Source organism: Thiothrix eikelboomii (assembly GCF_900167255.1).
Classification (GTDB): domain Bacteria; phylum Pseudomonadota; class Gammaproteobacteria; order Thiotrichales; family Thiotrichaceae; genus Thiolinea; species Thiolinea eikelboomii.
Genome location: NZ_FUYB01000019.1, coordinates 55,139 through 96,915, shown reverse-complemented (window position 1 = coordinate 96,915; position 41,777 = coordinate 55,139). Strand labels below are relative to the sequence as shown.

The 41,777-nt window shown below is 48.8% G+C and carries 46 protein-coding genes and 1 pseudogene (1 of these 47 cut by a window edge); 18 read left to right on the top strand and 29 right to left on the bottom strand.

The window, feature by feature from the left end; translation table 11 throughout:
* Both B5D50_RS15865 and B5D50_RS20210 read right to left on the bottom strand, forming a co-directional pair.
* The coding region (locus tag B5D50_RS15865) for a helix-turn-helix domain-containing protein (protein ID WP_143594387.1) at positions 1 to 240 on the bottom strand (240 nt) is incomplete at its 3' end.
* Positions 241 to 464: 224 nt separating this feature from the next.
* Complete coding sequence (locus B5D50_RS20210) at positions 465 to 650, bottom strand: hypothetical protein (protein ID WP_143594386.1); 186 nt, start codon at positions 648 to 650, stop codon at positions 465 to 467.
* A 376-nt stretch (positions 651 to 1,026) separates the two neighbouring features.
* On the opposite strand from B5D50_RS20210, the gene ampD reads away from it, so the two are divergent.
* The 6 genes from ampD to B5D50_RS15830 all read left to right on the top strand — a co-directional run bounded on the left by ampD (position 1,027) and on the right by B5D50_RS15830 (position 6,040).
* On the top strand, positions 1,027 to 1,656 hold the full coding sequence (gene ampD / locus B5D50_RS15855; protein WP_078923625.1) for a 1,6-anhydro-N-acetylmuramyl-L-alanine amidase AmpD: 630 nt from the start codon (positions 1,027 to 1,029) through the stop codon (positions 1,654 to 1,656).
* A gap of 134 nt (positions 1,657 to 1,790) precedes the next feature.
* Entirely contained in the window at positions 1,791 to 2,351 is a 561-nt protein-coding gene (locus B5D50_RS15850; RefSeq protein WP_078923624.1) for an META domain-containing protein, read from the top strand.
* A 149-nt stretch (positions 2,352 to 2,500) separates the two neighbouring features.
* Positions 2,501 to 3,754: a serine hydroxymethyltransferase gene (glyA, locus tag B5D50_RS15845; RefSeq protein ID WP_078923623.1), complete on the top strand. Its 1,254-nt coding sequence runs from the start codon at positions 2,501 to 2,503 to the stop codon at positions 3,752 to 3,754.
* Between the two features lie 9 nt (positions 3,755 to 3,763).
* The gene (nrdR, locus tag B5D50_RS15840; RefSeq protein ID WP_078923622.1) at positions 3,764 to 4,255 is read left to right on the top strand and encodes a transcriptional regulator NrdR; all 492 of its coding nucleotides are present in this window, start codon (positions 3,764 to 3,766) and stop codon (positions 4,253 to 4,255) included.
* 8 nt (positions 4,256 to 4,263) lie between these two features.
* Positions 4,264 to 5,376, top strand: coding sequence for a bifunctional diaminohydroxyphosphoribosylaminopyrimidine deaminase/5-amino-6-(5-phosphoribosylamino)uracil reductase RibD (ribD, locus tag B5D50_RS15835; protein WP_078923621.1), 1,113 nt, complete (start codon positions 4,264 to 4,266; stop codon positions 5,374 to 5,376).
* A gap of 4 nt (positions 5,377 to 5,380) precedes the next feature.
* The gene (locus B5D50_RS15830) at positions 5,381 to 6,040 is read left to right on the top strand and encodes a riboflavin synthase (RefSeq protein WP_078923620.1); all 660 of its coding nucleotides are present in this window, start codon (positions 5,381 to 5,383) and stop codon (positions 6,038 to 6,040) included.
* A 77-nt stretch (positions 6,041 to 6,117) separates the two neighbouring features.
* Here B5D50_RS15830 and B5D50_RS15825 read toward each other — a convergent pair whose 3' ends face one another.
* The 3 genes from B5D50_RS15825 to ilvC form a co-directional block, all read right to left on the bottom strand.
* Positions 6,118 to 7,179: a TIGR00341 family protein gene (locus tag B5D50_RS15825; RefSeq protein ID WP_078923619.1), complete on the bottom strand. Its 1,062-nt coding sequence runs from the start codon at positions 7,177 to 7,179 to the stop codon at positions 6,118 to 6,120.
* Positions 7,180 to 7,312: 133 nt separating this feature from the next.
* On the bottom strand, positions 7,313 to 7,897 hold the full coding sequence (locus B5D50_RS15820) for a DUF4143 domain-containing protein (protein WP_407701258.1): 585 nt from the start codon (positions 7,895 to 7,897) through the stop codon (positions 7,313 to 7,315).
* Positions 7,898 to 8,069: 172 nt separating this feature from the next.
* Positions 8,070 to 9,548 carry a ketol-acid reductoisomerase gene (gene ilvC / locus B5D50_RS15815; RefSeq protein WP_078923617.1) on the bottom strand — a complete coding sequence of 493 codons (1,479 nt, stop codon included), beginning with the start codon at positions 9,546 to 9,548 and terminating at the stop codon, positions 8,070 to 8,072.
* 128 nt (positions 9,549 to 9,676) lie between these two features.
* On the opposite strand from ilvC, the gene ilvY reads away from it, so the two are divergent.
* On the top strand, positions 9,677 to 10,582 hold the full coding sequence (gene ilvY, locus B5D50_RS15810) for an HTH-type transcriptional activator IlvY (RefSeq protein ID WP_078923616.1): 906 nt from the start codon (positions 9,677 to 9,679) through the stop codon (positions 10,580 to 10,582).
* Between the two features lie 431 nt (positions 10,583 to 11,013).
* Positions 11,014 to 11,601, top strand: coding sequence for a Uma2 family endonuclease (locus B5D50_RS15805; RefSeq protein WP_078923615.1), 588 nt, complete (start codon positions 11,014 to 11,016; stop codon positions 11,599 to 11,601).
* Between the two features lie 382 nt (positions 11,602 to 11,983).
* On the opposite strand, the gene B5D50_RS15800 is transcribed toward B5D50_RS15805, so the two are convergent.
* Both B5D50_RS15800 and B5D50_RS15795 read right to left on the bottom strand, forming a co-directional pair.
* On the bottom strand, positions 11,984 to 13,384 hold the full coding sequence (locus tag B5D50_RS15800) for an ATP-binding protein (RefSeq protein ID WP_234975903.1): 1,401 nt from the start codon (positions 13,382 to 13,384) through the stop codon (positions 11,984 to 11,986).
* 3 nt (positions 13,385 to 13,387) lie between these two features.
* The gene (locus tag B5D50_RS15795; RefSeq protein WP_078923614.1) at positions 13,388 to 14,074 is read right to left on the bottom strand and encodes a response regulator transcription factor; all 687 of its coding nucleotides are present in this window, start codon (positions 14,072 to 14,074) and stop codon (positions 13,388 to 13,390) included.
* A gap of 355 nt (positions 14,075 to 14,429) precedes the next feature.
* On the opposite strand from B5D50_RS15795, the gene mobA reads away from it, so the two are divergent.
* The 5 genes from mobA (at position 14,430) to B5D50_RS20205 (ending at position 18,159) form a co-directional block, all read left to right on the top strand.
* Positions 14,430 to 15,017, top strand: a complete 588-nt coding sequence (gene mobA, locus B5D50_RS15785; protein ID WP_078923612.1) for a molybdenum cofactor guanylyltransferase MobA — start codon at positions 14,430 to 14,432, stop codon at positions 15,015 to 15,017.
* A gap of 80 nt (positions 15,018 to 15,097) precedes the next feature.
* A complete protein-coding gene (locus B5D50_RS15780) occupies positions 15,098 to 16,030 on the top strand; it encodes a ribokinase (RefSeq protein ID WP_234975902.1) in 933 nt (310 codons plus the stop codon).
* Between the two features lie 9 nt (positions 16,031 to 16,039).
* Positions 16,040 to 17,005: a nucleoside hydrolase gene (locus B5D50_RS15775; RefSeq protein WP_078923610.1), complete on the top strand. Its 966-nt coding sequence runs from the start codon at positions 16,040 to 16,042 to the stop codon at positions 17,003 to 17,005.
* Between the two features lie 2 nt (positions 17,006 to 17,007).
* Positions 17,008 to 17,847 (top strand): 2OG-Fe(II) oxygenase family protein, encoded by an 840-nt coding sequence (locus B5D50_RS15770; RefSeq protein WP_078923609.1) that lies wholly within the window; start codon positions 17,008 to 17,010, stop codon positions 17,845 to 17,847.
* Positions 17,848 to 17,973: 126 nt separating this feature from the next.
* The gene (locus B5D50_RS20205) at positions 17,974 to 18,159 is read left to right on the top strand and encodes a hypothetical protein (protein WP_143594385.1); all 186 of its coding nucleotides are present in this window, start codon (positions 17,974 to 17,976) and stop codon (positions 18,157 to 18,159) included.
* A 67-nt stretch (positions 18,160 to 18,226) separates the two neighbouring features.
* Here B5D50_RS20205 and paaK read toward each other — a convergent pair whose 3' ends face one another.
* The 12 genes from paaK to paaZ are packed head-to-tail and all read right to left on the bottom strand — an operon-like array spanning position 18,227 to position 29,471.
* Positions 18,227 to 19,537 carry a phenylacetate--CoA ligase PaaK gene (gene paaK / locus B5D50_RS15765; protein ID WP_078923608.1) on the bottom strand — a complete coding sequence of 437 codons (1,311 nt, stop codon included), beginning with the start codon at positions 19,535 to 19,537 and terminating at the stop codon, positions 18,227 to 18,229.
* 31 nt (positions 19,538 to 19,568) lie between these two features.
* Positions 19,569 to 20,000, bottom strand: a complete 432-nt coding sequence (paaI, locus tag B5D50_RS15760) for a hydroxyphenylacetyl-CoA thioesterase PaaI (protein ID WP_078923607.1) — start codon at positions 19,998 to 20,000, stop codon at positions 19,569 to 19,571.
* 1 nt (position 20,001) lies between these two features.
* Positions 20,002 to 20,787: a 2-(1,2-epoxy-1,2-dihydrophenyl)acetyl-CoA isomerase PaaG gene (paaG, locus tag B5D50_RS15755; RefSeq protein ID WP_234975901.1), complete on the bottom strand. Its 786-nt coding sequence runs from the start codon at positions 20,785 to 20,787 to the stop codon at positions 20,002 to 20,004.
* Positions 20,788 to 20,822: 35 nt separating this feature from the next.
* Entirely contained in the window at positions 20,823 to 22,124 is a 1,302-nt protein-coding gene (locus B5D50_RS15750; RefSeq protein ID WP_078923606.1) for a TRAP transporter large permease, read from the bottom strand.
* 3 nt (positions 22,125 to 22,127) lie between these two features.
* On the bottom strand, positions 22,128 to 22,673 hold the full coding sequence (locus tag B5D50_RS15745) for a TRAP transporter small permease (RefSeq protein WP_078923605.1): 546 nt from the start codon (positions 22,671 to 22,673) through the stop codon (positions 22,128 to 22,130).
* A gap of 1 nt (position 22,674) precedes the next feature.
* Positions 22,675 to 23,700: a TRAP transporter substrate-binding protein gene (locus B5D50_RS15740; protein WP_078923604.1), complete on the bottom strand. Its 1,026-nt coding sequence runs from the start codon at positions 23,698 to 23,700 to the stop codon at positions 22,675 to 22,677.
* A gap of 49 nt (positions 23,701 to 23,749) precedes the next feature.
* Positions 23,750 to 24,847, bottom strand: a complete 1,098-nt coding sequence (gene paaE / locus B5D50_RS15735; protein ID WP_078923635.1) for a 1,2-phenylacetyl-CoA epoxidase subunit PaaE — start codon at positions 24,845 to 24,847, stop codon at positions 23,750 to 23,752.
* A gap of 11 nt (positions 24,848 to 24,858) precedes the next feature.
* Positions 24,859 to 25,407: a 1,2-phenylacetyl-CoA epoxidase subunit PaaD gene (gene paaD / locus B5D50_RS15730; RefSeq protein WP_078923603.1), complete on the bottom strand. Its 549-nt coding sequence runs from the start codon at positions 25,405 to 25,407 to the stop codon at positions 24,859 to 24,861.
* A gap of 2 nt (positions 25,408 to 25,409) precedes the next feature.
* Positions 25,410 to 26,180 (bottom strand): 1,2-phenylacetyl-CoA epoxidase subunit PaaC, encoded by a 771-nt coding sequence (gene paaC, locus B5D50_RS15725; protein WP_234975900.1) that lies wholly within the window; start codon positions 26,178 to 26,180, stop codon positions 25,410 to 25,412.
* Positions 26,181 to 26,184: 4 nt separating this feature from the next.
* Positions 26,185 to 26,472: a 1,2-phenylacetyl-CoA epoxidase subunit PaaB gene (gene paaB, locus B5D50_RS15720; RefSeq protein WP_078923601.1), complete on the bottom strand. Its 288-nt coding sequence runs from the start codon at positions 26,470 to 26,472 to the stop codon at positions 26,185 to 26,187.
* Positions 26,473 to 26,484: 12 nt separating this feature from the next.
* The gene (gene paaA, locus B5D50_RS15715) at positions 26,485 to 27,432 is read right to left on the bottom strand and encodes a 1,2-phenylacetyl-CoA epoxidase subunit PaaA (RefSeq protein WP_078923600.1); all 948 of its coding nucleotides are present in this window, start codon (positions 27,430 to 27,432) and stop codon (positions 26,485 to 26,487) included.
* Positions 27,429 to 29,471: a phenylacetic acid degradation bifunctional protein PaaZ gene (gene paaZ / locus B5D50_RS15710; protein ID WP_078923599.1), complete on the bottom strand. Its 2,043-nt coding sequence runs from the start codon at positions 29,469 to 29,471 to the stop codon at positions 27,429 to 27,431. The genes paaA and paaZ overlap by 4 nt, the downstream gene beginning before the upstream one ends.
* A 166-nt stretch (positions 29,472 to 29,637) precedes the next feature.
* On the opposite strand from paaZ, the gene B5D50_RS15705 reads away from it, so the two are divergent.
* The 4 genes and pseudogenes from B5D50_RS15705 to B5D50_RS20200 form a co-directional block, all read left to right on the top strand.
* Positions 29,638 to 30,249, top strand: a complete 612-nt coding sequence (locus tag B5D50_RS15705) for a phenylacetic acid degradation protein PaaY (protein WP_078923598.1) — start codon at positions 29,638 to 29,640, stop codon at positions 30,247 to 30,249.
* A 3-nt stretch (positions 30,250 to 30,252) separates the two neighbouring features.
* Positions 30,253 to 31,224, top strand: a complete 972-nt coding sequence (locus tag B5D50_RS15700) for a PaaX family transcriptional regulator (RefSeq protein ID WP_078923597.1) — start codon at positions 30,253 to 30,255, stop codon at positions 31,222 to 31,224.
* 132 nt (positions 31,225 to 31,356) lie between these two features.
* A complete protein-coding gene (locus tag B5D50_RS20875) occupies positions 31,357 to 31,584 on the top strand; it encodes an IS1/IS1595 family N-terminal zinc-binding domain-containing protein (RefSeq protein ID WP_407701256.1) in 228 nt (75 codons plus the stop codon).
* A pseudogene (locus tag B5D50_RS20200) lies at positions 31,533 to 32,045 on the top strand (IS1 family transposase); the annotation flags it as partial. The gene B5D50_RS20875 and the pseudogene B5D50_RS20200, both read left to right, overlap by 52 nt.
* Positions 32,046 to 32,177: 132 nt before the next feature.
* Here the strand turns inward: B5D50_RS20200 and B5D50_RS15690 are convergent.
* From B5D50_RS15690 to B5D50_RS15645, 10 genes are all read right to left on the bottom strand, one after another.
* A complete protein-coding gene (locus tag B5D50_RS15690) occupies positions 32,178 to 32,828 on the bottom strand; it encodes a TetR/AcrR family transcriptional regulator (RefSeq protein ID WP_078923595.1) in 651 nt (216 codons plus the stop codon).
* A 111-nt stretch (positions 32,829 to 32,939) separates the two neighbouring features.
* A complete protein-coding gene (locus B5D50_RS15685; RefSeq protein WP_078923594.1) occupies positions 32,940 to 33,257 on the bottom strand; it encodes a DUF4387 domain-containing protein in 318 nt (105 codons plus the stop codon).
* Positions 33,254 to 34,633, bottom strand: a complete 1,380-nt coding sequence (locus B5D50_RS15680; protein ID WP_078923593.1) for an acyclic terpene utilization AtuA family protein — start codon at positions 34,631 to 34,633, stop codon at positions 33,254 to 33,256. Before B5D50_RS15680 ends, B5D50_RS15685 begins: the two co-directional genes overlap by 4 nt.
* A 7-nt stretch (positions 34,634 to 34,640) precedes the next feature.
* A complete protein-coding gene (locus B5D50_RS15675; protein ID WP_078923592.1) occupies positions 34,641 to 35,447 on the bottom strand; it encodes a coniferyl-alcohol dehydrogenase in 807 nt (268 codons plus the stop codon).
* Positions 35,444 to 36,670: a cytochrome P450 gene (locus B5D50_RS15670; protein WP_078923591.1), complete on the bottom strand. Its 1,227-nt coding sequence runs from the start codon at positions 36,668 to 36,670 to the stop codon at positions 35,444 to 35,446. Before B5D50_RS15670 ends, B5D50_RS15675 begins: the two co-directional genes overlap by 4 nt.
* Before the next feature lie 14 nt (positions 36,671 to 36,684).
* Positions 36,685 to 37,632, bottom strand: coding sequence for an agmatinase (speB, locus tag B5D50_RS15665; RefSeq protein WP_078923634.1), 948 nt, complete (start codon positions 37,630 to 37,632; stop codon positions 36,685 to 36,687).
* Positions 37,633 to 37,637: 5 nt separating this feature from the next.
* A complete protein-coding gene (locus B5D50_RS15660; RefSeq protein ID WP_078923590.1) occupies positions 37,638 to 37,958 on the bottom strand; it encodes a 2Fe-2S iron-sulfur cluster-binding family protein in 321 nt (106 codons plus the stop codon).
* Positions 37,951 to 39,255 carry an aspartate aminotransferase family protein gene (locus B5D50_RS15655; protein WP_078923589.1) on the bottom strand — a complete coding sequence of 435 codons (1,305 nt, stop codon included), beginning with the start codon at positions 39,253 to 39,255 and terminating at the stop codon, positions 37,951 to 37,953. The genes B5D50_RS15660 and B5D50_RS15655 overlap by 8 nt, the downstream gene beginning before the upstream one ends.
* Positions 39,256 to 39,263: 8 nt before the next feature.
* Positions 39,264 to 40,655 (bottom strand): aldehyde dehydrogenase family protein, encoded by a 1,392-nt coding sequence (locus B5D50_RS15650; protein WP_078923588.1) that lies wholly within the window; start codon positions 40,653 to 40,655, stop codon positions 39,264 to 39,266.
* Positions 40,652 to 41,692 carry an NAD(P)/FAD-dependent oxidoreductase gene (locus tag B5D50_RS15645; RefSeq protein ID WP_078923587.1) on the bottom strand — a complete coding sequence of 347 codons (1,041 nt, stop codon included), beginning with the start codon at positions 41,690 to 41,692 and terminating at the stop codon, positions 40,652 to 40,654. The genes B5D50_RS15650 and B5D50_RS15645 overlap by 4 nt, the downstream gene beginning before the upstream one ends.
* 6 nt (positions 41,693 to 41,698) lie before the next feature.
* On the opposite strand from B5D50_RS15645, the gene B5D50_RS15640 reads away from it, so the two are divergent.
* Positions 41,699 to 41,777, top strand: partial view of an ABC transporter permease gene (locus B5D50_RS15640; RefSeq protein ID WP_078923586.1) — the 5' portion only. It continues 767 nt past the right edge of the window; 79 of the gene's 846 nt are visible here — the first part of the coding sequence; the start codon lies at positions 41,699 to 41,701; its stop codon lies off the right edge, out of view.

The following is a 41,777-nucleotide window of genomic DNA, read 5'->3' as shown; positions in this document are numbered from 1 at the left end:
AGTCGATTCATGGACCTGATAGCTCAAACCTAAGTGGAACAACGTGCGGTACTCTCGCCAGTAACCTAGGGTCAATAATAGTTGATCCTCTAGGCTTAACGGGCTGGGGCGACCCGACTTCTTCTTCGTCAACTCGCCTGCTTTGAGCACTTCAAGCAGTTCGTGAAAGAGTGGCAGGGGGATTCCTACTCCGCGTTTGAACGCCGAGGGGGGTAGAGTTTTCAGGGTTAGGTAGTTCATTCTTAACTTTATAGGCGAAAATGACTACTTTCGCAAGAGGTCTAGTGTGTTATGTTAATGGTTTGAGTGTAGTCTATCTAAACAAGCGGAGCCCTGTACCGCCATTTATTCGGTCATCATACACCGAAGCTTAAGAATAAAAAACTATCAACCCACGATTCAGATAAGAAAAAGCCTAGCTTAAAGGGCTAGGCTTTTAAATAGCTTACCAACAATAATTGGCTTTATTTAGTACATGAAACATGAATAATTCGGAATTCACCATCATCACCCATTAACTTAACAACATGACAATCTGGACCTCGATCTGTTTGTGGCTCTATGGACAGAATCCGTCCAGCAAACTCATCCTTGACCCGCCCCATGATGGTAGATTTGCGTAGCGGTTGATCGGGTTGGGTGCGACTCATCTGAATTTTGTATGGAACGTGAGGCTCAGCAAAACTAGCCGTTGTTGCTAGCGACGTTGTCAAAGCCAAAAGAGATGCACACCAACTCAGGCTGCTCTTTAAATGCATTAAATTTCCCCTGTTTAAAAAATTTTGTGTAGACGTTATTGCCCATAGCGTCTGCATTGCTATCAGGGAATTATAAGTGTTACTTTATTAACAATAAATTAATGAATAAGCTTGATCGCTATATCACCAGAGGGCAGGTTTTGTTCTTATCGTGAATAAGTTTTTATTATATTTCTATATTAAATTTTTATGAAAAGCTATTACTGGCTTCAGATCGACTGAATACTACTGATGGTGTCTAATTTTTGTCTAGGAAGACTTTGTAACAATGGTAATTGACAGTTTAACGGGTTTATTAACCGAAGCTTGCCAAGCTCCTTCGCCCAACCACGATGAGCGTCCGGCTGGTTGTGTGCCTGAGTTGATTGTGATTCATAACATCAGTTTACCCCCCGGAGAGTTCGGTGGAGACTATATTAATCAACTTTTCACCAATACCTTAAATAAAGACGAGCATCCTTTTTTTGCAGAGATCTGCCACCTAAAAGTGGCAAGTCATTTATTAATTCGTCGCGATGGAGAAATTGTTCAATATGTACCATTTCACTTACGTGCTTTTCACGCGGGTGTTTCTATATATCGTGGGCGTAGTCGCTGTAATGATTTCTCCATTGGCATTGAATTAGAGGGGAGTGATTTTACACCTTTCACCGAACCGCAATATCTGCAATTAACTAAAGTGATTGAAGCCCTCTGTGCGCATTACCCCAGTCTAAGCAAACAACAGATTACTGGACATCAGCAGATCGCGCCTGAACGCAAAACTGACCCAGGACCCTTTTTTGATTGGTTGGGTTTGGGACAGGCTTTGGGTGTGTCTTTGCCTGCAGTCGCACAGCTCGAGCCAGAACCAGATAACCTAGATCCTACTGACTCAGATCAACGCTCTTGCAGCTAAAATACCACTATTTAAGGCTGATTCAAGCAAATTTTCGGCTAAGTGTTGTTTCCTTGCCTATACTTAAACTATTACCAAAACTTTACAACTTTGATGGTAATTCCGTAAGTAACAGATCTTTAAGAGAGGGAATTATGACTAGCGAGGTCGATCAACTGAATTCTGCAAGTTTAACGCGCAGATCGTTTTTAATTTTACCCCTAGCTGTTTGGGCAGGGCAGCTATTAGCAGCGGATGTACCGACTGTACCGTCGACTCCATCTAGACTGCCACCCGGTGCTTGCCCTTTAAATAGTGGCGGGCCTTCTTTATTGGGTAGCCGCTGGTTTGTGATGTCAATTTACAATAATCCAGTTCCTAAACCCTTACGTATGACTATGTTAGTCGAGCAAACTGCGATGGTGGGGACGGGAGGGTGTAATAATTATACGGCTAATTTTGTGCAGGTCGGTAATCGTGGATTCAAGGTGAATGAACTCAGTCGAGGCGAAAAACCTTGTGAAGTCCTGCGTCCAGAGCCGGGCAAACCCACTGTGGATGTGGGCAGTTGGGAAGGAAAATATTTGCGCGTATTAAGGCGTGCGGGCAGTGTTCAACAGTTGGGCGCGACCTTACAGTTTTATGATTTTAATGGTAAGCCTTCACTCGTGTTTGGCAAAATTTATGGGTCTCCTGCCTCTCTCCCCACGACCTAAACCTTGCTAGTTAGCAGGCTTATGATCAATAGCCTGCTTTTCTGGTCTGAGGATTTCACTATTCTGTGCTTGCCAGCATAGGTCAGGCCGTCAATTGTTGCTATGATACCCGCCTATCACCTTTTTACTGTGTAGGAGAATTTAGCAGCATGTTTTCAAAAACAATGAATATCGCCAGCTACGACCCCGAATTGTGGCAAGCAATGACCGCAGAAGCCCAGCGCCAAGAAGAACATATTGAATTAATCGCCTCTGAAAACTATGCCAGCCCCCGTGTTCTAGAAGCACAAGGTTCGGTATTAACCAACAAATATGCTGAGGGTTATCCAGAAAAGCGCTACTACGGGGGTTGTGAATATGTGGATCAAGCTGAGCAGTTAGCTATTGACCGTGTGAAGCAATTATTCGGTGCTGACTATGCGAATGTCCAACCGCATTCTGGCTCGCAAGCAAATGCAGCGGTGTATATGGCGTTATTAAATCCGGGCGATACCGTCTTGGGGATGAGCTTGGCGCATGGTGGGCATTTAACCCACGGTGCAAAAGTGAATTTTTCTGGGCGCATCTATCATGCAGTCCAATATGGCATTACCGCAGAAGGGTATATTGACTATGCTGAAGTAGAGCGCTTAGCGCTTGAGCATCAGCCGAAAATGATTGTGGCTGGCTTTTCTGCCTATTCACGAGTGATTGATTGGCAAAAATTCCGCAAGATCGCTGACCAAGTTGGTGCTTATTTAATGGTCGATATGGCGCATGTCGCGGGCTTAGTGGCGGCAGGTATGTATCCTAATCCGGTACAAATTGCGGATGTCACGACCTCAACTACGCATAAAACCCTTCGTGGTCCACGGGGTGGGATTATTTTAGCGAAAGCCAATCCTGATCTGGAAAAGAAATTTAATTCTTTAGTTTTCCCCGGCATTCAAGGTGGGCCTTTAATGCATGTGATTGCAGCGAAAGCGGTTGCTTTTAAAGAAGCGCTAGAGCCAGAGTTTACGACTTATCAACAGCAAGTCGTGAACAACGCTAAGGTAATGGCCGCAACTTTAATCAATCGAGGCTATAACATTGTTTCAGGTGGCACAGACAATCATTTAATGTTGGTGGATTTGATCGCGAAAGGTTTAACGGGTAAGGCAGCTGATGCCGCTTTAGGTGCAGCGAATATTACCGTCAATAAAAATTCAGTACCGAATGATCCACAGTCTCCCTTTGTGACCAGCGGGATTCGCGTGGGTACGCCAGCGATTACCACTCGTGGTTTCAAAGAGGCTGAAGTTGAGCAATTGGCCCATTGGATAGCGGATGTTTTAGATAATATCGGCGATACAGCGACGAGTGAGCGTGTGAAAGGCGAAGTATTGGCGATTTGTAAACGCTTCCCGGTTTACGCGGCTTAAGGGTTTAAGATGCGCTGTCCATTTTGTGGCGCGGAAGACACGCGCGTGATTGATTCAAGGCTAGCCAGTGAAGGTGAGCAAGTGCGGCGACGGCGCAAGTGCTCGGCCTGTGAAGAGCGCTTTACCACCTATGAGCTAGCTGAATTGACCATGCCGCGAGTGATTAAATCGAATGCGGCACGTGAGCCTTTTCATGATGAAAAGCTCCGTGCTGGCATTATGCGTGCCTTGGAGAAGCGTCCGGTCACCATTGATCAAGCGGAAGCGGCGATTAGTCGGATTCGCAAAAAGGTCTTAATGAGTGGGGAACGGGAGGTTACTTCCGCTTTAATTGGTGAGTTAGTACTCACTGAGTTGCGCCATTTGGATGAGGTCGCTTATATTCGTTTTGCCTCAGTCTATCAGCGCTTTGGGAGTATGGCTGAGTTCCGCAAGATGATTGATCGCATGCAGAGCGAACATCCAAACGCACCAACTATCTCAACTGATTTTTTAGAATAGCCCGCTAAATGTCTGTTTTTTCTGCTGATGATCAAATATATATGGCACGTGCTCTGCAATTGGCACGTTATGGTTTATATACGACTCACCCTAACCCAAGAGTTGGTTGTGTATTAGTGCGGGCAGGGCAAATAGTCGGTGAAGGTTGGCATGAGCGCGCTGGCCAAAGGCATGCAGAGATTGTTGCCTTGCAAGCTGCCCAAGCACGTGCTCAAGGAGCAACCGCTTATGTGACTTTAGAACCCTGCTCCCATTATGGACGTACCCCGCCGTGTGCTGAGGCTTTAGTGCAAGCCGGGGTGACAAAAGTGATGGCTGCGATGGTTGACCCGAATCCACTCGTTGCAGGTCAAGGCTTAGCACGCTTAAAGGCGGCAGGTATCGAAACTCAATCCGGTCTGATGGCTTTAGAAGCCCGTGCTTTAAATCCCGGTTTTATCAGTAGCATGGAGCGTAACCGTCCTTTTGTGCGTCTAAAAATGGCGATGAGCTTAGACGGTCGTACTGCTATGGCCTCGGGGGACAGTGTTTGGATTACCCAAGAGGCAGCGCGCCGTGATGTGCAGTTTTGGCGAGCGCAAGCTGGGGCGATTTTAACCGGGATTGATACGGTGCTGATGGATAAACCGCAGCTCAATGTACGTTTAACGGCAGCTGAGTTAGGTATTCAAAGCGAGGTTCGTCAACCTATCCGGGTTATTTTAGATTCAAAATTACGCTTTCCGCTGGATGCACCGTTATTAAATACGACGGGCAAGGTGCTGATTTATACCTGTAGCAGGGATGCAGCAAAGATGGCTGCTTTGCAAAAGCTTGGTGTGAATCTTCGGCAATTCTCAGGCATTCGCTTAGATTTAAGCACAGTGCTAGGCGCTTTAGTGCTGGACGAGATTAATGAACTGCATGTAGAGGCGGGTGCGACTTTGAGTGGTCAGTTTATTGAGCAAGGTTTAGCCGATGAATTGGTGTTGTATCTAGCACCGCATTTAATGGGTTCAGCGGCACGACCATTATTTAATTTGCCGTTGGCGACGATGGCAGAGCGTTATGCCTTAAACATTCGTGATATTCGCGCCGTGGGACAAGATTGGCGGATTTTGGCAGATTTTCAGCAGGAGTAGAACAATGTTCACAGGAATTATTCAAGCCATTGGTCAGATTCGGGCGATGCAAGCCATCGGCGGTGATTTACGCTTAACCATCGCTACGGGCAAACTGGAACTGAGTGATGTGCAGTTAGGCGATAGTATTGCAGTGAATGGTGTCTGTCTAACCGCCGTGGTTTTAGAGGATTCAAGCTTTAGTGCCGATGTATCGCGGGAAACTTTATCCTTAACAAGCCTTGGCCAACTTAATTTAGGTGCATCCGTTAATTTAGAAAAAGCCTTAACACTCAGTACCCGATTAGGGGGACATTTAGTCAGTGGGCATGTTGATGGTTTAGGCGAGGTGATTAGCCGTTATGAAGATGCCCGTTCGGTGCGCTTTCGTTTAAAAGCCCCGGATCAACTTGCAAAATATATAGCAGCGAAAGGTTCAATTTGTGTCGATGGTACCAGCCTGACAGTGAATAAGGTCGATGGTGCATTTTTTGAATTGAATATTGTTCCACATACTTTGCAAGAGACGATTATGTCTGAGTATCGTGCGGGGTCTAAAGTGAATTTAGAAGTGGATGTAGTAGCACGGTATTTAGAACGTTTATTGTTAGGGGATCAAGCGGCTGAAATGCCTGCGGGTGGAATTACTGAGGCATTTTTGGCGGAGCATGGGTTTTTGAGTTAAGAGCGTGTCTGGCCTAAAGAGGGTAGTCGCTGTTAACCCAAGGCCAGACACCGATCTGAATTCAGATTGTACGGAGCTTATGGGTTGATTGCCCCCTTGATTCCCCCTGAACTGTCCAGTTTCATTTGTTCATACATGATGCCATCGCGATTAATAAGGGTTGTCTCCAGAAAGCGGGTTCGCAATTCCAGCTGACTCCCATCTTCTGGTTTAGGTAATTGAGCTTCTACGGCTGCTACCTGCCCACCGGTCGGTGGTTGTGCACCTTGTACAAAGGCATTGACGACGGTGGTCACTTCCATTGAGTTATTAGACTCTTTCTCGAAAACGACTTCTGATAAATAAGTACCGGTTATTTTATTGATGACCTTTGCCAGTGTGGTTTGGGTAGCGGACTCAAATAGATCTTGTCCAACGGCTCTGTGTAAACTCGCAGTGAGTATAGAGGCCATCGCTAACAGCAAGGCAAGGCTAATGGCATTTTGCTTAATAAATATAAAAATGGAGTCCTTGTAAGCGTGGGAGGCTTTGCGGAAACCATTAGCCCAAAGTACCACGGATGAAACCAGTTGAATGGCCACCATATTGGTAAAGGCTAGGAAAAAAGCCCCCATCGCAAGCCCAGGTTGCCCATGAGCAAACAGAATGCTAGCGGATGATAGTGGCGGTACGAGGGCAGTCGCTATCGCAACCCCTACGACAGCGGTGCTTAAGCGTGGGGACACCGAAGCATAAGCTCCTGCCGCTCCTCCGGCGAGCGCAACCATTAAGTCGATCAAATTCGGTGAGGTTCTTGACATGATTTCTGGGGTAATGGGGATTCTGATATGGACTAGCCCGATGATGAAAGCAGTCCCTAAGACGACTAAAGTTCCCATCACGAGGGTCAATAGGCTGCCTTTCAGTAGTTTATTATCGCCATCCACCAAGGCCAATGAAACGCCCGTAATGGGGCCTAATAGCATAGCGACAATCATGGCCCCGATGATCACGGCCGGGCTATTAGCTAATAAGCCATAGCTAGCAATGATCGCGGCTAGGATATTCATGAAGATAAACCCAGTATTGAGTTCTGCTCCTTGACGAATATTATCTCGAACCGAGTCTTTCCATTGCTCAGGAAGATGAGAGTCAGGCATAGTTTAGCTCCTTAAGGTCACTACACAGTTAAAAACATCACCACACAGTTAAAACAATGACTAGATTTTAGTACTAACTCTAAGGATTAGTGGGCTAAGGTGTAGAATTTTATGTAACAGAAAGGGGCTTAATTCAATCAGCGATAAGGAGTCTGGTTTTCAATGTCTCCATCAAACCATATAAACCGATTTGAGTCGTTTGCTCATTGAGGGGGAAAGTGATTTCTTCTGGTGTTACAACATAACTATGCCGTGCTTGTAAGTCAGCTTGGGAGCTGTAAAAACCTTTACTGAGTTTAGGGCGAGGATTGCGTTTGATTTCTATCGCTAATTTAGTTTGGTCAGGATAGAGCAGGACTAAATCCATTTCTGCCCCGCCACTGGTACGATAAAAATAGGGTATGACTTCATCGGGTAAAATAGCGAGTAAGTTTTCGATCACAAAACCCTCCCAGCTTGCTCCAGCAATAGGGTGTGTAATCAAGGCATCCCAAGTAGGCAGCGTCAGCAAGGCATGTAATAAACCACTATCTCGAATATATAATAAAGGCGTTTTAACTAAGCGTTTACCAATATTAAGATGAAAAGGCTGTAAACGCCGCACCAGCAGTAAATCCACTAGTAGATCTGTATAGGCAATCACTTTTCGATAATCTAAACCCAGATTATCGGCAATATGACTAGCATTAAAGGGCTGGCCTTGTAAATTATCACTAATTTTGATTATTTACAAGGATCTAAGTCCATCGACATGCATGACAAGGTAATCGGGGAGTTCATCACGACCCAATTAAAGAGTCGATTTATAGGTACGATTGCTTGAAAAGCTAATCAAGTCTTAAAAAACCTCTACTACTTTGTAGAGGCTTTTATAATCAAACTAACAACGCTTAAACAATCTTCTTCATCGCCGTCATATAAGAACGCAGTTCTTCGCCAACAATCTCAACCGAGTGATTGCGAATTTCAGCATTAATATATACTAATTGACGATTATCCACGCCATTATCTTTCAAGTTCAAACCACGACCAATCACATCCGATTTAATCTTGGGCATGAATTTCTCAAGCAATAACGGACGTGCCGCTTGGTCGAATAAATAACAGCCATATTCAGCCGTATCGGAAATAACGACATTCATTTCATACAGCTTTTTGCGAGCAATGGTGTTGGCAATCAACGGCGTTTCATGCAGAGATTCGTAATAAGCCGACTCTTCAATAATGCCTGCTTCCACCATCGTTTCATAAGCTAATTCAACGCCAGCTCTTACCATTGCCACCATCAAAATACCTTTGTCGAAGTATTCTTGTTCGCTGATGGCTTGCTCGGTGATCGCTTGCTTTTCGAAAGGCGTTTCAGCGGTTGCTGCTCGCCAACGATGTAGGTCTTTATCATCATTTGCCCAATCTGCCATCATGGTGCTAGAGAATTTGCCCGACATAATGTCGTCTTGGTGCTTTTGGAACAGCGGACGCATGATTTCTTTCAATTCTTCGGACAATTCAAAGGCGCGGATTTTCGCTGGATTACTCAAGCGATCCATCATATTAGTGATACCGCCGTGCTTGAGGGCTTCAGTAACGGTTTCCCAACCGTATTGCACAAACTTAGCCGCCCAAGCGGGATCAATGTCTTCAGCCACCATTTTGTCGAAGCACAGCAGAGAGCCCGTTTGCAGCATACCGCAGAGGATGGTTTGCTCGCCCATCAGGTCAGATTTAACTTCCGCAATCGGTGACGATTCTAAAACGCCCGCACGATCACCACCCGTAGCAGAAGCTAAGGCTTTGGCGATTTTTAAGCCATCCCCATTCGGATCATTTTCACGATGGACTGCGATCAAGGTCGGCACACCGAAACCACGTACATATTCAGCACGGACTTCAGAGCCGGGGCATTTCGGGCACATCAAGACAACGGTCAAGTCCTTGCGAATTTGCATGCCTTCTTCAACTAAGTTGAAGCCGTGGGCATAGTCTAAGCAAGCGCCTTGCTTCATCAGCGGCATAATCGCATTAATGACGGAGGTATGTTGCTTATCTGGAGTCAGATTCATCACGATGTCAGCATCTGGAATCAGCTCTTCATAAGTGCCGACTTTGAAGCCATTTTCACTGGCGTTTTTCCAGGATTTACGTTTTTCAGCAATCGCTTCAGCACGCAATGCATAGCTGACATTTAAGCCGCTATCGCGCATATTCAAGCCTTGGTTTAAGCCTTGTGCACCGCAGCCGATGATGACGATTTTTTTATTGCGAATATATTCAACACCTTCTGCAAATTCGGCTTGATCCATAAAGCGGCATTTGCCAAGTTCTTCGAGTTGAACACGCAATGGCAGCGTATTAAAGTAGTTTTGACCCATGATGAGACTCCAAAAAAGCTAAGAAGGGAATTTTAGGTTTGCTACTGTAAGGTATTTTTAGCATTGCGTAAAATGATCAATTAGCGATGTAATCTTGCGTTTTATGCAACAACTGATAAGTGAGTGGTATGGAAATTCGTGATTGTCAGATGTTCATCGAGCTAGCCACTAGCCAACACTTTGGCAAAGCAGCGAATGCCTGCCATTTAAGCCCCTCGGCGATTAGTAGGCAGTTACAGCGTTTAGAAACTGAAGTAGGCAAAAAGTTGGTGGAGCGCGATAACCGCCAAGTGCGTTTAACGCCAGCAGGGCGGCACTTTCTTGAATATGCCTATCAAACGGTACAGGCATGGCAACAACTGCGGCGGGATTTGAGTGACGATCCACAAACAATCAGTGGTGAGTTGAGTGTGTATGGCTCGGTAACAGCAAGCTTTAGCTTACTCAGCCAAATCTTGCCCGTATTGCGAACTAGGTATCCGGGCGTGGAGTTAAAACTACGCACAGGCGATCAAGCCGATGGGATTGAGCGGGTGCTGAATAATAGCGAGGATTGCGCGATTGCGGCTCAGTCGGATATTTTGCCGAGTCAATTGCAGTTTTTAGCTTTGCAACAATCGCCACTCTACCTGATTGGCCCGACGATGAATTGCAGTTTAAGCCAGCGCTTGGAAGAGGCTTCAGCAGTGAATATCCCTTTAGATTGGACGCAGATTCCAGTGATTCTGGCTGAGCATGGTTTAGCACGGGAGCGCTTCTTGCAGCGCTTAAGACAATTGAATCTGCATCCAACGATTTATGCGCAAGTGGCAGGACATGAGGCAGTAGTGGCGATGGTCAGTTTAGGTTTTGGTGTAGCGGTCGTGCCTGAGCTGGTGATCGAACACAGCCCCCGCCAAGATACTATTCGCATTTTGCCTTGGTTAGCGGATTTGCAGCCATTTATGATTGGTTTATGCGCCCGTCAAGAGCGGCTGGCTGATCCACTGTTGCAGGCATTTTGGCAAAGTGCACAACTGGCTGTTTTTGAGTAAATGAAAATTACAAATCTAAGCTTTACGGTTCAATAAACCCGATTCCTCCTATTGGCCAAGCGGACAGGGGAGTTCATTTGATTTAATGTGATTGAATAGAGGAGCTTCATTGATGAAATACAGTGCTTTACTGAAAAAACTAATGCCCTTGATCTTATCGTTGGGTTTGGCAGGTTGTTGGGTGATGCCATCATCGGCTGAGGTGGGTGCAAAGACAGCGAGTGAAGGTCAAGCGCTTAAATTCAAAAGAAAATTTTCTGATAACGTATATGTCAATTTCAACCCTAGAATCCCCCCCTACTTGTTGTCGTTTCCACTATACTGTCCTGATGATTCACAGTCATTGACAGGCCAGTTACTATGCCCGCCCTCTACCTGAACCCCCTGTATGTATATACTGTTACTAGTGTTATAACCTTGGAGCTAAGCAGATGACACACGCACAGCAATTAGCATTCATACCATTTGAGGATTACCTTGAAGGTGAGCGTGAGGCCGAGGGTGTCCGCTACGAATATGTGGATGGGCAAGTCTACGCTATGGCGGGTGGTAGTGAGTTGCATAACACGGTGGCTTCTACTTTCCACGGTATCATTGAGAATGCCTTGCCTGATGAATGCCGAGCTTGGCAATCCGATATGAAAGTGGTGGGTAAAAATCAGAGCAAGCACTTTGCCTATTATCCCGACATTATGGCATCTTGTGAAAGCAACAGGGGCGATGATCCGTATATACGCGATAACCCTAGTCTGATTGTCGAAGTGCTCTCTCCCTCCACCCAACGTACTGATTTGAAGGAAAAGTTCGACAACTACATTACTATCCCTACCTTGATGGAATATGTAGTGGTATCGCAGGATACGCCCTATGTACGGGTATTTCGACGCCGCAACAACTGGCAGAATGAGTCTTATTATGCAGATGACAGCTTCGTACTAGATTCAGTAGGGCTAGAAATCTGTGTCAAACATATTTATCGGCGAGTGAAAAAAGAAGTTGGCTTGGAAGCACGACGCTGAAGTCGCATTCTTTCAATTTTCACAGATACTCTCTCAATTTTGGCATTAGTTCATCTGCTACTGATCTGTAAGCTCGATTACTTGTACATGACCCCTATGACTATCAATTGCCTTTAATTCTCGTATCTATGGTGCTAGTCATCCTTTGTGACGAACTGATATGGGGCGGCTTCGTCAAAAATGTCCAGTAAAAATCTTGCAAGGGGCAATTCCGATTGGTGATGTTCCGTCAGTTGAGAGTTATGGGTTACGATTTAATCAAACGATGGTAAAAGCCTGCATTAAACGTTTCCGCTTAAATGAAAGTTTTAAATGACAATTAAGTGTTAGGAATGTCGCTCACGTAAGACGAGGGCATGGCCAAGATCATGCCCTCATTTCATTATTTAGGTTCAAGTGGCTCCGAAACTTGCCTAGCCTGCAACGGCAATTCAATACTAATCCGTAAACCCCCTTCAGGCCGATTACTCGCCCGAATACGACCACTATGGCTATCAATTGCACGCCGGGCTATCGCTAAACCTAAGCCATAGCCTTGGTACTGATTGCTAGTTTGGCTGCTACGTTGAAAGGGTTCAAAAATCAAATCAATTTCTTCCGGTGGGACACCACTACCTTGATCATCGACGGTAATGTGTAAAGTATTGGTCGCTTTATGCTGATAAGCCGTCACAGTAACGGTGGTTTCCGGTGGTGTATGATGCAGCGCATTACGTACCACATTTTCTAGAGCACGATAGAGTAATTCACCGTGGGCTGGAATAATCAAGCTAGCATCATCACTGCTATGCAATACCACGGAGCGATTCAAGGCACTGGCTTCAAAGCGGGCATCATCCACTACCGTATCGAGCAGCTCCAAAACATCGACATACTCATCCGTGGAAGGTGCTACTCCGGCTTCTAAGCGGGATAGGGTTAGTACTTCACCGACTAATTTATCTAAACGCTCAGCTTCATATTCAATTCGATCCAAGGTTGCTTGAGTGTGCTCAGGTTGTTGGCGAGCTAAACCAATGCTGACTTGTAAACGTGCTAGTGGTGAGCGTAACTCATGCGAAACATCGTGCAGCAAGCGCCGTTGCGAGGTCATTAAGTTTTGTAATTGGCCTGCCATGTGATCGAAATCATGACCTAAATCGGCAATCTCATCACGTCGCCAACCAATTTCTGAGGAGATGCGGGTATTTAAATCACCTTGGGCAAGGGATTTAAAGGCTTTGCTTAATAAGCGGACGGGCTTAGAAAAATGCCAAGCTAATAGAAAGCTCGAGATGAAACTGACAATTAAACCCGATAAATACCAAGGCCAAGTGAGATCACGATAACGCGCTGGTAAGCGATTGGGTTTTTGGAATTCAGGAAATTGCCCAGATAAAGGCGCAAAGAAAATTAATTCTTGATCTTGAGCTTGAACACTACGTGCAATCGGTGGGCTAACTTTCAAGTCAACACTTTTACGAATGCGTTCTAAGGTGGAGGCAGGCACTGAGCGCCCGAGTAGTTCTTGATGATTAGCATCGACCGCATAGACTTGCAGATGGGCGGGGGCTTCTTGGCTTTGTTCCAGCAGCATATTGTAAACCGCTTCCTTGCCACCAAAGCGGAAAGTATTGGCAGCCGCTTGGACTGACAAAATCGAGCTAGGGCGGATAACGACATCCTCAGAGACCGATTGCAGAGCGCGATGATGCCACCAAACCGCCAAAGCAGCCGAGCCACCCGCTACTAATAAAGTCAGCCAAAAAGTGAGTAAGATTTTCCAGAATAATCGACCTATCATGCTTTAGTCTCGGACCAGTTGATAGCCGATACCTCGCACCGTTTGAATACACGAGCGTCCATCCGGTAAATTGCCTAATTTGTGACGAATGCTACTCATGTGCACATCAATACTGCGATCATAACGAGTGAGGGGTCGACCCATGCCGATTTCGGATAAGTCATTTTTACTCACCACTTTGCCTGCTTGTTGAGCCAACACTAATAACAAACTAAATTCAGTGCTAGTTAGCTCTAAAGCTTGACCTTGCCATGTGGCTAAGCGTTTTTCTGGCCAGAGACTTAAAGCACCGACATGCAAGGGTTCATGACCGCTGGTATGACCTGCAGGTAAAGTACGGCGTAAAATAGCGCGAATGCGTGCCACCAATTCACGGGGCAAGCAGGGTTTGGGTACATAATCATCAGCCCCCATTTCCAAGCCCATAATACGGTCAATATCATCACCACGGGCGGTGAGCATCAAGACGGGAACGGCGCTATTCATCCGAATCCGACTGAGTGCCTCGATGCCATTCATACCCGGCATCATCACATCTAAAACAATTAAGGCATATTCATGCAAGCTAGCTTCTTTAACGGCTGAAGCACCATCCATGACTGCAGTGACTTCAAAGCCTTCTTGGCTTAAGTAAGTACTGAGGAGTTTGTTCAGTTCTAGATCGTCATCAACCAACAATAGTTTGCTCATATTACCTGTCTCGTGACTATCAGTCCTTGCCTAAACCTCGATAACCTCGGCGTCAGTGTACTCATTTCAGGCGTTGGTTGATTAAAAGTACGTATGCTTTAAATACACTTTTAAATAGTGGTATCAATCTTGGTATCAATACCTGTATCCCTAGCTTGGGTTTAGTTAAGCTTATGATTGAGGACAAACGAGTGAGTGAACAGCGGTTTTACATTTTTTTACATGGGCTTGACTTTACTTTACGAATAAGTCTATTAACGAGGGTACAAGCAAAGCAAATAAGCATACTGAAGCTCGCTATAACGATAGGCTTTTTCGGCTATGATTGTTCTTTACTTAGGAAAATAGGCCGACCATGAGGAAGGATTGTAGATATCCCCGTATTACGGGGGTCATTTTGGCGGGTGGGCAAGGTCGTCGCATGGGGGGCGTCGATAAAGGCTTATTAGAGCTACAAGGTCGCCCACTCGTCGAGTATGTGCTGCAAGCGTTGCAGCCACAGGTTGAGACGATTCTTATCAGTGCCAATCGTAATCAGGCGCGTTATCAACACTATCAGTATCCGGTCATTAGCGATCAGTTAACAGGCTATCAAGGGCCTTTGGCAGGGTTTGCAGCTGCGATGCAAGTCATTGAGACCGATTATATGCTGACTGTGCCGTGTGATGCCCCAGAGCTTGCACCGGATACCGTGATACGCTTGCTAACGGCTTTGCAGGATCAGCAGGCAGAGTTAGCCGTTGCCGATGATGGCGAACGCTTACAACCCGTTCACGCTTTAATTCCGGTCAGTTTGCTGCCTAGCCTGCAAGCGTTCCTAGCTCAGGGCAATCGCAAGATTGATTTATGGTATGCCCAGCATCAGATGGCTCGTGCTGATTTTAGGGATTGCGCGGGGGTGTTCCGTAATATCAATACGCCAGAACAACTAATAGGCAGTTGACATCGCTTATTGCGCCGCAATAAATATACCGATGAAACCCCTGATTAACTCTATCTTTTTAAGGGGGGTCTGAGGTTATAATGCAGCTATCACGATTTACCCAGACCGTTGTTATGCCCATCTACAACTATGGCTCTATCAATATTGATCATGTCTACCGCGTACCGCATTTGGTACGACCCGGTGAGACTTTAAGCAGCCAAGATTATCAGCAGGTTTTAGGGGGCAAGGGCGCGAATCAATCCATTGCTTTAGCGCGTGCAGGTAGTGAAGTCTTGCATATCGGGCGCTATAACTTAGCAGATCAAGCTTTAGTCCATACCCTGATCGACGCAGGAGTCTCACCGATCTATTTGGCAACAGTCACCGAGCCTAGTGGACATGCCATTATTCAAGTCGATGATCAGGGTGAAAACTCGATCATTTTATACGCGGGTGCGAATCATAGTTTTACCCCTGACCAGTTAGTGTGTTGTTTGCAAACTGCGCAAGCGGGTGATTGGTTGCTACTACAAAACGAATGTAGCTGTACTCAAGAGATGATTGAACTAGCAGCCGCACGGGGTTTACAGCTAGCTTTCAATCCCGCACCGATGCAGGCAGCCGTTAAAGAGTTGCCTTTAGAGAGGTTGGCGGTCTTATTTGTTAATCAAGTTGAAGTTTGCCAATTATTGGATTTGCCCCTTGAGCCGCCACCAGCTTTAGCAGATTTAGTGGCTTTATTGCAAACTCGTTGGCCGACTACGTTGGTGGTGATAACTTTAGGCGCTCAGGGTGCGGCGAGTATCTATCAGGGGCAGCTGGAGTTTGTGCCTGCTTTACCTGTGCAGGTGGTGGATACAACGGGTGCGGGTGATACTTTCACAGGCTATTTTTTGCATGCTTGGATGCAAGGTCAACCCTTGCGTACCGCTTTAGAGCGTGCGGTTAAAGCGTCGGCTCTGTGTGTGCAGCGAGTGGGTGCTTCGTCAAGCATTCCTTATGCCGCAGAGGTGGATGCATTTGAACAGTAAGGTTGAGGAATGGCGCATAAGATTATTCTAGACACTGATCCTGGTATTGATGATGCAATGGCCATTTTCGCCGCGATTGCCCACCCCGAGATTGAGTTACTGGGTTTAACGACGACCTTTGGTAATGTCAGTGTGGCGCAAGCTTGCATGAATGCGCTGACCTTGGTGGAAATGTCTGGAGCAACCGCACCCGTTTGTATCGGTGAGTCATGGCCGATGCATAGCGACCCCATGCCTTTCCCTGATTTTGTGCATGGTATGGATGGTTTAGGTGATCAGTTTTTACCGCCTCCGCATCGTCGCCAACATGATCAATTCGCTGCACCTTTCATTATTGAACAAGTTCGCCAATACCCCGGTGAAGTCACACTAGTGGCGATTGGCCCTTTGGGTAATTTGGCACATGTGTTAGAGCTAGATCCCGGTATTGCTAAGCTGGTTAAGCAAGTGGTGATTATGGGCGGTACGATTGAACATACGGGGAATGTGTCACCAGTGGCTGAGGCTAATATTTTTGCCGACCCCCATGCTGCAGATATTGTAATGGCGGCTGAATGGCCTTTGGTGATGGTCGGTTTAGATGTGACTTATACCGTATTATTTGATCGTAAGCTGTTTAGTTATATTGCTCTGCATAATCGGAAGGTCGGGCCGATGTTGCATCGAGCAGCTGATTTTTATATCGACTTTTATCAGCATGAGCATAAAGTCGCTGGCTGCTATGGTCATGATATTTGTGCACTGACCTATGTGCTGAAACCTGAGCTATTTCAAACGATTGAAGGGGCAATCTGTGTAGTACCTGAAGGTATTGCGGCGGGGCAGACGATTATGAAGCGTATCAAAGGTGATGCTTATTTCGTGCGTGCTTGGGACGAGCGTCCCTTACAAAAAGCGTGTATGCAGGTCGATGCACAAGGCGTGATTGATTTTTTTCGTGACACCTTGACCAATTCTTATTGGCAAGCGAGATAAACATGGGCCTATATGCGGTTGATTATCTTGCCCCGAATGCAGGGCTTGAGTTTGTTGCCTCCTTACATGAGTTTGGTTTTGGGATTTTAAAAAATCATCCGATTCCTCAGGCAAGCGTAGAGTCAATTTATGCGCACTGGCTAAACTTTTTTCAAAGTACTGAGAAATATAACTATCGTTTTCGCTCAAGTTTTGATGGCTATTTCCCACCTGAGGTTTCCGAAACTGCGAAAGGCTGTGCGGAGCGGGATATTAAAGAGTACTTCCATTTTTATCATCCGTGGGGGATTTGCCCCGAAGCCTTGCGCCCGGAGTTGATTGCGTATCGCCAACAAGCTAATGCTTTGGCTGAAGCGTTGTTGGGCTGGATTGAGGCTTATTCTCCGCCCGAAGTGGCTGCCCTGTATCACGAACCACTTTCGACCATGATTCGTGGCAGTGAGCAAACTTTATTGCGTGTGCTGCACTACCCACCGTTTCAAGGTTCTGAGCCTTCGCAAGCCTTGCGGGCGGCCGCGCATGAGGACATTAATCTGCTCACCGTATTGCCTGCGGCGAATGAGCCGGGTTTGCAAGTCTTAACTCAAGCAGGGGAGTGGTTAGATGTCCCTTGTGATTTTGGTTATCTGATTGTAAATATCGGCGATATGTTGCAAGAGGCTTCTGGCGGTTATTTCCCCTCGACGACCCATCGAGTGATTAATCCACCACCTAGTGCTGCGAATGTCTCGCGGATTTCTTTGCCACTATTTTTGCACCCCCGTCCTGAAGTGGTACTTTCAGAGCGTTATACAGCGGATAGTTATTTGCAGGAGCGGTTAAGGGAGTTGGGATTTAAGTAAGCTCAGTTGAATCCAGCAGATGTAGTATTAGTTTGCAATAGTCTTGTCTAATAAGCATAAAAAATTACCCTGCATCAAATTTCGGAAATAGTGACTGTCAAGCGCAACACGAATGGAGAAACTACGATGAAAAACCACGGTAAATACTTACTGCTATGCCTATGCCTGTTGGGGCTGAATGCTTGTGCCACGGCACACCCCGATTGCGAAAAAGCGGACATGTTTGGGCATTGCCAAACATGGAAGGGGATTGAACCGAGTTGTGCTAAACCAGATTTTTTGGGTTTTTGTCCGCCAAGCCGCTTGCCATGATGATTGCACTAACAATTTCGACAGCAGCGACTGAACTCAAAAACAAAGCTCAGCCGCTATAAGCTAATTACTTCGGACGCTTATCGACCACTCGCTGCGCTTTACCCTGTGAGCGCGCTACTTCACCTTCATTTTTTATATTGATTTTAGTGCTAACCCCGATCAGCACTTTAATCCGATGTTGCAGTTCTTTGGCGGCAGCACCACGATCCGCTTCAGTCACTTGATTATGACGTGCTTCGACATTGACCGTAAGGTTATCGAGGTTGCCATCGCGACTGATTTCAATTTGATAATGTGGCGAGAGGGCAGCAATCTTTAGGATGATTTCTTCAATTTGGGTAGGGAAGACATTTACGCCACGAATGATCATCATGTCATCGCTGCGCCCAGTGATTTTCGCCATTCGCCGCATAGTGCAAGCGCTGCCGGGGAGTAGGGTTGTCAAATCACGGGTGCGATAACGAATCACCGGCATGGCTTCCTTCACCAAAGAGGTGAAGACTAACTCACCCTCTTCACCCTCTGCCACGGTTTGTAGGGTTTCAGGGTGCACTGTTTCTGGATAGAACATATCTTCCCAAATGGTCGGGCCATCTTTGGTTTGCACAAACTCTTGTGCGACACCCGGCCCCATGACTTCCGATAAGCCATAAATATCCACGGCATCTAAGCCTAAGCGCTGCTCGATTTCTAAACGCATCGCAGGCGTCCAAGGTTCAGCGCCAAAGATACCAATCCGCAAAGAACAAGCACGCGGGTCAAAGCCTTGGCGCTCGAATTCATCAGCAATATTTAAGCAATAGGAAGGCGTGACCATGATGATGTCAGGCTTGAAATCTTGAATCAGTTGCACTTGCTTTTCAGTTTGGCCACCAGACATGGGAATCACGGTGCAACCTAAGCGTTCTGCACCATAGTGCGCCCCTAAGCCGCCCGTAAACAGGCCATAGCCATAAGCGACATGCACTTTATCCCCCGGCTTGCCACCGGCTGCCATAATTGAACGGGCAACTGCTTCCGCCCAGCGTTCAAGATCGCCTTTGGTATAACCGACGACCGTAGGTTTACCAGTCGTACCGCTAGATGCATGAATCCGTGCAACTTGCTCCATCGGCACGGCAAACATGCCAAAGGGGTAGTTGTCGCGTAAGTCGTGCTTAGTGGTGTAAGGGAATTTTTGAATGTCGCTGAGTTCTTTTAAATCATCAGGATGTACGCCTGCTGCATCGAATTTGCTGCGATACATCGGTACATTCTGATAAGCATGTTGGACTGTCCATTGCAGACGTTTTAATTGTAGGGCCTGTAATTCGTCTTTACTCACCTTGGTAAAATTATCTAAGGTCAAGGTTTCGCTGGGAAAACCGGTAGTCATTGTTTCTCCTCCTTGGTACTGCGAGTTATCGCTAGCTTTCGGGTAGCACACTGCCTTTGATTTGATAGGAGCGCCCACGGAAGGTCGCAACTAATTTGCCATCAGGGTTATGAATTTCCACATCATAAACACCCGTGCGTCCGCTACGAGAACGTTCTACAGCAGTTGCGGTGAGGGTTTCACCTGCATAAGCCGGTGCTAAGAAGTCAATCGTGCAGCCTGAGGCTAGGGTAACTTTATTGGTGTTATTGCAAGCATGTGCGAAGGCCGTGTCGGCAAGGGTAAATAGCATCCCGCCGTGGCAGACATCATGCCCATTCAGCATATCGCTGCGTACTTGCATGGTTAGGACAGCTTGCCCCGCCTTGGTGTCTACAATCTTGATACCCATCATGCGGGATGCACGGTCATTCGCTTCCATCGCATCACTGCAAGCACGTGCAAACGGATCTTGTTCAGCCATTTTATGCTCCCTTAAAGACGGGAGCGCGTTTTTCTAAAAAGGCAGTCACCCCTTCTTTGAAATCATCGCTCGCTGCCGCCGCCGTTTGTAAATCCCGTTCTAAATCCAGTTGCTGAGCTAAGCTAGTCGTAGCTGCTGCATGAATCGCTTGTTTGGTCATCGCTAAGCCTTGGGTGGGTTGAGTCGCTAAGTGCTTAGCGAGTTTCAAGGCTTCTGCCATCAGATCCGCATCATCCACGCATTTCCAAATCATGCCCCAGCTTTCAGCTTGTTCGGCACTGATTTTATCGCCTAATAAAGTCAAAGCCATCGCACGCGCATGCCCAACGACCCGAGGTAAGATCCAAGTCCCACCTGAGTCAGGGACTAAACCAATCTTACAAAAAGCTTGAATAAAGAAAGCCGAACGTGCGGCCAATACGATGTCACAAGCTAAAGCAATATTTGCTCCGGCCCCCGCCGCTGTGCCATTCACCGCACAGATGACTGGCATCGGTAAGGTCGTGATAGCGCGCACTAAAGGATTGTAGTCACGTTCGACCGTGCCACCAATATCAGCACTGGCGACTTCATCGCCAAGGTCTTGGCCTGCACAAAAGCCTCGCCCCTTGCCGGTGATTAATAAGCAGCGCACGCTCGCCTCGGCTTTAATCGCAGCGAGAGCCTCACGTATTTCTGCATGCATTTCAGTAGTAAAGCTATTGAGCTTATCGGGGCGATTGAAGCTTAAAATCGCCACGCCATCGGCGATAGCTAATTCAAGGGTTTTAAAACTCAGGTCGGTCATGATGTGTTGATCCTATGGTTCGCTGCTGGCGGTGATTAGCGATATAAAATTTCCGGCAAAAACAACGAAATAGCCGGAATCCAAGCGAGTAAGCTGAGGCGAATCAGGTCAGCGATCCAAAAAGGTGTGACCCCTTTAAAGATCGTACTGGTTTTGACATCTTTCAGTACCCCGCTTAAGACGAAGACATTCAAACCTACGGGTGGAGTGAGTAAGCTAATTTCAGTCACGACGACCACTAAAATCCCGAACCATACCAAATCAAAACCAAGGCTTTGTACCAGAGGATAGAAAATAGGTACGGTGAGTAGCATCATGGACAAGCTTTCTAAAATACAACCGAGCAGAATATAAATACCTAAAATCATGAAGATAACCATCATCGGGCTGAGGTTATAACTTTGTACAAATTGCAATAAGTAATCAGGAAATTCGGCGCGCGTAATAAAATTCGAGAAGATTAAAGCACCAATCACTACGAAGAATAGCGAGGCTGAAGTATGTGCGGTTTCAGTCAGGACTTCATATAGGGTGCGCCAAGTAATGGATTTACGCGATAAGGCAATCAGAAAAGCTCCCGCTGCACCAATGCCAGCCGCTTCAGTCGCAGTGAATGCACCCACATACATACCGCCAATCACCAGTACAAATAGGAGCAAAGTACCCCAAACGCCTTTCATCGCTTCGATGCGTTCTTTACCTGTTGAGCGCTCACCCGGAGGACCCGCTTTGGGGTTACGCCAAACCGTCCAAGCGACTGCACCCACATACAAGAGAATGCCTAACATACCGGGCAGAAAGCCCGCCGCGAATAATTCACGAATACTTTGCTCAGTCATAATTCCATAGATCAGCAGGATGACACTAGGGGGAATTAGAATGCCGAGTGTGCCGCCTGCGGCAATCGAGGCGGTGGCTAAGGCATCGCTATAGCCGTATTTACGCATGGGCGGCATTGAGACTTTAGACATAGTGGCCGCAGTCGCTAAACTTGAGCCACAAATCGCTGAGAAGCCTCCACAAGCGACGACAGTTGCCATCGCTAAGCCCCCACGCAAATGCCCCATAAAGGCATAAGAGGCACGATATAATTCGTGAGATAACCCTGATTTGGTGACAAAGTTACCCATTAAAATAAATAAAGGGATCACCGTGAGGCTGTAATCGCGTGAGGTATCAATAATTCGGCGGGCTGACATAGAGAGAGCCGCGACCCAATTCCAATCATTCAACCACGCAAAGCCAAAGAAGCCGACTAAGCCCATCGCAATACCAATCGGCATGCGTATCATAATCAACAAGAGTAAAACTGCAAAGCCAACTAAGGAAACTAACATGGCTTACTCCAAGCTTGGCTTAGTCGCTGAGTCTAAGCTCAAGCGATACTGGACTAAAGCACGATAAATCCCCAGCGTAATGAGTACTAACGCGGTAAACCAGCACATGACGCCAAAAAAGCTAACAATCATGCCGACTGGGAGATGCAAATATTCGGTCACTTCACCATGCGAGCTAGCCCGTGCACCCAAATCCCAAATCCGTTGGCCAATCATCACTAAAGCAATCGCGGTGACTAGATTGAAGAGAATAGTGCGGATTAAATTAAGTCGTGGCGATACGAAAGGGTCGAGAATATCCACGACTACGTGTTCATTGCGCCAAGAAATAACCGGCAAAGCCATAAAGATCATTAGCCCTAATAAAACCTCAATCAGCTCGACTCCACCAACTAAGGGTTTATTAAATAAATAACGACCGATGACATCGACGCAGGTAATAACCATCATCAGCATTAAGGCACTACCTGCGATCAGGTTAAGCGTTAAGGCTAGCCATTTGGCTAGCCCCCGCTCAGAGTGCTGGGTGATGTGTTCAGCACTCGTCATCTTATTTTGATCCTTCAGCTTTAGAAATTTCGCGCATTTCTTTCAAAGCTGCTTCAGCGTCAACACCGCTGTCTTTCACACTGTCTAAGAAGTTTTTGTCAAAGTCCTTCGTCATGTCTGCAAACTCAGCCAAGATTTCTGGTGTTGCTTCTTTGATAGTATTGCCTGCAGCTAGAGCATCTTTTTCACCTGCTTCAGCTTCAGAACCCCATTTTTCACCCGCTAAAGCCGAGAGTTTTTCACCAGAGACTTTCATAATCGCTTCACGGTCTTTGGCCTCTAATTTATCCATGAATTCTTGATTGAGAATAATCATGAAACTACCTAGATACATGCCATTCGGGAATTTGATCGAGAACGGTGCAACTTCTTTTAAGCGCAGGGTTTTCTTTTCACCCATCGGCATGAAAGCACCATCTGCTACGCCTTGGGCGAGAATTTCATAGACTTTAGAGCCGGGTGCGGCCACACCTTCTACCCCCATCGCTTTACCGATGTCTGCTTGCACGCCCCCGCCGATGCGAATCTTCTTACCCTTCATATCCGCCAATTTTTCGATGGGTTTAGCCAAATGAATTTGACCAGGACCATGTGTAAACAAGCCCGCTAATACCACGCCTTCGTGCTCATTGGCTTTAGCTAGATATTTTTCGTGAATTCGCCAATGCGCAATCGACGCACCCTTGGCACCGCCTTCGATACCGGGTAATTCGACCATTTTGGTGAGTTTAAAGCGCCCTGGATAATAACCGTGGAAAGTCCAAGCTGCTTCATAAGCGCCATCTTGTACTTGGTCAAGTAAGGCTTTGGGGTCACCACCGGGGTATTCAATTTTCAGTTTAACGCGGCCTTCCGTGGCTTCTTCAATCCATTTACCCCAAGTCGGTAAAACATCCGCATTCATGGTATGCGCAGGCGGCAACCAAGAACCTACACGAATTGTAGTTTCTGCAAAGCTCGGTGCTGAAGCAGCCATTGCTGCTGAGGCAATGGCAAAACTTAGCATTAAGCGTTTCAAATGTTTCATGAATTCTCTCCTCCAGATGTTTTAAGTGAAGCTATTAGTTAAAACCTTGTTAACGTTGATCGAAATCGACCACGACCTCATCAGAAACCGGATGCGCTTGGCAGGTCAGGATGTAACCGGCTGCAATTTCATGCGCTTCCAAACCATGATGAATATCCATATCGACTTGACCTTTGACCAACTTGGCCTTGCAGGTCGAGCATACACCTGCTTTGCAAGCATAAGGTAGGTCGAGACCGTTATGAATACCTGCATCTAAAATGTTTTGCCCAACGGTCGCGAGGTCAAACTGTAAAGAGCGTCCATCGGCAATCACCGTCACTTTACTGGTTTTTTCTTCGCCATAAGTATCAATCCGCTGTTGAGCTTTTTCTAACAAGGTGGCGGCATCAGCTGAAGAGTTGGCAAACAATTCATAATGAATCTGTTCCTCACTCAAACCTGAGGCCCGGAAGCCCCGCGAAACTTCCGACATCATCGCTTCCGGGCCACAGATAAACACTTCATCGGTGGTTTTAATATTAATCAGGCGGCTTTTGTGTAAAGCAGCCCCTTTTTGATTATCAATTTGCCCATTGAGAAGATCCGCGCCTTGATCTTCTTGGCTCATGATATTGATCCATTGGAAGCGATTCATATAACGATTTTTCAAGAAGCTCAATTCGTCCTTGAACATCACTGAGTTACTGCGCCGATTGCCATAAATCAGAGTGACTTTACTCTGCGGTTCTTCGATTAGAATAGTTTTCATAATCGACAGAATTGGGGTAATACCACTACCACCGGCCAGGCACATATAATTTTTAGCTTGTTCAGGGTTTAGCGGTGAATTGAAGCTGCCTTGCGGAGGCATCACCTCAACTGTATCGCCCACTTTGAATTGGTCATTCGCATAGTTGGAGAACTTACCTCCACGCACGCGCTTAATCCCGACCCGTAAATGTCCATCATGCACACCCGAGCAGATCGAGTAAGAACGCCGCACATCTTCACCCTCAATGTCGGCTTTAAGAGTGAGAAATTGGCCTTGAACAAATTTAAAATTGTTCGTTAATTCAGGTGGAACCTGAAACGAGATACAGACTGCAGTATCGGTTTCGGGTTTAATCTCGCTAATGCGTAGAGGATAAAAACGGGTATCAGCCATCGGGGTCACCCTCAAAAATGCTTAAAATAATCAAACGGTTCTTGGCAATCTTGGCATTGAAATAAGGCCTTACAAGCTGTCGAACCAAATTCACTAATTCGGCGTGTATTGCTAGAGCTGCAATGTGGGCATTCAATCCCCGCCTCCGGTGTTAAGCCTTGAGCATGGGCACAACCACCACCTGCAGGTGGGGCAATCCCATAAGCTTGCAATTGCTCTCGACCTTGTGGCGATAGCCAATCGGTGGTCCACGCCGGGCTTAAACGGGTCACGATTTCATAAGGCTGAAGCTGAGCAGCCTCTAAAGCAGCTGCAATATCCGCCCGAATCGTCTCCATCGCTGGGCAACCGGAATAAGTCGGAGTAATGCTTACCACATACTTACCGTCAATCGCTTGCAGATCACAGAGCACACCTAAATCCCAAATACTTAACACCGGAATTTCTGGATCTTTTACTTGATCCAATACCTCCCAAATCGGTGTTAAGGCCGATTGCTTGCGGCGTTGAGCACGTTCATACCAAGCAAACGGAAGGACAGGGATGGATTTAGTGACCATAATTACCACTGACAACCCGGATAAGCACGATGTAAAAACTGCATATCATTAAGCAAATGCCCGAGATTTTCAGTGTGATAACCGACACGGCCACCCCGCACCGCCCAATCATCTTTCGGCACAGTGAGCGTGGCTTCGGTCAAAATTGCAGAGACTTGTGCTAACCAAGTAGGGCGTAAAGCAGCATTATGTACACCGATACCTGCATCGGCTAATTGCAGTTCGAGTGGATCAGCATCAAATAGCTCGTGGGTATACCCCCAAAGTGATTCAAGCGCTCGCTGCATGCGTTGATGACTAGCTTCGGTGCCATCGCCTAAGCGCAAAGTCCATTCGTGGCTACGGCGTAAGTGATAGCGGGTTTCTTTGATTGCTTTTTGGGCAATTCCCGCGAGGGTACTATCGGCAGATTTCGCCAGTTCCGGCAAATAATAGGTATTGAAAACATCCACCAATAATTGCCGCACCATCGTGTAAGCAAAATCCCCACGGGGTAGCTCATGAATCAATAGATTACGGTATTCCCGCATATCGCGGGTATAGGCAAAGTCATCTTCAGTTTTGCCGTTTCCAGCTAGCTCCGCTGCGTAGGTGTAATACATGCGTGCGCGGCCAATATAGTCGAGTGCTACATTGCTAAGAGCAATGTCTTCTTCCAAGAAGGGACCATTGCTAGTCCACTCAGAAAGACGATGGCCTAAGACCACCGCATCATCGCCTAAGCGGGTTGCATATTCTTGGGTGGCTGCTTTGAGATTGAAGTCGCTCATCATGACCTCACATATTGTTCACAGCTTCAGGAAGCTGATAGTAAGTGGCATGCCGATACGGTTTATCATCGGACGGGTCATAGAAGCTTTCACTATCATCTTCCTGTGAAGCGCAAATATCCCGCGAGCGTACTACCCAAATACTCACACCTTCACTGCGACGGGTATACACATCGCGTGCATACTCCAAGGCTTGCTCAGCATCTTGGGCATGTAAGCTGCCGACATGTTTATGGTCTAAGCCCCGCCGTGCTCTTACAAACACTTCATATAATTCAAGATTATCAGTCGCCATTATGATCTCTCCTTAAGCGGCTTGGCGTTGTTCAGTGGTTTTGGCGCGTTGCTTGGCGTTATAAGCTGTCATCGCATCGCGTACCCAAGCACCTTCTTCATGCGCCCGAATATGATGTTCAACCCGCTGGCGATTACAGTGACCATTGCCATTAATCACGTTATAGAATTCCTTCCAGTCGATCTCACCAGAGTCATAATGGCCACGCTCTGCATTCCATTTCAGGTCTTGATCAGGGTGCACTAAACCTAAAAATTCAATTTGTGGCACGGTTTGATCAATAAATTTTTGGCGTAAATCATCATTGGTTTCACGCTTGATCTTCCAGGTCATCGACTTGGCCGAGTGAGCAGATTCTGCATCATGCGGGCCAAACATCATCAGTGCGGGCCAGTAGAAGCGATTCAATGCATCTTGCGCCATTGCTTTTTGTGCAGGGCTGCCATGTGCGAGGGCTATCATCAGCTCATAGCCTTGGCGCTGATGGAAACTTTCTTCCTTGCAAATCCGAATCATTGCGCGTGAATAAGGGCCATAGGAGGTACGCTGCAAAGAAATTTGATTGACAATCGCCGCACCATCTACCAGCCAACCAATCGCACCAATATCGGCCCAAGTTTGGGTCGGATAATTAAAGATCGAGGCATATTTGGCTTCGCCTGACTGCATGGCTGCGATTAAATCCGCACGCTTCACACCTAAAGTTTCGGTAGCACTATATAGGTATAAACCATGACCGCCTTCGTCTTGGACTTTAGACAGCAGGACAGCTTTGCGGCGCAGTGAAGGGGCGCGTGTAATCCAGTTGCCTTCTGGTTGCATGCCGATCACTTCAGAATGAGCATGCTGGGAAATTTGTCGAATTAAATTCTGGCGATAGGCTTCTGGCATCCAATCTTTTGGCTCAATTTTTTCTTCGGCCTCGATTTTGCGCATGAAATTTTGTTCGGGAGTCATCATTTTGTTTCGCCTCCTTGTTGCTTGGCGACCAAAGTTAATACGTCATAATGAGCGACCAGTGCGCCCTCTTGGTTGACGATAGCCGTATCCCAACGCACTTCACCGTAGTTCTCGGTTTCACGATTGGTTTTTTGCTTGCAGGTGAATTGTACTTGTAAGGTATCACCGGCATACACGGGTGCAGAGAAGCGCAAATTATCTAAACCATAATTTGCCAGCACGGGGCCTTCACTCGGGTCAACGAATAAGCCTGCCGCTAAAGATACTAAGAAATAGCCATGCGCGACGCGATCTTCAAAGAACGGATTGCGTTGTGCAGCCGCTTGGTCCATGTGCGCGTAGAATTTATCACCGCTAAGTTCCGCGAAGGCTTCAATGTCCGCAAGGCTAATCGTGCGTTGCTCCGTGATTACTGCATCACCAACTTCTAATTCATCAAAGGTTTTGCGGAAGGGATGCACGCCATCGACATTGCGTTCAGCCCCTTGCATCCACACGCCCGCCACCGCAGTGAGCATATCCGGCGAACCTTGTACGGCGGTACGTTGCATATAATGCTTCACGCCGCGCACGCCGCCCATTTCTTCGCTGCCGCCTGCCCGCCCAGGGCCACCATGAATCAAATGGGCTAAGGGTGAACCATGCCCAGTCGATTCTTTCGCGCATTTTTCATCTAGCACCAACACCCGACCATGATAGGGTGCAATGCCTAGGGCTAAATTCCGGGCGACGACTTTATTTGCGGTAGCGACTGAAGCGACTAAGCTGCCTTTACCTAAGGCCGCTAATTCCACGGCTTCTTCATCGCTGCTGTAAGGAATTAAAGTGGTAACTGGGCCGAACGCTTCTACATCATGTGCATTGGTGTTGCGGGCATCTTTGCAAGCCAGCACCATCGGTGAGAGAAAAGCCCCCGTGTCATTGTTAGCACCAAGTACATTCACATGATGCATGTCACCGAATAAAATCTCGTTTTGCTTGGCTAATTCAGCGATCCGCTCACGAACATCGGCGCGTTGCTCTAAACCCGCCAAAGCACCCATTTTTACGCCTTCTTGATCAGGATCACCGACTTGAATTTTGCTTAAACGCTCTTTTAAAGCGGCGGCTACCGCTTCTAAGCGATCTGTAGGCACAATCGAGCGGCGAATTGCAGTGCATTTTTGACCCGCTTTCACGGTCATTTCGCGCACCACTTCTTTGATATACAAATCAAAGGTTGGTGTACCCGGTTGCACATCACTGCCTAAAATTGAGCAGTTTAAGGAGTCCGCTTCCATATAGAAACGCACAGAGTTAGCGATGATATTCGGATGCTGTTTCAGCTTTTGCCCGGTCCATGCTGAGCCTGTGAAACTGATCGCATCTTGGCAGGTTAAATGCGCTAATAAATTACCCGTGCTGCCGCAAACCAGCTGCAAAGCACCTGCGGGTAAGATTTTTGATTCGATAATCATTTTTACCAGCAGCTCGGTTAAATACGCGGTTTGGCTGGCTGGTTTAACGATACTGGGTACGCCGGCGAGGATCGTAGGCGCTAATTTTTCCAACATACCCCAGCAAGGGAAGTTGAAGGCATTGATTTGCACCGCTACACCCATGATCGGGGTATAGATATGTTGGGCGGTGAAACTGCCATTGCGCGAGATTTGCTCTTGCCCACCATCGAGATACACATTGCTATTCGGTAGTTCGCGGCGACCTTTGCTGGCGAACACCAGCATAGTGCTAATGCCACCTTCAATATCAATCCATGAGTCGGTGCGAGTTGCACCGGTCGCTTTTGAGCAGGTGTAGAGTTGTTCTTTGCGCTCAATTAAATAGTTGCCGAGAGCTTTGAGCATTAAAGCACGTTGATGGAAAGTATATTTGCGTAAGTTAGAGCCACCGACTTGACGTGCATATTCAAGCACTGCTTGGAAATCAAGACCGTCACTGCTAATTTCAGCAAAATCTTGGCCATTAATCGCATGTTTGAGAATAAGACCTGCTGTTGAGGCGGTATACCATTCCCCCAAGGCATAACTTTGCAATTTCATATCCAAGCTCTCCACTCGGTTATCAGATGCTGCGGATAGTAATATGATACAAAATCATAGTCAAAGTATTTTTTGTTGTATCACTTTATGCTTTACTAAGGGCTAAAGAGTAGACGCAAAACCTGCCGTCATACTAAGCTTGAATCATATTTTGGAGGAGTAATGCATGCCTTATTATGCCATCAATGGAATTCGCCCCGTGGTGCATTCTGATACTTATATTCATCCCACGGCGGTTTTGATTGGCGATGTGATTGTCGCTGCGGGCTGCTATGTTGGGCCGAATGCGGTTTTACGCGGTGATTTTGGGCGTTTAGTATTAGAAGAAGGTTCTAATTTACAAGATACTTGCGTGATGCATGGCTTCCCCGGTACGGATACAGTGGTGCGCAAAAACGGGCATATTGGTCACGGTGCCGTATTACACGGTTGTGAAGTCGGTGAAAATGCACTGGTTGGTATGAATAGTGTGATTATGGATGGGGCCGTGATTGGGCATTCAGCGATCGTGGCGGCGATGAGTTTTGTGAAAGCGAATATGCAAGTGCCTGCACGGAGTTTAGTCGCGGGAACGCCTGCTCGGGTGATTCGTGAGTTAAGTGCTGCCGAAATTGGCTGGAAAGAAGAGGGTACACGCTCCTATCAGCAACTTGCGGTGCGGAGTATGCAAACTTTGGTCGAAACCACGCCGTTAACTGAAATTGAAGCTAATCGCCCCCGCATTGATGCCGATGGCCTTGCACCCCTTTATCAAATAAAACAACAGGACTCTGGTTGACACGTGACTAATCTTGCTCGACAACCCAAAACATGTACAGAGCATGCCTTCAATCAAGCTGCACAAGCACTGATTGAGCAGTTTATTCAAACTTCACCGATCCATGCTAATTCGCTGATTGTGACGATCTATGGTGATACGATCTGCCCACATGGGGGGTCGATTTGGCTTGGAAGTTTAATCAAGCTAGTCAAACCCCTCGGTGTGAATGAGCGCTTAGTACGCACTTGTGTATTTCGTCTGTCTGAAAAGAAGATTCTCAAATCTCGGCAAATCGGGCGGCGTAGTTTTTACTCCTTAACTGATAAAGGTTTGCGGCAATTCTCAAGTGCAGCTAGCCGGATTTATGCACCGGATTTAGCCAGTTGGGATGGCCAATGGCGCTTAGTCATTACGCTTTTAGGCGAACTAGTACCTGAACAGCGCGAGCAATTACGCAAGGAATTGTTTTGGCTTGGGTTCACTCATATCACGACAGGTATCTTTGCCCATCCGACCGCTGACTTAGCGGAAGTCAGTGCTTTAATCAAAGAATTGCAAATCGAAGAGCATGTCGCCATTCTACAAGCAGTCACGCCGGAGCCGGATAATGTACCCATTGCGAATCGCTTAATTCGACAATGCTTTAATACGCAAGCTTTAGACGATGAATACGCTGAGTTTAATCAGCAGTTTTCGCCTGTATTAGCCGCCGCTTTAAAAACTACCGAACCTGATTCTGAGTTATGTTTTTTAATTAAAATTCTATTGATTCATAAATACCGGCGGATTTTATTGCGTGAGCCGGAATTGCCAAAAGAATTAGTCGAGTCTGATTCAGCGAGCCAACAAGCACGGCGGATTAGTGCGCAGCTTTATGGGGTGATTGCGCCCTTTGCTGACCAGTATTTTAAGCAGGTGAGTGAGTGTGAGCAGGGGGCGTTTGCTGAGCCGCCAAAGGCGTATTACCAGCGGTTTAAGCGAGTGGCTGTTTAGTGTACTGCCAAAATGCTAGTTTTCTAGTGATCGAATAGTTGGTCATGATATTTAGATGAGTTGAAGTCGGACTTGCAGTAAGAGGAGGATTTTTTTCCTGTGAGGTTCTGATGGCAAGCATTCAGGTGAAATATCCGGTTCTGCCAAGGTGAGTGGGTCTATCGTCATGGTAAAGCCCGTAGTGGCCTCCAACGCTACCGCTGCTGTGATTGCCACCACTGTTTCCAGCTGGAGTATCGGTATGAAGCCAACAAGCTTGGCGTGACCGACAAGATTAGCGAGATGGCGATAAATGGCTCGGGTGTACGGATACCGGACGGGTGTTGGGGATCAGCATCACCACCGTCATTGCCCACTTAAAAACTCGCCGCACCGACCATCTCACCCATCCCCTTCAACGAGGTCAGCTACAAAACGGGGCAGAAAGAGTATGCGAGATGGATGAACAGTGGTTGTATGTGGGCAACAAGTCACAACCACGCTGGTCATGGTATGCTTGGTCGCCTCATTTTAAACGAGTATTCGCCTATGCGTTTGGGTCACGCGCCGATAGCACACTGAAAGCCCTGCTGGATAGCGTGAAGGACTTCAACTTTCGCCGGCTCTGCACCAATGACTGGGGAGCCTATGACCGGCTGTTGCCGGAAGACAAACACCTAGTCACCCAGAAGCTCACCCAAAGCATTGAAAGCCAGAACCTCAACGTCCGTACTCGTATCAAGCGTCTGCAACGCAAGACCATCTGCTTCTCAAAGTCGATCGACATGCATGACAAGGTGATCGGCGATTTCATCAACAGGGAGTTCTTTCAACTTATCTAAATCACGACCCTGCATCAGAAAGACCTGAATCTGGCACGAAAAGATTCTTCTGGGGGGGAAATGCTCAATGGCATAGCACAATTGTGTCAAACTCCCCGCAGCCTTCGATCTGAAGTACAACATTGGACTATCTCAGTTTAGTCGACTTTGAGACTCAAGTTCTTGCAGCTTAATGTGTCCGGTTTTAGAGGGAGAGCAATAAACATCAAGACCGAGGATAGACAACATATCGTCAAAGATGGCGTGGCAATCTATTTGCCGACAACTCAAACTATCCAAAGAAAAAGTCACAATAAGCCCATCGGCCATTGCGACTGCGAGGTCGACGCGCCTATCCAATTTATCTGGAGTCAGGTCAGGGAGAAGTTGTCTAAGCTCCAGCCTGAGGTAATCGCGCCATCGCCGATATTTGTCTTGAAACAGCACACGAAATTCCCGGTCGTGCAACGCCATTTCCCAGAAAGCCAATGAAACTGCAATTTCCTCATCCTGCTTGCGGATAGGTATATGCTCTTCTAGGATAACACGCACCCGATCTACCCCTGTTGCCTGCTTGAGGCGGTTATCGATCCTATGAAACACTCTGTCAGCAACGAACTCGAATGCAAAGCGCACCATATCGTCTTTGTTTGCGAAGTAGTGAGCAATAACACCGCTTGAAAAGCCACCTTCTCGTGCGATGTTACGCACCGTAGCTCCCTCAAGCCCACTCTTGCCCAAAACCTTAACGATCGCGCGTACAACATCCATCCGACGTTCATCGTGATTCACGATTTTCGGCATAATAAAACCTTTATCAAATAACTGTAGTACCAAAATAAACCAGAAATTGGATGAGGTCTAGACCTGTGTAGCTGTACCCTAGCGATTCAAATCAGCACTTTCGCTGCCAAGTCATGCTGAGCCTAGTGTCAGAGCCAGCAGCGGAGCATGTTGCTGTGCGCCATAGACATCGGTTTCGCCGATGGCACCCGATACCATAGGGCGGCGAATCGTCGCCTTAATAGCATTCGCGGGTTCAAAGGCAACAATGCCCAGAACGTCCACTTCGGGCACATTGTAAAGTCGCGAGATCAAGACTGGGTTGATCAGATTTTCCCGCAGGGCTTGTTCATACCAAAATCGATCCTTGAAGATAACATCCAGTGTCAACTCATAGGGGCCTGCGTTTTTGGATCGAATCACTGAAGCCACATCGATAAGACGGGTCATGCTGAATCCTCCAGATTGGACATATGGAAGGGGAAGGCGGCGGCGGGATCCTGCACCCTGAGAAGGTGATAGAGACTGAAGCCATAGACAGCGCCTGCTTTGAAGTCGGAAGGTGAGTAAGGAAACGCAAGGTTTCCAGCGGTCGAAACACGTCCCGGATAACCAAAATGCAGCATCGTAGACCGGGCAAAGGAACAAATTGTGTTTGCTTGGTCTTGCGTGTCAGCTACCGCCTCAATGATGATACCCAGCTCATGCGGCAGTCGCTCACGTTCGGGTTCCAACGCGCCCATAACTCCGTCGCGCCCATAGACTCGAAAAATAAGGTTCGCGCTGCCAGCCTGCATTTCGGGAAAATTGTCGAATACACGAGTCCTTACTCCAGCAAGGATGTCGTCAATCTGCGCGATGAAATCAGGTGACCGCACGCCCGCGATCGACACGGTGCGATAGCCCACGATCCGCGCCGCCTCCAACTTGACGAAGTACCCCTCTGAAGGCTCGAACACACTTCCTGTCACCCGAACCCGGACGGCGTCAATCTGTTCAAAACCTGCCATGCGCAGGTTCAGTGCGCCGCCAGGGCCAGGCAAGTGATAAGGGTCGGATTTTTCATAAAGCGTGTGCGCGGCGACCGATGTCACCGTGCAGATGCGAGCTGAGTTCATCGTCTCAAGCACGAACCCCACCTCATCCAGAGTACCCATCATACAGTCTGATCCTGATCCTGGTATCGAGGCAATAGCCGCACATTCGAGGATCTTTCCCATATGCAGTGCTAGCCCACGTGGATAGCCGCGTAGAATTGGCACAGCGGCAAAGACTGACGGGTCATAACAGCGACCCGCCACTACGACATCTGCTCCAGCTTGCAAGGCGGCGATTAGCGGCTCTTCCCCGATCTGGGCAACGATATGAGTCGACCTCTCAATATCCGCAGGCATCGCTGGTTCGCCTGGAGGCAACACCACCAGATCTCCTGAAGCCAATGCTGCCATCAGTGGTGCTTTATCCATGTCGGACGGGATCACGGCAAGACGCCCTTTAAGTCCTTCTTCGTGAGCGATTTCACGGATGATCTGTACCGTCCAGTCAAGATGTGGCCGAGCACCTGCACCACCCGCACTCCCTACAAGCACAGGAATACCTCGTGCGCGTCCAGCAACAAGCATATAACGTAGGTCGCGCTTGACCGCAGCCCGATCGGTAAAGGATATACCAGCCCCAAGATAATAGGGGCCAGGGTCACTTGACCCTGCATCGACGGCGATGACATCAGGGTTTAGCGCAAGTCCTGCCTCAAACGAAGCGGTTGGGAAGCCATAACCCAAAATCGCAGTTGGCGACAGGACGCGGATCGGGGGCAAAGTGGACATAGTTACCTCAGAACATCAGTGTTTTGGCAGGGCTTGCGAGACCTTCAAGCGTCAGGCTAACTTCAGCCCCGCCGTCGGCGATGATGTCGATGCCGTTCACCCATTGCGCATCACGTGATAGAAGAAATGCTACTGGACCTGCAATTTCTTCAGGTCTTGCATCACGACCACCTGCTTGCGTGCGTAATCGGCTGAGCAACTCTGTGCCCATTGTATCGTAAAAAGTAGCTAGAATCGGGGTTTGTACCGCACCTGGGCTGACAGTATTGACTCGAATCCCACGATGTCGCTCGCGACTGGAAACCAGCATGGAGTAGAGAATCACTGCTTCTTTAGATGCATCATATGCCGCCACGGAATTGAAGCCGAGACCGATGAAATGCTCAAGCCCAGCCTCCCAGCCATCGATCGCAATGAGTGAGCGCACAAGATCAGCCCGGGAGCGCCAGTTTGCTCCAGCGGTCGATGCTACGTTCACCACTGAGCCGAAGTCGTTCAGCCGTGGCAATAACGTTTCTGTAAGCCGCCGTAGAGCAAGGTAGTTTACCTTGATGACTGTCTCGACAGGCAACGACCCCGGTACGCCTGCAATGTTCACCAGTCCGTCAAGCGGTTCGGCAATTGCCGCAACCGTGGTGTCAATTTGTGTGGGATCTGTCAAGTCACAGCGGTGGAAAATGGACAGCTCGCTCTTCGGTTCTACCCGGTCAATCCCGACAACCCTCGCGCCTCGTGACAAGAGATCTGCGGCAACTGCCGCGCCAACACCTGAAGATACGCCTGTCAAGACATAGGTTTTTCCAGCATGGGTCATGTCCGTACTCCTTGGTTAAATCGCACTGGCAGCGACAACATGCCATTGGCAAAGCGCGAAGCGACGTAAACCGGTTCGCCTGCTGGTTCTGGTCTGCTCAAATGTTTCAGCGTGAGCTTGGCAAGAATCGGAAGCTCCATCCTCGCCAAATGTGCTCCAAGGCAGGTATGCCGCCCACCACCACCAAAGCCCATATGCGGATTAGGGTTACGCTGGATGTGGAAGTGGTCGGGATGCTGGAACTTGGTCTCGTCCCGGTTGCCGGAGATAAACCACATGACCACTTTGTCGCCTGCTGCGATTTTCTGACCAGCGATCTCAGTATCTTCGGCGGCTGTGCGACGCATATGCATAACGGGAGTTATCAATCTAACCATCTCTTCCACGGCACCTGCCGCCAGACCATCAGGATCGGTGGCCCACAGTGCCATCTGGTCTGGATTTTCCATGAAAAGCCTCATCATGTGAGTGCCAACCGTGCCCGTGGTCTCCATGCCCGCAGTCACCAGAAGCTGGAACTGGACACCAATTTCTTCATCGGTAAATCTACGTCCATCCACTTCAACCGTGTGCAGGTAAGACACAAAATCGTCTTTTGGGGAGCGGCGACGCTCACGCGCCAAAGCTGTGCCGTAGTCGTTTAACTCCTTGAAATACGAGGCTACTGATGCGGGGCCACCCAGCTCTGGGGCATCACCCGCCAGTGCATGTTGGGTCAGGTAATGCATATGCTTGCGGTCAGACGGCGGCGCACCAAGGAAATCGCAGATCACTGCCACAGGGTAAGGTTGAGCTACGTCGGTGGCGAAATCGACCTCGCCCTTTTCCTTGGCTGCCAGCACCAGCGCGGTAGCATGGGCTTCGGCATTGGCGCGGTAGCGTTCCACGCCTTTCGGCGACAGGATTTTCTGCACCACCGATCGCAGCATGAAATGCCGTGGCCCATCCATATTCAGAAACCAGCCTTCGTGTTGCGCCTCTTCCTCGGACTGGTCGCCGATATAGGTTGAAGGCTGATTGCGGAACAAGCTGGAGTTCTGGCTGACTGTGACAATATCATCATAGCGGGTAAGCGCCCAAAACCCCGTCATTCCATGCTCTGGTCCTTCGCAGAAATCATGCCAACTGATAGGCAGATCGCGACGCAGAGTGGCGAAGGCTTCAAAGTTAACCGGACCCTGCCAGAAAGCTGGGTCAGTGAGGTTGATTTTAGTTGCATCCATGTTTGAGCCTCCTATTAAACACTGTACTTAACACCAGGCATGACGCACAAAAGCTCGAACGCGAGGTTCGCAGCGGTCAGCGCAGTGTTTCCAGACAGGTCGTAGGAGGGAGAGACTTCGACAACATCGCAGCCGATAATGTTTAGCCCGCGACAGCCCCGGATCAGTTGCATCGCCTGCCATGTCGTTAGTCCGCCAATCTCTGGTGTGCCGGTGCCTGGGGCGACGGAGGGGTCTAGCGCATCAATGTCGAAGGAAAAATAGGTCGGCACATCGCCGATTTTTCCCCTAATACTGTCGATCAACGTTGTCAGATGTTTGCCCCAAAGGTCATCAGCGGGCACCACGGTGAAGCCCTGACGGCGCGACCAGTTGAAGTCATCGGGCGAATAGCCAGTGCCGCGTAGACCGATTTGGAAGGTTAACTCAGGATGGATCAGGGCCTCCTCATGGGCGCGACGAAAGGTGGTGCCATGAGCGATTTTTTCACCGAACATGGTGTCGCTGACATCCGCATGAGCATCAAGGTGAACCAGTGCCACTGGGCCATGCTTGGCAGCAATGGCCTGAAGGATTGGATAAGTGATCGAATGATCCCCGCCCAGTGTAATCGGACGCACGGGGTGACGTAGTATCTCCACATAAGCCTCGCGGATACGGCGGCAAGCATCGGGAAGATTGAACGTATTGATTGCGACATCGCCTATATCAGCCACCTGGAGGCTGGCAAAGGGTGCAGCTCCGGTCGCCACGTTGAAAGGGCGCAGCAGGCAGCTTTCAGACCGAATCGCGCGCGGGCCAAAACGGGTACCCGCCCGCCAAGAAGCGCCAATGTCGATGGGTACTCCAATGAAACAGGCGTCCAGTCCCTCTGCTGTCTTCGCCTCGGGCAGGCGCATCATCGTGGGTGTTCCGCCGAAGCGTGGCATTTCATTGCCACCAAGAGGTTGATTGTAAGTCATCCTTATCATACCTGCTGAGTGGGAAGATGTAGAATCAGCCCATCCATGTTGTCTGTGATCGTCAACTGGCAGGACAGGCGACTGGTCGGTGTAACCCCAGCCGCGAACGTAATCATATCGGCCTCCATTACACCTTGTGGTGGCAGGCGACCCGCCCAATCAGGTTCGACGATAACATGGAAGGTGGCGCAGGCGCAGGCACCACCGCAATCGGCCTCGATCTCGGAGATGCCATGTGCAGTCGCCAGTTGCATGACCGATTGACCCACGGCACCATCCAGCACTTGCTGGCTACCATCGGCGCGAATGAAAGTTATCTTAGGCATGGTTCTCTTTCCTTATCGTGTTCGAGTACAAACCCGTCAGGGCGCGTGTAAGCCGGTTAAGCCCTTCGTCTAGCAGCTTATCCGTTGTGGTCAGCGGCGGGGCAATGCGGATTGTGTTACCCCAATACCCACAAGGCAATACGAGTAATCCTTCCGCCGCAGCTCTGGTTGCGATAGTCTTGGTTGTATCAGAATCAGGTACGCTGTGGTCTTCGGTCTTGAATACCTCGAAGGCCACCATTGCACCGAGTCCACGCACAGCACCTATTGGCGGCACATCGGTGCGTGCTGTGATACGGGCCAGAGCCGTCGTCAAGTGCTGCCCAATCGCAGTAGCACGATCAAGCAACCCTTCGTCGCGGATAATATCGAACACCGCCAACGATGCGGCACAGGCCAGCGGATTGCCCGCAAAGGTGCCACCTAATGATCCTGGCATCACCTTGTCCATCACTGAACGTTTACCGATCACCCCCGCCAGCGGCAGACCGCCACCGATGCCCTTCGCGACCGGGATCAGGTCAGGTTCTACTCCTGAGTGCTCGATGGCAAAGAATTTGCCGGTGCGACCGAAGCCAGACTGGATTTCATCGGCGATGAACAGGATGCCGTGATCGGAGCAAATCTGTTGAATTTTCTGCAAGAAAGCTGGGGGAGCCATGTAATAGCCACCTTCGCCCTGCACCGGCTCCACTAGGATAGCCGCCACCTGATCGGGCGAAATCGAAGCACGGAAGAGGTGATCGAGTGCACGCAAGGACTCTTCCTCGCTGGTGCCGTGATCAGGTATCGGGAAGGGGATGTGGAAAATACCGGGCTGGAAATGCGGATAGCTTGCCCGCAACGGTGCAACCTTGCCGGTCAGCGATAACGCCAGATTGGTACGACCGTGAAATGAGCCGGTGAAGGCAATGATTCCAGATCGACCCGTCGCTAGGCGTGCAATCTTGACAGCATTCTCGGTCGCCTCGGCTCCCGTGTTAACCAGAAAGGATACCGCATCATTGATAGGAGCCACAGCGTTCAATCGTTCGCAGACGGCAACATAAGGCTCATAGTGCTGGACAGGCCAAGCGACATGAGCATAGCGATCCATCTGCGCGGCAATAGCCGCCATGACACGCGGATGGCGGTGGCCGACGTTCATCACCGCAATACCGGCAACGAAATCGACATAATGCTTGCCGTCCGTGTCCCACAACTCCGATCCTTCAGCACGATCAACGAAGAACGGATGGGAAGTAGCAGCTCCGGCAGGAATGGCTGCCTTGCGGCGGTTAAGAAGCGTTTCCGTCATGTTTGACCTCAATTCAATGCATCCGAACGCCAGACCATCATCTTCTCGGTCTGCATATCGCGGATGGAGTGTGGGATTCCGCCGACCCCGAGCCCCGACTGGCGTGCGCCTGCAAAAGGCATCCAGTCTACCCGGAACAGTGGATGTTCGTTAACCATGATTGCCGTGCCATCAAGGTGGCGGAAGCAGTGCATGGCGGTGTCGATATTGCGACTGAACACGGCGGCCTGGAACGAAAATGGCAGGTCGTTTGCCGTGGCAATAGCCGCGTTGATGTCGTCGTAAGGGTACAGACATACGACCGGGCCAAAGACCTCACGCCGCGAAACATCAGCCATCGGGTCAGGATTCACCAGCACGGTGTTGGCATAGGTGGAAGGCGACAGGCGTTTGCCCCCTGTGGCAATACGCCCACCCGAAGCATCAACCCACGATGCGATTCGGTCAGCCTCAGCAGTGGTAATCAGCGGGCCGACCTCGGTTTCGGGTTTAGTCGGATCGCCGATGAGCATTCGGTCGGCGACTCCCGAAAGCCCTGCCGTCAGATCCTCAAGAATTGACTGCGCACAAAAGATGCGCTGAACGGAAACACATGCCTGTCCTGCGTGCCAGAACCCCGCCCGACCAATGCGCGGGATGGCTTGTTCCAGATCCGCATCCTCAGCTACGATCACTGGCGCAACCCCACCATGCTCTAGGGCACAGCGTGCGCCCGGTGCCAGCATAGACCGAAGTTTCCAACCCACAGCGGCAGACCCTATAAAACTTAGGAAAGCCACACGCGAATCACTGACCATACGACCAATTACATCCACTTCAAGAGGGAGAACCATCTGCGCCCAACCCTGTGGCAGCCCAGCTTCATGGAAAATATCCACAACTGCTTTGCACGACAACGGTGTCTTGGGGGATGGCTTCACGATTACCGGTGCTCCAGCCGCAACAGCAGGTGCAACCTGATGGATCACCAGATTGAACGGGTGATTAAAAGCAGCCAGTGCCAAGACTACACCGATAGGCTCCCTCTGCGTAAAGGCGATACGACCTGCCGAAGTGGCATTAAAGTCCATCGGTATGACATGACCAGCTTCTGCACGGAGAGTTTCCACACACAGCTCGATCCCATCTATACCCCGATCAATCTCGATCAGCGCATCGCGCAGGGGTTTGCCCGATTCGCTGGCGACTTGTAAAGCCAGCGAATCGCGCCGACTGCGAGCGATGGCAGCAGCGCGACGCAGAATGGCGACCCGCTCAATCTTTGGTAGCCAACTCTTGCGGTCGCGGAATAATGCCTGTGCCGTGGCAAAAGCCTTCTCAACTTCATCCTCGGTCGAGACAGGCAGCGTATCTAGTAAGTGGCCATCCCAAGGGGAGTGAACGGAAAGGGTTTGATTCATGGCGTAGCCTCAAGCAGAGATTTCAGTGGAATGCCGAGATCGGCGAGAGTAGTAGGTGCAACAGTGGCTCGCGCAGCAACAAGGCGACGGGCATACATGTGATCGGCAGGCATGTTCACACTGTCTGCCGCAATGATTACGCCGTCCCTAATATGAAAAACAGTGAACCGACCCTCTGTTGGATTACCGCGCAACACGTGGGAATCAGGGTTGATCGGCAATCCAGTGGTTTGCAGTTTTACATTACCCTGATCAGACCAGAACCACGGCACAGCATTATAAGCCACGGTCTCACCCAGTAATGCTGCTGCTACGACTTTGGCCTGATCGATAGCGTTCTGCACACTCTCCAATCGGAACAGTCCGCCTGCATAAGGGTTAGGGTGTAACGCACAATCACCCACCGCAAAGATGTCAGGGTCAGAGGTACGCCCTTGGGCATCGACTTCTATTCCGTTCGGGCAAGGCAGACCGGCAGCAAGAGCCAATTCCGCGTTCGGCACCGCGCCAATGCCTACCAGTACCAGATCAGCCAACAGGCGCGAACCATCAGACAAGATTACGGCTTCGACTCGTACTGTCCCTTCGATTGCCGAAACGCCTGCACCTGTAAGCACCTGTGTTCCCATACTACGATGCATGGCCTCGAACCATCTTGATACCTCGGGTGCAACAGCGCGTGCCATCACGCGGGGCGCTGCCTCAATGACTGTTGCACTCAGACCCTTGGTGCGGGCGGTGGCGGCAACCTCCAAGCCAATGAATCCACCCCCAATGATGACAACATTGTGTGCAGCTTGCAGGGCTGTGCCCAATGCATCCGCATCCTCGATTCCGCGCAGTGTATAAAGCCCCGTCAGATCAGCACCCGGTAAGACTAACGCACGCGGACGAGTCCCAGTGGCAAAAACCAGACGGTCATAGTGGAGCGACTCTATATCCGTCAAAACAGTGTGACTTGCCCTGTCGATCCCCGTCACCTTCGTGCCCAGTCGTAAACTGATCTCTTGCGCTGCCAGAACCTCCGCTGAACGCAAGGTACGATGTCGATCCAGCTTCTGCTCGCAGCCGCTTTCACATTGCCCCTCATTACCGGGAAAATTGATATATCGTCAGGTTCCA

What these genes read in the sequence shown, in the direction of transcription:
- mobA (WP_078923612.1), top strand. Translation starts at nt 14,430, where the DNA reads ATGAGGAAGGATTGTAGATATCCCCGTATTACGGGGGTCATTTTGGCG.
- B5D50_RS15740 (WP_078923604.1), bottom strand. Translation starts at nt 23,700, where the DNA reads ATGAAACATTTGAAACGCTTAATGCTAAGTTTTGCCATTGCCTCAGCA.
- B5D50_RS20205 (WP_143594385.1), top strand. Translation starts at nt 17,974, where the DNA reads ATGAAAAACCACGGTAAATACTTACTGCTATGCCTATGCCTGTTGGGG.
- nrdR (WP_078923622.1), top strand. Translation starts at nt 3,764, where the DNA reads ATGCGCTGTCCATTTTGTGGCGCGGAAGACACGCGCGTGATTGATTCA.
- B5D50_RS15690 (WP_078923595.1), bottom strand. Translation starts at nt 32,828, where the DNA reads ATGCCGAAAATCGTGAATCACGATGAACGTCGGATGGATGTTGTACGC.
- B5D50_RS15800 (WP_234975903.1), bottom strand. Translation starts at nt 13,384, where the DNA reads ATGATAGGTCGATTATTCTGGAAAATCTTACTCACTTTTTGGCTGACT.
- B5D50_RS15745 (WP_078923605.1), bottom strand. Translation starts at nt 22,673, where the DNA reads ATGACGAGTGCTGAACACATCACCCAGCACTCTGAGCGGGGGCTAGCC.
- ilvC (WP_078923617.1), bottom strand. Translation starts at nt 9,548, where the DNA reads ATGGGTCAAAACTACTTTAATACGCTGCCATTGCGTGTTCAACTCGAA.
- B5D50_RS15775 (WP_078923610.1), top strand. Translation starts at nt 16,040, where the DNA reads ATGGCGCATAAGATTATTCTAGACACTGATCCTGGTATTGATGATGCA.
- B5D50_RS15750 (WP_078923606.1), bottom strand. Translation starts at nt 22,124, where the DNA reads ATGTTAGTTTCCTTAGTTGGCTTTGCAGTTTTACTCTTGTTGATTATG.
- ribD (WP_078923621.1), top strand. Translation starts at nt 4,264, where the DNA reads ATGTCTGTTTTTTCTGCTGATGATCAAATATATATGGCACGTGCTCTG.
- B5D50_RS15830 (WP_078923620.1), top strand. Translation starts at nt 5,381, where the DNA reads ATGTTCACAGGAATTATTCAAGCCATTGGTCAGATTCGGGCGATGCAA.
- paaB (WP_078923601.1), bottom strand. Translation starts at nt 26,472, where the DNA reads ATGGCGACTGATAATCTTGAATTATATGAAGTGTTTGTAAGAGCACGG.
- B5D50_RS15685 (WP_078923594.1), bottom strand. Translation starts at nt 33,257, where the DNA reads ATGACCCGTCTTATCGATGTGGCTTCAGTGATTCGATCCAAAAACGCA.
- B5D50_RS15705 (WP_078923598.1), top strand. Translation starts at nt 29,638, where the DNA reads ATGCCTTATTATGCCATCAATGGAATTCGCCCCGTGGTGCATTCTGAT.
- paaG (WP_234975901.1), bottom strand. Translation starts at nt 20,787, where the DNA reads ATGACCGACCTGAGTTTTAAAACCCTTGAATTAGCTATCGCCGATGGC.
- B5D50_RS15655 (WP_078923589.1), bottom strand. Translation starts at nt 39,255, where the DNA reads ATGACGGAAACGCTTCTTAACCGCCGCAAGGCAGCCATTCCTGCCGGA.
- paaI (WP_078923607.1), bottom strand. Translation starts at nt 20,000, where the DNA reads ATGGCTGAACAAGATCCGTTTGCACGTGCTTGCAGTGATGCGATGGAA.
- paaA (WP_078923600.1), bottom strand. Translation starts at nt 27,432, where the DNA reads ATGATGACTCCCGAACAAAATTTCATGCGCAAAATCGAGGCCGAAGAA.
- B5D50_RS15825 (WP_078923619.1), bottom strand. Translation starts at nt 7,179, where the DNA reads ATGCCTGACTCTCATCTTCCTGAGCAATGGAAAGACTCGGTTCGAGAT.
- B5D50_RS15805 (WP_078923615.1), top strand. Translation starts at nt 11,014, where the DNA reads ATGACACACGCACAGCAATTAGCATTCATACCATTTGAGGATTACCTT.
- B5D50_RS20210 (WP_143594386.1), bottom strand. Translation starts at nt 650, where the DNA reads ATGAGTCGCACCCAACCCGATCAACCGCTACGCAAATCTACCATCATG.
- B5D50_RS15780 (WP_234975902.1), top strand. Translation starts at nt 15,098, where the DNA reads ATGCAGCTATCACGATTTACCCAGACCGTTGTTATGCCCATCTACAAC.
- ampD (WP_078923625.1), top strand. Translation starts at nt 1,027, where the DNA reads ATGGTAATTGACAGTTTAACGGGTTTATTAACCGAAGCTTGCCAAGCT.
- B5D50_RS15660 (WP_078923590.1), bottom strand. Translation starts at nt 37,958, where the DNA reads ATGCCTAAGATAACTTTCATTCGCGCCGATGGTAGCCAGCAAGTGCTG.
- B5D50_RS15850 (WP_078923624.1), top strand. Translation starts at nt 1,791, where the DNA reads ATGACTAGCGAGGTCGATCAACTGAATTCTGCAAGTTTAACGCGCAGA.
- B5D50_RS15650 (WP_078923588.1), bottom strand. Translation starts at nt 40,655, where the DNA reads ATGAATCAAACCCTTTCCGTTCACTCCCCTTGGGATGGCCACTTACTA.
- ilvY (WP_078923616.1), top strand. Translation starts at nt 9,677, where the DNA reads ATGGAAATTCGTGATTGTCAGATGTTCATCGAGCTAGCCACTAGCCAA.
- paaC (WP_234975900.1), bottom strand. Translation starts at nt 26,180, where the DNA reads ATGATGAGCGACTTCAATCTCAAAGCAGCCACCCAAGAATATGCAACC.
- paaE (WP_078923635.1), bottom strand. Translation starts at nt 24,847, where the DNA reads ATGGCTGATACCCGTTTTTATCCTCTACGCATTAGCGAGATTAAACCC.
- speB (WP_078923634.1), bottom strand. Translation starts at nt 37,632, where the DNA reads ATGACTTACAATCAACCTCTTGGTGGCAATGAAATGCCACGCTTCGGC.
- paaK (WP_078923608.1), bottom strand. Translation starts at nt 19,537, where the DNA reads ATGACTACCGGTTTTCCCAGCGAAACCTTGACCTTAGATAATTTTACC.
- B5D50_RS15795 (WP_078923614.1), bottom strand. Translation starts at nt 14,074, where the DNA reads ATGAGCAAACTATTGTTGGTTGATGACGATCTAGAACTGAACAAACTC.
- B5D50_RS15680 (WP_078923593.1), bottom strand. Translation starts at nt 34,633, where the DNA reads ATGTCCACTTTGCCCCCGATCCGCGTCCTGTCGCCAACTGCGATTTTG.
- B5D50_RS15770 (WP_078923609.1), top strand. Translation starts at nt 17,008, where the DNA reads ATGGGCCTATATGCGGTTGATTATCTTGCCCCGAATGCAGGGCTTGAG.
- B5D50_RS15675 (WP_078923592.1), bottom strand. Translation starts at nt 35,447, where the DNA reads ATGACCCATGCTGGAAAAACCTATGTCTTGACAGGCGTATCTTCAGGT.
- paaD (WP_078923603.1), bottom strand. Translation starts at nt 25,407, where the DNA reads ATGGTCACTAAATCCATCCCTGTCCTTCCGTTTGCTTGGTATGAACGT.
- B5D50_RS15670 (WP_078923591.1), bottom strand. Translation starts at nt 36,670, where the DNA reads ATGGATGCAACTAAAATCAACCTCACTGACCCAGCTTTCTGGCAGGGT.
- paaZ (WP_078923599.1), bottom strand. Translation starts at nt 29,471, where the DNA reads ATGAAATTGCAAAGTTATGCCTTGGGGGAATGGTATACCGCCTCAACA.
- glyA (WP_078923623.1), top strand. Translation starts at nt 2,501, where the DNA reads ATGTTTTCAAAAACAATGAATATCGCCAGCTACGACCCCGAATTGTGG.